Source organism: Pseudomonas capeferrum (assembly GCF_013523055.1).
GTDB classification, from domain to species: domain Bacteria; phylum Pseudomonadota; class Gammaproteobacteria; order Pseudomonadales; family Pseudomonadaceae; genus Aquipseudomonas; species Aquipseudomonas capeferrum_A.
This window is the reverse complement of the sequence record NZ_JAAMQM010000007.1, coordinates 112,967-170,405: the sequence shown is the minus strand read 5'-3', so window position 1 is coordinate 170,405 and position 57,439 is coordinate 112,967. Positions and strand designations below refer to the sequence as shown.

Here is a 57,439-nt window from a genome sequence, read left to right as displayed (position 1 = left end):
CACGCTGCAGGACGCCTTCGTGCACATTGTCGGCGGCGACGCCGAGAACGATGCGTTCAACCGCCTGGTGCTCACCGCCGGTCTGCCCTGGCGCGATGTCGCGTTGCTGCGCGCCTATGCCCGCTACCTCAAGCAGATCCGTCTGGGCTTCGACCTGGGTTATATCGCCAGCACCCTGAACAACCACACCGACATCGCCCGTGAGCTGACGCGGTTGTTCAAGACCCGCTTCTACCTGGCGCGCAAGCTGACGCGCGATGACCTCGAAGACAAGCAGCAGCGTCTTGAACAGGCCATCGTCACTGCCTTGGACGAGGTCCAGGTGCTCAACGAAGACCGCATCCTGCGGCGCTACCTGGACCTGATCAAGGCTACCCTGCGTACCAACTTCTACCAGACGGACGTCAACGGTCAGAGCAAGTCCTATTTCAGCTTCAAGTTCAATCCCAAGCTGATCCCCGAGCTGCCCAAGCCGGTACCGAAATTCGAAATCTTCGTCTACTCGCCGCGTGTCGAAGGCGTGCACCTGCGCTTCGGCAACGTGGCGCGTGGCGGCCTGCGCTGGTCGGACCGCGAGGAAGACTTCCGTACCGAGGTGCTCGGCCTGGTCAAGGCCCAGCAGGTCAAGAACTCGGTCATCGTCCCGGTCGGTGCCAAGGGCGGCTTCCTGCCTCGTCGCCTGCCGCTGGGCGGCAGCCGTGACGAGATCCAGGCCGAGGGTATCGCCTGCTACCGGATCTTCATTTCCGGCTTGCTGGACATTACCGACAACCTCAAGGAAGGCGGCGTGGTGCCGCCGACCAACGTGGTGCGCCACGATGACGACGACCCCTACCTGGTGGTGGCGGCGGACAAAGGCACCGCGACCTTCTCCGACATCGCCAACGGCATCGCGATCGACTATGGCTTCTGGCTGGGCGACGCCTTTGCCTCGGGTGGTTCGGCGGGCTACGACCACAAGAAGATGGGCATCACCGCCCGTGGTGCGTGGGTCGGCGTGCAGCGGCACTTCCGCGAGCATGGCATCAATGTCCAGGAAGACCCGATCACCGTGATCGGCATTGGCGACATGGCCGGCGATGTCTTCGGCAATGGCTTGCTGATGTCCGAGAAGCTGCAGTTGGTGGCGGCGTTCAACCACCTGCACATTTTCATCGACCCTGATCCGGACACGGCCAGCAGCTTCGCCGAGCGCAAGCGTCTGTTCGACCTGCCGCGCTCGGCCTGGACGGACTACGACAGCAGCCTGATCTCCGACGGTGGCGGGGTCTTCCCTCGTAGCGCCAAGAGCATCGCGATTTCGCCGCAGATGAAAGAACGCTTCGCCATCACGGCCGACCGCCTGACGCCGACCGAGTTGCTCAACGCACTGCTCAAGGCACCGGTCGACCTGCTGTGGAACGGCGGTATCGGCACCTACGTCAAGGCCAGCAGCGAGAGCCACGCCGATGTGGGCGACAAGGCCAACGACGCACTGCGGGTCAATGGCAACGAGCTGCGCTGCAAGGTAGTGGGCGAGGGTGGCAACCTCGGCATGACCCAATTGGGCCGTGTCGAGTTCGGCCTGCAGGGCGGCGCGACCAATACCGACTTCATCGATAACGCTGGCGGCGTGGACTGCTCCGACCACGAGGTCAACATCAAGATCCTGCTCAACGAAGCAGTGCACAATGGCGACATGACCGAGAAGCAGCGCAACCAGCTGCTGGGCAGCATGACCGACGAAGTCGCCACGCTGGTGCTTGGCAACAACTACAAGCAGACCCAGGCGCTGTCCTTGGCCGCGCGTCGTGCCCGTGAGCGGATTGCCGAGTACAAGCGCCTGATGGCGGATCTCGAAGGGCGGGGCAAGCTTGACCGTCCTATCGAATTTCTCCCGTCCGAAGAGCAGTTGGCCGAGCGTCTGACCGCCGGGCAGGGCCTGACTCGCGCCGAGCTGTCGGTGCTGATTTCCTACAGCAAGATCGACCTCAAGGAGCAACTGCTCAAGTCGCAGGTGCCGGATGACGATTACCTGACCCGCGACATGGAGACGGCCTTCCCGCCGTCCCTGGTCAGCAAGTTCGGCGAGGCCATGCGCCGCCATCGCCTCAAGCGCGAGATCGTCAGCACGCAGATCGCCAACGATCTGGTCAACAACATGGGCATTACCTTCGTCCAGCGGCTCAAGGAATCCACGGGCATGAGCCCGGCCAATGTCGCCGGCGCCTACGTGATCGTGCGCGATATCTTCCATCTGCCGCACTGGTTCCGCCAGATCGAAGCGCTGGACTATCAGGTCCCGGCCGAGATCCAGCTGACCTTGATGGACGAGCTCATGCGCCTGGGCCGCCGTGCTACCCGGTGGTTCCTGCGCAGCCGGCGCAACGAGCAGGATGCCGGACGCGATGTCGCCCATTTCGGACCGAAGATCGCTCAGTTGGGGCTCAAGCTCGACGAATTGCTGGAAGGGCCGACTCGCGAACGCTGGCAGGTGCGCTACCAGAGCTTCGTCGAGGCTGGCGTGCCTGAACTGCTGGCGCGGATGGTTGCCGGTACCACGCACCTGTACACCCTGTTGCCGATCATCGAAGCCTCGGACGTTACCGGCCAGGAGCCGGCGCAAGTGGCCAAGGCCTTCTTCGCGGTCGGCAGTGCCCTGGACCTGACCTGGTACTTGCAGGAGATCAGCAACCTGCCGGTGGAAAACAACTGGCAGGCCCTAGCCCGCGAGGCGTTCCGCGACGACATCGACCTGCAGCAGCGTGCGATCACCATCTCCGTGTTGCAGATGAACGATGCGCCCGCGGACATGGACGCACGCGTGACAGTGTGGCTGGAGCAGCATCGAGTCAGGGTCGAGCGCTGGCGCGCCATGCTCGAAGACCTGCGCAACGCCACGACTATCGATTACGCGATGTATGCCGTGGCCAACCGCGAACTGGTCGATCTGGCCATGAGCGGGCAGGGGGTCGTGGTGCCCGCCTGATAACCGGCGAGCTGCAAGTGGATCGCTTGTGGTCCGCTTGCGGCGTATGGCGTTGTTTGAAACCAGAAAGCCCCGGAAGGGGCTTTTTGGTTTTCAGTGTGGCGGTGATGCGCAGGGCTCAAGGTCGGGTGAGGGCTGCGAAGCGCTTGCCGGTAGTTTTATGGCGTTCTTGAGATCGAGCGCCGCGCGGGCGGCGCTTCGCGGGGTGCATGCCTTTGGATTTTAGCGTCCTTGAGATCGAGCGCCGCCCGCGCGGCGCTTCGCGGGGTGCATGCCTTTGGATTTTAGCGCCCTTGAGATCGAGCGCCGCCCGCGCGGCGCTTCGCGAGTAAACTCGCTCCCACATTTGTTGCACCGTGCCATGGCCTGATAGGTCGAGTTCTTAGCCTTGTGTGTACGACAAAGAGATCGAGGGGGTAGCAACAGCCTTTATGCAATCTTCAGCCAAGCCCCAAAGGCTGACAACGCCTCTCTCACAGGCCATGGCACGGTGCAACAAATGTGGGAGCGAGTTTACTCGCGAAGCGCCGCGCGGGCGGCGCTCGATCTCAAGGGCGCTAAAAAACCCAAAGACATGCACCCCGCGAAGCACCGCGCGGGCGGCGCTCGATCTTGAGAGCGCCAGAAAACTACTGGCAAGCGCTTTGGGCTATCACCCTCTCCCTGCGCTCCCTCACTTGAACCGCCGTTCGACCCCTTTCTCCACCAGGATCTTGGCCGAAATCTCTTCGACCGAGAAATGCGTGGAGTTGATGTTCGGAATGTTCTCCCGGCGGAACAGACTTTCCACCTCGCGAACCTCGAACTCGCACTGGGCGAAGCTCGAGTAGCGGCTGTTGGGCTTGCGCTCGTGACGGATAGCGGTCAGGCGATCAGGATCGATGGTCAGGCCGAACAGCTTGTGATGGTACTTCTTGAGCGCCACCGGCAACTGCAGATGCTCCATGTCGTCTTCGGTCAGCGGGTAATTGGCGGCGCGGATGCCGAACTGCATGGCCATGTACAAGCAGGTCGGGGTCTTGCCGCAGCGCGATACGCCCACCAGGATCAGATCGGCCTTGTCGTAGTAATGGGTGCGCGCGCCGTCATCGTTGTCGAGGGCGAAGTTGACCGCCTCGATGCGCTCCATGTAGTTGGAGTTGCCGCTGATCGAGTGCGACTTCCCGACCGAATAGGACGAATGAGCCGTCAGCTCCTGCTCCAGCGGCGACAGGAAGCTCGAGAAGATGTCGATCATGAAACCGTTGGAGGTCGCCAGCACTTCGCGGATGTCCTGGTTGACGATAGTGTCGAAGATGATCGGTCGTACACCATCGCGCTCGGCCGCCGCGTTGATTTGCTGGACCATGGTCCGGGCTTTGTCCAGCGTGTCGATATAAGGACGGGTAGCCTTGTTGAAGGGAATGCTTTCGAACTGTGCCAGCAGGCTTTGCCCCAGGGTCTCGGCCGTGATGCCCGTGCCGTCGGAGATGAAGAACGCGGATCGTTTCATTTGCACCCTGGGCCTTAAGCTGCTGAAAGTTTCTGGATATGATAGGTTCGGTTTGCCGAACACGGTTGTCCGGCATTCTCACTTATTTTCCAGGTCCAGGCCACACGCGTCCGGTCACCCCTGACGGGCCGACGGACGCCCTGAGCTTTTCCAACACAGTTAGTGGAGAGAACACCTTGGTAGAGTACGTAGTTTCCCTCGATAAGCTCGGCGTCCACGATGTGGAGTACGTCGGGGGCAAGAACGCATCCTTGGGCGAGATGATCAGCAATCTCGCCGGTGCCGGTGTTTCTGTACCCGGCGGCTTTGCGACTACGGCTCAGGCCTATCGCGATTTTCTCGATCAGAGTGGCCTGAACGAGCGCATCCATGCCGCGCTCGATGCGCTGGACGTCGACGACGTCATTGCCCTGGCCAAGACCGGCGCGCAGATCCGCCAGTGGGTCATGGACGCCGAGTTCCCGGCGCGTCTGGACGCGGAAATCCGTACCGCCTTCGCCGAAATGTCCAAGGGCAACGACAACATGGCGGTGGCCGTGCGCTCCTCGGCCACCGCCGAAGACCTGCCGGACGCCTCCTTCGCCGGCCAGCAGGAAACCTTCCTGAACATCCGTGGCGTCGACAACGTGATCCGCGCGGCCAAGGAAGTCTTCGCCTCGCTGTTCAACGACCGCGCCATCGCCTACCGCGTGCATCAGGGCTTCGACCACAAGCTGGTGGCCCTGTCGGCCGGCGTGCAGCGCATGGTCCGTTCGGAAACCGGTACCGCGGGCGTGATGTTCACCCTTGACACCGAGTCGGGCTTCCGCGACGTGGTGTTCATCACCGGTGCCTACGGCCTGGGCGAGACCGTGGTCCAGGGCGCGGTCAACCCCGACGAATTCTACGTGCACAAGCACACCCTGCAGGCCGGTCGCCCGGCGATCCTGCGCCGCAACCTGGGCAGCAAGGCGATCAAGATGATCTACGGCGACGAGGCCAAGGCTGGTCGCTCGGTCAAGACCGTCGAAGTCGACCGCGCCGAGCGTGCGCGTTTCTGCCTGAGCGACGCCGAGGTCAACGAGCTGGCCAAGCAGGCCATGATCATCGAGCAGCACTACCAGCGCCCAATGGACATCGAGTGGGCCAAGGACGGTGACGACGGCCAACTGTACATCGTCCAGGCGCGCCCGGAGACCGTGAAGAGCCGTGCCAGCGCCAACGTCATGGAGCGCTACCTGCTCAAGGAAAAGGGCACCGTCCTGGTCGAAGGCCGTGCCATCGGTCAGCGCATCGGTGCTGGCAAGGTCCGCGTGATCAACGACGTGTCCGAGATGGACAAGGTCAAGCCCGGCGACGTGCTGGTCTCCGACATGACCGACCCGGACTGGGAACCGGTCATGAAGCGCGCCAGCGCCATCGTCACCAACCGCGGCGGGCGTACCTGCCACGCGGCGATCATCGCCCGCGAGCTGGGCATCCCGGCCGTGGTCGGCTGCGGCAACGCCACCCAGGTGCTCAAGGATGGCCAGGGTGTCACCGTATCCTGCGCCGAAGGCGATACCGGGTTCATCTTCGAAGGCGAGCTGGGCTTCGATATTCGCCAGAACTCGGTCGACGCCATGCCCGACCTGCCGTTCAAGATCATGATGAACGTCGGCAACCCCGATCGCGCCTTCGATTTCGCTCAGCTGCCCAATGCCGGTGTCGGCCTGGCGCGCCTGGAGTTCATCATCAACCGCATGATCGGCGTGCACCCCAAGGCCCTGCTGAACTACGCAGGCCTGCCGTCGGAACTCAAGGAGAGCGTCGATAAGCGAATCGCCGGTTACGACGACCCGGTCGGCTTCTACGTCGAGAAGCTGGTCGAAGGTATCAGCACCCTGGCCGCCGCCTTCTACCCGAAAAAGGTCATCGTGCGCCTGTCGGACTTCAAGTCCAACGAGTATGCCAACCTGATCGGCGGCAAGCTGTACGAGCCGGAAGAAGAAAACCCAATGCTGGGCTTCCGTGGCGCGTCGCGCTACATCAGCGAGTCGTTCCGTGACTGCTTCGAGCTCGAGTGCCGCGCCTTGAAGCGCGTGCGCAACGAGATGGGCCTGACCAACGTCGAGATCATGGTGCCGTTCGTGCGCACCCTGGGCGAAGCCAGTCAGGTCGTCGACCTGCTCGCCGAGAACGGCCTGGCCCGCGGCGACAACGACCTGCGCGTGATCATGATGTGCGAGCTGCCGTCCAACGCCATCCTTGCCGAGGAGTTCCTCGAGTACTTCGACGGCTTCTCCATCGGCTCCAACGACCTGACCCAGCTGACCCTGGGCCTGGACCGCGACTCGGGCATCATCGCCCACCTGTTCGATGAGCGTAACCCGGCGGTGAAGAAGCTGCTGGCCAATGCCATCCAGGCGTGCAACAAGGCTGGCAAGTACATTGGCATCTGCGGCCAGGGCCCGTCGGATCATCCGGACCTGGCCAAGTGGTTGATGGAGCAGGGCATCGAAAGCGTGTCGTTGAACCCGGACTCGGTACTCGAGACCTGGTTCTTCCTGGCCGAGGGCCAGACCAGCGCCTGATGCAATGGATGCAGGGGGCGTGCCTGTCACACCCCTGCGGTTTTTCTCAGGGCGAGTTCCAGCGATGGTTCACGCCCTTTTTCGTGCAAGTCTCTTATGCAAAGCAGCAGTACCCTATTTCCCGTCGCGTTGCTCAGTGCCGAGCGTCGCGGCGATCTCAGCGAAGATGTCTATCGCATCAAGGCCGGCAACAGTCCTGATCCAAGCGTCGAACTGGCATTGACCCGTCTGGGCATCGTCCATCAGGGCAGTGTCCAGGGCGTGCCGGTCATCCTTGTGCACGGCAGTTTTTCCAATCGGCGCTTCTGGTACTCGCCCAAGGGCATTGGCCTGGGCGCCTACCTGGCGCGCGCGGGTTTCGATGTCTGGATTCCGGAGATGCGCGGCCATGGTTTGTCGCCCCGCAACCGCCATTGGCGCGACAACCAGGTAGCCGACTACGCGCGTTATGACGTGCCGCTGATCGCAGCGTTCGTCCAGGAAAAAACCGGACAGGCGCCGCACTGGCTTGGTCATTCGCTGGGCGGTACGACCTTGGCGGCGGCGTTGGGTGGGCACTACCTGGACCCTTCGCTGGTTGCCAGCGTGGCCCTGTTCGGAACCCAGGTCAGTCGCACCTACTGGCCGCTGAAGGTGCCGCCCGTGGCTTGGGGCGGGCGATTGCTGCTCAAGCGATTCGCTCACTTGTCCGGCACGCGTCTGAAGCGCGGTCCGGAAGATGAGCCGATCGGCCTGGCCTTGGAGAACCTGCGCTGGCACGGTCTGTTCGGGCGCTTCGGCGACCGCGATCGTGACTGGTGGGCCGGCTTGGCCGAGGTGGACGTGCCGCTGCTTGCCGTCGCCGGGGCAGGAGACTTCCAGGATCCGGTGTGGGCCTGCCGCAAGCTTTTCGAGCAATGGGGCGGGACGCGCAAGCAGTTCCTGCGTCTGGGGCGCGAGGAAGGGTTCGACCCATTCGGTCATGTCGACATGCTGGTCAGCAAGGCCGCGCAGCAACAGGTCTGGCCGCTGGTGGCCCGCTGGCTGGAGAACCCCTTGGAAGCTCTGCATCGATCGACGCAGATGATGGTTTCGCCAGCGTCCGGTTGACGCTAGGCTAGTCATCCTGCAAGACCCCTACATCCTTATCGATTGGAGTTCGCCATGCAGCACTACCTCACCCCCGACCTCTGCGATGCCTATCCGGACCTGGTCCAGGTACTGGAACCGATGTTCAGCAATTTCGGTGGTCGCGATTCCTTCGGAGGGCAGATCGTCACCATCAAGTGCTTCGAGGACAACTCGCTGGTCAAGGAACAGGCCGAGCAGGATGGCAAGGGCAAGGTCTTGGTCGTCGACGGTGGGGGCTCCTTGCGGCGCGCACTGCTGGGCGACATGATCGCCGAAAAGGCCGCACGCAACGGCTGGGAAGGCTTGGTGATCTACGGGTGCGTGCGCGATGTCGATGTACTGGCGCAGACCAGTCTCGGCGTGCAGGCCCTGGCCAGTCACCCGATGAAGACCGACAAGCGTGGCATCGGCGATCTGAACGTGGTCGTGACCTTCGCCGGCGTGACCTTCCGTCCGGGCGAGTATGTCTATGCCGACAACAACGGCGTCATCGTCTCGCCAAGCCCTTTGCAGATGCCGGAGTGACGCGCCACGAGCGCTGATGGAGCAGGAATGTTCGAGGAAGACAACGCGCAGTGGGGGCTCGTACACGCCTTGGTGCTCAATGGTAAAGGTGGTGCGCGTTCGATAGCCCGGACCGAACTGGACGACTTGCAGTTGCAGGCAGGGCAGAGCCTCTGGCTGCACTGGGATCGCAGTCATCCACAGACCCGCAGCTGGCTTTCCCGCGAAGGGGGGTTGAGCGAGTTCGCCCGTGACCTGCTGCTGGAAGAAAATACACGTCCGCGGCTGTTGCCGTTGAGCCAGGAGCAGATGCTGCTGTTTCTGCGCGGAGTGAACCTCAATCCTGGCGCCGAACCCGAGGATATGGTCTCGGTGCGCATCTTCGCCGAAGCCCGGCGTGTCATCTCGTTGCGCTTGCGGCCGCTGCGCGCCAGCGATGAAATCATCCAGCAGTTGGCCGAGGGGCGGGGGCCGAAGACTGCCTCCGAGCTACTTCTGGTCATGGGCGAGTTGCTGACCGAAAAGGTTCAGGCGCTGGTCAGCGACCTCTCCGAGATGGTTGATATCGAGGAGGAAAAGGTCGAGTCCGACGAACGGTATACGCCGGTGCATGGCACGCTTCAGCAGATTCGTCGCAGGGCTGCCGGGTTGCGCCGTTTCCTGGCCCCTCAGCGAGACATCTATGCCCAACTGTCGCGGCATAAGTGGAGTTGGTTCGCCGACAGCGACGGCGACTACTGGAACGAGCTGAACAATAGCCTGATCCGTTATCTGGAGGAGCTCGAGCTGACCCGCGAGCGTGCCGCCCTGGTGCTTGAAAGCGAGGATCGGCGCCGCAGCGAGCGGATGAATCGAACCATGTACCGCTTCGGTATCATCACCTGCATCTTCTTGCCCATGAGCTTCGTCACCGGCCTGCTTGGTATCAATGTCGGCGGCATACCCGGCTCCGACAGCCCTTATGGCTTTCTCTACGCCAGCCTGATCGTACTGGGTCTGGCGGTGGGGCAGTGGTGGCTGTTTCGACGTTTGCGCTGGGTATGAGAGGTCGATGAGCCTTCACCGCCGATGGTCGATGCAACCGGGAACATTCCGACCCTGGCCCCGTGTGACCCATTGGCCATCACACTCGTCTTTGACTGACATTGCGCGAGGTGCCCATGCACGATCCGTTTGAAGAATCCCTGCGCGACCTGCTCAAGGCGTCGCCGTCCGGCAATGACCGGGACGATGCCGCCTGCCTGGGCCGCGTTCTCAAAACCGCCAACCGCCAGGTCGGCGCGGGCGATCTGTTCACCTTGCTGGGCCGTTTCAGCCAGGCATTGATGATCGCCCTGAACAATGGCTCGGCGCATGTCGCGCCGGTGCGCCGCAAACCTGCCGCAGGCAAAGCTGATAAGGCCGATTGAATATGGAACTTGATCTCTGGACACAGAGCCTGGTCGCTGCCATGACCGCCCTATGGACCAAGGTGGCGAACTTCATCCCCAACCTGTTCGGCGCGCTGGTCGTGGTGCTGCTCGGTTTCGTGGTCGCCAAACTGCTGGACACGCTGCTGTCCAAGCTTCTGGCCAAGCTCGGCCTGGATCGCCTGATGGGCGGCACCGGGCTGACCAAGATGCTCGGGCGCGTCGGCATCCAGGTACCGATTTCGACGCTGATCGGCAAGATAGTCTACTGGTTCGTACTCCTCATCTTCCTGGTGTCCGCGGCCGAGTCGCTGGGCTTGGAACGGGTATCGGCGACCCTCGACATGCTCGCTCTCTACTTGCCGAAGGTGTTCGGTGGCGCATTGGTCCTGCTGGCAGGCGTGCTGCTGGCGCAACTGGCCAATGGTCTGGTCCGCGGCGCCGCCGAAGGCATCGGGCTGGAGTACGCTGCCGGGCTCGGGAGAATCGTGCAGGGCCTGGTGATCCTCATCAGCATTTCGGTGGCCATCAGCCAGCTCGAAGTCAAGACCGACCTGCTGAACCATGTCATCGTCATCGGATTGATTACCGTTGGTCTGGCCATTGCCTTGGCCATGGGCCTTGGCAGCCGTGAAATCGCTGGACAGATTCTCGCGGGGATCTATGTTCGCGAGCTCTATCAGGTTGGCCAGCAGGTGCGGATTGGAGAGGTCGAAGGGCAGATCGAAGAGATCGGCACGGTCAAGACCACTGTGCTGACCGATGAGGGCGACCTGGTGTCGATGTCGAATCGGATCCTACTCGAGCAGCGCGTGACCAGTCGCTGATTGCCCAAAAGCTGTTAATGTATGCCGCCGCAAAAATGGCCCTTGGGGGTCGAGCGGCGACATTGACCTGACTGTCGGCCAGATCCGTTTTGAATAAAGTTCAATCGCTGCCCATGCGCTACGACCCACGCGAGCTCACTGACGAGGAATTGGTGGCGCGTTCGCATGAGGAGCTGTTTCATGTGACCCGCGCCTATGAGGAGCTCATGCGGCGCTACCAGCGTACCCTGTTCAACGTCTGTGCACGTTATTTAGGGAACGACCGGGATGCTGATGATGTCTGTCAGGAAGTGATGTTGAAGGTGCTGTACGGTCTGAAGAACTTCGAGGGAAAATCCAAGTTCAAGACCTGGCTCTACAGCATCACTTACAACGAGTGCATTACCCAGTATCGCAAGGAGCGCCGCAAGCGGCGGCTAATGGACGCCCTGAGCTTGGATCCTGTTGAAGAGGCTTCCGAGGACAAGGCGCCCAAGGCCGAAGAAAAAGGCGGACTGGATAGATGGCTGGTGTACGTGAATCCGATCGATCGGGAAATTCTGGTGCTGCGCTTTGTCGCGGAACTGGAATTTCAAGAGATCGCGGATATCATGCACATGGGCCTGAGCGCGACGAAAATGCGTTACAAACGCGCGCTCGACAAGCTGCGCGAGAAATTTGCCGGGTTGGCTGAAACTTAGTGGCCCGCAAATACCTCTAACCAACCGGCGAGTTCTGTTAGACTTGCCGCCGAGTTGTCCCCCCGGATTTTGGTGGGACTGCTTAACTATCACCAGATGGGGATTTAACGGATGAAATTGAAAAACACCTTGGGCTTGGCCATTGGTTCGCTTGTTGCCGCCACCTCGATTGGCGCTCTGGCACAAGGTCAAGGCGCCGTCGAAACCGAAATCTTCTACAAGAAAGAATTCTTCGACAGCCAGCGCGACTTCAAGAACGACGGCAACCTCTTCGGTGGCTCGATCGGTTACTTCCTGACCGACGACGTCGAACTGCGTCTGGGCTATGACGAAGTACACAACGCGCGTGGCGACGACGGCAAGAATATCAAGGGCTCCAACACCGCTCTTGACGCCGTTTATCACTTCAACAACCCGTACGACGCTATCCGTCCGTACGTATCCGCCGGTTTCTCGCACCAGAGCCTGGGCCAGACTGGCCGTGGCGGTCGTGACCACTCCACCTTCGCCAACGTTGGCGCTGGCGCCAAGTGGTACATCACCGACATGTTCTACGCCCGTGCCGGCGTTGAAGCTCAGTACAACATCGACCAGGGTGACACCGAGTGGGCACCTAGCGTCGGTGTCGGCCTGAACTTCGGTGGTAGCCCGAAAACTTCCGAGCAGCCAGTTGCTCCGGCTCCAGTTGCCGACGTCTGCTCCGACAGCGACAACGATGGCGTCTGCGACAACGTCGACAAGTGCCCTGACACCCCAGCCAACGTTACCGTTGACGCTGACGGCTGCCCAGCTGTCGCCGAAGTCGTACGTGTAGAGCTGGACGTCAAGTTCGACTTCGACAAGTCGGTCGTGAAGCCAAACAGCTACGGCGACATCAAGAACCTGGCTGACTTCATGAAGCAGTACCCACAGACCACCACCACTGTTGAAGGTCACACTGACTCCGTCGGTCCTGACGCTTACAACCAGAAGCTGTCCGAGCGTCGCGCCAGCGCCGTCAAGCAGGTTCTGACCCAGCAGTACGGTGTCGAGTCCAACCGTGTTGATTCGGTTGGCTACGGTGAGACCCGTCCGGTTGCCGACAACGCCACCGAAGATGGTCGCGCTGTTAACCGTCGCGTAGAAGCACAGGTTGAAGCCCAGGCCAAGTAATTGGTTTGACGCCTCATGAAAAACCCGGCCTCGGCCGGGTTTTTCTTTGTCTGAAATTCATGATCCAAGCGTTGGATGACGGTCGTACATGCTAATGGCAGGCACCAGCGGCTGGCGCGGATCAGGCTATCGTTGGCCTTGGCATAAGGCGCCCATTTCGGTTTTCATCCTGCCAACATCCGTAATTCAAGCGATGCCGGCGTCGCCGCGCCTACCACGTCACCGATCACCAGAATTGCCGGACTGCGCAAACCGAAAGCTCTGGCGTCTTCCTCCATGCGTTGCAGTTGGCTGCGGCACTCACGTTGCTGCGGCAGCGATGCATTTTCGATCATTGCCACCGGTGTGCCGGATGGCATGCCCGCTTCGAGCAAGCCGCGGCGGATGGTATCCAGGCGCGCAACCCCCATGTACAGCACCAAGGTAGTACCACCCTCTACCAGACCACCCCAGTTCAGCTCGCTATCGTCTTGGGTATGGGCCGTCACGAGGGTGACGCCGCGGCTGATACCGCGCAGGGTCAAGGGGATACCGCATTGCGTGGCGCCGGCAAGCCCCGCCGTGATGCCGTTGACGATCTCGACTTCGACGCCTTGCTCCTGCAACCACAGTGCTTCTTCGCCGCCGCGACCGAAGATGCACGGATCGCCGCCCTTGAGCCTTGCCACGCAGCGACCTTGCCGGGCGTGACGCAGCATCAGGCGCTGGATGAAAGCCTGTGGGGTGGAACGGCAGCCACCGCGCTTGCCCACGGGAATGATACGAGCTTGCGGGCAGTGTTCCAGTATCGCTGGATTGACCAGGTCATCGATCAGTACCACCTGGGCCTCGCGCAAGGCTCGCAGCGCCTTGAGGGTAAGCAGTTCGGGATCTCCTGGGCCTGCGCCCACCAGCCAGACTTTCGCGTTCATGATATCTCCTCAGGCAAATCGCACCGGTCAGCCCTTGAACAGGACGAACAGCATTATCAGGTTGATCGATAGGGACAACAGCGCCAGCCCGCGCCACACTTTCAGCGGTTCGCGTTCCAGCAATGGGCGCGCGCGCCGCGCGGGTGCCTGGCAATCGCCCTGTTCCAGTAACAACAGCCATTGTTCGGCTGTCTCGAAACGCTGCTGCGGCTTCACGGCAACAGCCTGTTCCAGGTTGTGCTGCAGCCACTCCGGAAGGTCGGGACGATAGCGGCCTGCATTGACCGGGGCGCCGAAGCGTGGACGTTGGAAAGCTTCCACCTCGCCATAGGGGTAGTGACCGGTCAGCAGGTAGTACAAGGTAACGCCTACGGCATAGAGATCCTGACGCGGGTTCGGCGCGACTCCCTCGAAGCCCTCCGGCGCGATGAATGAGGGTGTGCCTGGCAGCTCGTGAGGACGGTCCTCGCAAAGGCCGGGGCAATACGCCAGGCCGAAATCGAGCAGCCGCAGTTGCCCGTCCTCGCCCAGGTGCAGGTTCTCCGGCTTGATATCGCGATGCACCAGGTTGCGCCGGTGCAGTATTCCCACTGCCTGCAAGAGCTGGCGCGCCAGTTCCTGCCACTGCTGCAAAGGCAGCGGGCCGCGGCTTGCGAACAACGCCGCCAGACTCTGGCCAGGGTACTCGCGCATCACGTAGTACAGGTGCTGACGTTGGGTGGCCGGATGTACCTCGGGGAAATGACGCCCCGCGACCCGGCGCAGGAACCACTCTTCCATGAGCAGTGCCTGAAGCGTGCCGGCTTCCTGCTCACGGGATCCCGGAAGGGTCTTCAGCAGCCAGGGTTGCTGCTGGCTGTCGCGGACCCGATAAAGCAGGGACTGGCGGCTTTGCGCAAGCAGCGAGTCGACCTGCCAGCCATCCAAGGCCTGACCGCCACGCAGGGCAGGGGGTAGCGGCCAGTGCTGCAGCCGTGCCAGGGTATCGCTAAGGTTGACCGGGCCAAGCTGATCGACCCGTACCAGCAAGGCGCTGGCGTTGTCCTGGCTCCCGCTGAAGTGTGCGCTGCTGACCAAGGTTTCGGCAGCGCCCTGCAGGTCGGTCTGTTCGCGCAGCACGGCCTGGATCTGCCTGTCGTTCAAACTTGCCCATACCCCGTCGCTGACAAGCAGGAAACAGTCACCAGTCTGCAGTTCGCCGTCGAGGTAGTCGACCAGCAGGTGTTCGTCCAACCCCAGTGCGCGCTTGAGCACATGCTGCATGTCAGGCTGGTCCCAGACGTGCTCCTGGCTCAGGCAGCGCAGCGTGCCGTTGCTCCAGCGATAGACCCGGCAATCGCCGACATGGGCCAGGGTGAAGCGACGTCCGCGCATCACCAGCGCGCTGAGCGTGGTCAGTAGCGGTTGACCGTTGCCTTGGGCGCGTAGCCAGCGATTCTGCGCCAGCAGCAGCCGATCCAGCGCTTGCGCGACGCTCCAGGTGCCTGGCGTCGCATAGTAGTCCAGGGCCAGGGCCTGCAGGCTGGCCCGTGCGGCCAGGCCACCGTCGGCGCATTGGCTGACGCCGTCGGCGATAGCGAACAGGTACCCCTTGCTGGCGGCCAGCTCCGGTGCCGGAGTGACCAGGCGCAGGGCATCCTGGTTTTCCGCGCGCGGTCCGGTGGCGCTGGCGTGGGCAACGCTCAGTTGCAGGCTCATGGGTGTGCCTCAGACCCGTGCCGCCGTGACCGCGGCCGAGCCCCACGTGGTGCGCCAGCGCTGCTTGACCCCATGCAGACCGAACCAGGCAAGCAATCCCAGGCTGGCGAACAGCCACAGGGCCAGTTGGTAATCACCGGTATGCTGCTTGATGGTGCCCAAGCCCGCCGCCAGCAGGAAACCACCGATACCGCCCGCCATGCCGATCAGTCCGGTCATGACCCCGATCTCCTGGCGGAAGCGTTGTGGCACCAGCTGAAACACCGCGCCGTTGCCAGCGCCGAGGCCGAGCATGGCACTGATGAACAAGGCCAGGGCAGCGGTAGCGCTTGGCAGGTTGAAGCCAACCGCCGCGACGCAGATGGCGGCCACGCTGTACATGGCCAACAAGGTGCGAATGCCGCCGAAGCGATCGGCCAAGGCACCGCCCAGCGGGCGCATGAGACTGCCGGCGAAGACACAGGCAGCCGTGTAGTAGCCCGCCGTGATCGGGCTGAGTCCGTACTGGTCATTGAAATAGCCAGGCAGGGCGCTGGCCAGGCCGATGAACCCACCGAAGGTCACGCTGTAGAAGAACATGAACCACCAGCTGTCACGATCACCAAGGGCCTTGAGGTAGTCCGCCATGGCCTTGGGCTTGGGACGTTCCGGCGCGTTGCGGGCGAGCAGGGCGAACAGGATCAGGGTCAGCACCAGTGGGATCACGGCAAATCCGAAGACGTTGTTCCAGCCGAAGCTCGCCGCCAGCAGCGGCGCCAGCAAGGCGGCGAACACCGTGCCCGAATTGCCGGCACCGGCGATACCCATGGCTTTGCCCTGATGTTGCGGCGGATACCACTGCGACGCCAAGGGCAGCGAGACGGCGAACGAGGCGCCGGCCACGCCCAGGAATACCCCGAGCAACAGCGCCTGTTCATAGCTGTGCACGCCCATGTGCCAGGCGCAGTACAAGGCAACGATCACGATCACCTGGCCGATGAGCCCTGCGGTCTTGGGCGACAAGCGGTCCACCAGCACGCCCATGACGAAGCGCAGCACGGCCCCGGCAAGAATAGGGGTGGCGACCATCAGGCCGCGCTGCTGCGTGGTCAATTGCAGGTCGGTGGCGATCTGCACTGCCAGGGGACCGAGCAGGTACCAGACCATGAAGCTCAAATCGAAATACAGGAACGCGGCGAACAGCGTGGGCACATGCCCGGATTTCCAGAAGCTCGTATTCATCGAAGGCCTCGCTCAGCGTGCAAGTCACGCCCTGTCTGCACAGGGCTGGAACGAAAAAGACGCCGCTACCCGTTCCACTGGATCTGGAAGGGTGAGCGACGTCTTTGTCGTGAGATCGGCAACCGCCGTTGGCTACCTGTGAGGAATGAATAGCAAGAGCCGGGCCAGATGTAAGTCAGCCAAGCAGCTCATGCATGGCGATGACTTGGTCGGCCACCTGGATGAGTTTCTGTTGCTTGCTCATGGCCTGTCGGCGCATCAGCGTGTAGGCCTGTTCTTCGTTGCAATCCTTCATCTTCATCAACAAGCCCTTGGCCTGTTCGATGCGCTTGCGCTCGGCCAATTGCAGGTCACGGGCCAGCAGTTGGGCCTTGAGCGCCTGATCGCTCTCGAAACGAGCCATGGCGACATCGAGGATCGGCTGCAGACGCGAAGCCTGGATCCCTTCGACGATATAGGCGCTGACACCGGACTGGATCGCTCGACGCATGACGTCCGGGTCGTGCTCGTCGGTGAACAGCACGATGGGGCGGGGCTGGTCGCGACTGACCATGATCACCTGTTCCATCACATCGCGTCCCGGTGACTCGGTATCGATCAGTACCACATCCGGACGCACCGTTTCGACGCAATCAGGCAGATCGATGGTCAGGCCCGCGGCTTCGATCACTTCGAAGCCTGCCTCGATCAGCGCGGCCTTGAGTCGGCCCATTTTCTTTTCTGTATCGTCTATCAACAGGATGCGCATGTTCATGCTCCCTCAAGCGCCAACGCGGGCGGTGGGGTAGTCGCCCAGAGCGTGCAGGCGGAAGCTGCGCGCATAACCGTGCGGATCGCTGCCATCCCAGCGGATGCCGTCGATGAGCAGGCTGCTGCGCATGGGCAACTGCGGGCAGGACAGGCCTAATGCACCTGCAGCCTCGCGGTACAGGGTCAGTTGCTGGACCTGGCGGGCAACCTCAAGGTAATCCGGATCATCGCGCAACAGGCCCCAGCGGCGGAACTGAGTCATGAACCACATGCCATCGGACAGGTAGGGCATGTTGGCACGCCCCTCGTCGAACATTCGCAGCGCATGCGGATCGTGCCAGCGATTGCCCAAGCCATCCTGGTAGTCGCCCAGCAGGCGCGGTTCGATGCTGCTTACGGGGGTATCGAGGTAGGCCGCGTCACTGAGCAGTTGAGCGGTGCTGCGTCGGTTCTCCTGGCTCTGCTCGATGAACCGGCTGGCGGCAAGAATGGCCATCACCAGCGCGCGTGCGCTGTTGGGGTACTGTTCGACGAACGCGCGTGCGCAGCCCAGTACCTTTTCCGGGTGATCCGGCCAGATCGATTGGCTGGTGGCCAGGGTAAACCCTTGGCCCTGGGCCACGGCGTCGGCCGACCACGGTTCGCCGACGCAGAAGCCGTCGATGCGGCCCGCCTGCAGGTGGGTGATCATCTGCGCGGGGGGCACTACCACGCTGTCGACATCGTGTAGTGGATGGATGCCCTGGCTGGCAAGCCAGTAATACAGCCACATGGCATGAGTGCCTGTGGGAAAGGTCTGAGCGAAGGTCAATCGTGCGCCATGCTGGTGCACCAGCCGCGACAGTGCTTCGGGACTGGTCACGCCTTTGTGCATCAGCGCGCTGGACAGGTTGATCGCCTGTGCATTCTGATTCAGGCCCATGAGCACGGCCATGGCACCAGGTGGAACACCACCGATGCCCAAATGCACGGCGTAGATCAGGCCGTAGAGACTGTGCGCGGCATCCAGCTCACCGCTGACCAGCTTGTCGCGTAGCCCTGCCCAGGAAGACTGGCGCTTGAGGTTGAGTGTGAGGCCATAAGGTTGAGCAAAGCCTTGGGTCGCGGCTACCACGATCGGCGCGCAGTCGGTCAGGGCCATGAAGCCGATGTTTAGGCTGGGTTTTTCCGGAGCGTCGCTGCCGTTGACCCAGGCCAGAGGCATTGCGGGAGATGTTGTATTCACGAGGTCCTCGCCTGTACTGATAGGCAGTGGCACTCGATGAAGCAACCCATATGCCAAGGCCCTGTCGTCCGGGCGACGCCCTGGCTATAATCGCTCCCTCACTCACGCCGAGTCTTGCCCGCCCATGTATAACCTGGCCCGCCAGCTGCTGTTCAAGCTTTCACCGGAAACCTCCCATGACCTGTCACTGGACCTTATCGGTGCCGGAGGCCGCTTAGGGCTCAATGGGCGGCTGTGCAAGCAGCCGGCGGCATTGCCGGTGACCGTCATGGGGTTGAGCTTCGCCAATCCGGTCGGCCTGGCAGCCGGCCTGGACAAGAACGGTTCCGCCATCGACGGGTTCGCCCAGCTGGGTTTCGGCTTCGTCGAGATCGGCACGGTGACCCCACGCCCGCAGCCAGGCAATCCGAAGCCGCGTCTGTTCCGTCTGCCGGAAGCCACTGCGATCATCAACCGCATGGGCTTCAACAACCTGGGCGTCGACCATCTGCTGAGCCGCGTGCGCGCGGCGCGGTACGACGGCGTCCTGGGGATCAACATTGGCAAGAACTTCGACACGCCGGTCGAGCGCGCGGTGGATGATTACCTGATCTGCCTCGAAAAGGTCTATGACCATGCCAGCTACGTTACCGTCAATGTCAGCTCGCCCAACACACCGGGCCTGCGGTCCTTGCAGTTCGGTGATTCGTTAAAGCAGTTGCTCGAAGCCCTTGGCGCGCGCCGTGAACAACTGGCCCTTCAATATGGCAAGCGGGTGCCGCTGGCGATCAAGATTGCCCCGGACATGTCCGACGAGGAAACCGCTCTGGTGGCCGCCGCACTGCTGGAAACAGGAATGGATGCAGTGATCGCGACCAATACGACCTTGAGCCGTGAAGGCGTCGAAGGGCTGCCTTGCGGTGGCGAAGCGGGTGGTCTGTCAGGCGCGCCGGTGCTTGCGAAGAGCACCCATACCGTGAAGATGCTGGCGCAGGCGTTGGGTGGCAAGTTGCCCATCATCGCCGCCGGGGGGATTACCGAGGGACGGCACGCGGCCGAGAAGATTGCTGCAGGCGCCAGTCTGGTACAGATCTACTCGGGCTTCATCTACAAGGGGCCGGCTCTTGTGCGTGAAGCGGTGGATGCCATCGCTGCCATGCCGCGTACCTGAATGACAGGGATAAAAAAGGGCCCCTGCAGGGGCCCTGGGCGTTAGCCCGCCGCCCGGATAGGGCGTGCATGGTGATCAGAATTCAATGTGAGCGAAACGTCATACCCTCTTTCAGCCAACGGCGTGATTTTCGTTGAGTCTATGGATGCCAGCGGTGCCGGTCATGCCGTCCCAGTTGTCACCGCGTCCTTCGCGCCACCCGTTAATCCAGGCCTGCCGTACCGACGGCAGGCTGAAGGGGCAAAGCTCGCGGGATTTGCCGGAAACCCCGTACTGATAGCCACGTGAATAGGCTCTTTCCAACGGATCACGCTTAAGTCTTCTCATAGGGTGTTGCCCTCACTTGTTGACTGTAATGTCCCGTCGGCCTCTCTGAGGCCGGGCAGAATCTTTCTGCCGGTTTGCGCTCGCTGCCGGCGTGGCGAGCAGAGATGTTGTCGCCGTTGCGGTGACAACCTGACTCCAGTTCTAACGAATGCGAGTCACAGTGTGAATGATCGATTTGTCATAAGGACGTAACCTTTCATAGGATGAAAGGATAAGTAAGTAAATGAGTCGCACCTAGATCACCGGGATTTACCACTGGGATCAGGGTTTTAGACGACGTTGAGGTCATCTGGCCGGTATCGGCACATTGAGCTCGGGTCTAGCAATCAATACGACGAAGGGTCTTAATAATGCCTTTTTCGTTGGAAATTTCCGTTCTACGCGATGATCAAAGCTGTTTGCCCATGGCAATGGCCGATCAATCGGGTGGCCCCGGTGGCCCTGTCTGACAAGGTCACTACCCGTGCGTCTGTTGGAAGGCGCGCGGTAAACAGCAGCAGGTCGATGCGTCGCCCTGCCATATCGCCTCTAGGCGCTGGATTTCTCATGTCGGATCAATACGAACTCTATCTCACCTGCCCCAAAGGCCTGGAAGGCCTGCTCGCCGATGAGGCGCGCGGCCTGGGCCTGGCCGAAGTGCGTGAGCACACTTCGGCCATTCGCGGCCTGGCCGACATGGAAACCGCCTACCGGCTGTGTCTGTGGTCGCGCCTGGCCAATCGTGTACTGCTGGTGCTCAAGCGCTTCAACATGAAGAACGCCGACGATCTGTACGATGGCGTCAATGATGTCGACTGGCAGGATCACCTTGCCGCCGATGGCAGCCTGGCCGTCGAGTTCAGTGGTCACGGTTCGGGTATCGACAACACGCACTTCGGCGCGTTGAAGGTCAAGGACGGCATCGTCGACAAGCTGCGCAATCGCGAAGGTCTGCGCCCGTCGGTGGACAAGCTCAACCCTGACCTGCGCGTGCATCTGCGTCTTGACCGTGGCGAGGCGATCCTCTCCCTTGACTTGTCCGGGCACAGCCTGCACCAGCGCGGTTATCGTCTTCAGCAGGGGGCCGCGCCACTCAAGGAAAACCTGGCGGCAGCCATCCTGATCCGTGCGGGCTGGCCGCGTATCGCCGCCGAGGGCGGGGCTCTGGCCGACCCTATGTGCGGTGTGGGTACCTTCCTGGTCGAGGCGGCAATGATCGCCGCCGACATGGCCCCCAACCTCAAGCGCGAGCGCTGGGGCTTCACTGCCTGGCAGGGTCACGTCCCGGCGCTGTGGCGCAAGGTTCACGATGAAGCTGTCGCCCGCGCGCAGGCAGGCTTGGCCAGGCCGCCCCTGTGGATCCGTGGTTACGAGGCCGACCCGCGCCTCATCCAGCCAGGTCGCAACAACGTCGAGCGCGCAGGCCTTGCCGATTGGGTGAAGATCTATCAGGGCGAGGTCGGCACGTTCGAGCCGCGTCCGGACCAGAACCAGAAAGGCCTGGTGATCTGCAACCCACCCTATGGCGAGCGTCTGGGCGATGAGGCCAGTCTGCTGTACCTCTACCAGAACCTGGGCGAGCGCCTGCGCCAGGCTTGCCTGAACTGGGAGGCTGCCGTGTTCACCGGAGCGCCGGAGCTGGGCAAGCGCATGGGTATCCGCAGCCACAAGCAATATGCCTTCTGGAACGGGGCCTTGCCATGCAAGTTGCTGTTGATCAAGGTGCAGCCCGACCAGTTCGTGACTGGCGAGCGCCGCCAACCCGACCGTGAGGACGTTGACTCCCCTCGTCCAGTCGCCGTGGCCAGCGAGCCGGCACGTCTGAGCGAAGGCGCGCAGATGTTCGCCAACCGCTTGCAGAAGAATCTCAAGCAACTGGGTAAATGGGCTCGCCGCGAGCAGGTCAGCTGCTACCGCCTCTATGATGCTGATATGCCCGAGTACGCCTTGGCGGTCGACCTCTATCAGGATTGGGTGCATGTGCAGGAGTACGCCGCGCCGCGCTCGATCGATCCGGAAAAGGCCCAGGGGCGCCTGCTCGACGCGCTCGCGGCGATCCCGCAGGTGCTGGGTGTCGATCAGGGGCACGTGGTCCTCAAGCGTCGTGAACGCCAGAGCGGCGTGCGTCAATACGAACGCCAGGCTACCCAGGGCCGCTTCCTGGAAGTCACCGAAGGCGGCGTGAAGCTGCTGGTCAACCTGACCGACTATCTCGATACCGGCCTGTTCCTCGACCATCGCCCGATGCGCCTGCGCATCCAGCGCGAGGCAGCTGGCAAGCGCTTCCTCAACCTGTTCTGCTATACCGGCACTGCCAGTGTGCATGCGGCCAAGGGCGGTGCCCGATCGACCACCAGTGTCGACCTGTCGAAAACCTACCTGGACTGGGCGCGCCGCAACCTCTCGCTCAACGGTTTCTCGGACAAGAACCGTCTGGAACAGGGCGATGTCATGGCCTGGCTGCAGGCTTGTAGCGAAAGCTATGACCTGATCTTCATCGACCCGCCGACCTTCTCGAACTCCAAGCGCATGGAAGGCGTGTTCGACATTCAGCGCGACCATGTGCAGTTGCTGGACCTGGCCATGGCTCGCCTGGCGCCTGGGGGCGTGCTGTATTTCTCCAACAACTTCCGCAAGTTCGAACTCGACGAGCACTTGAGCGAACGCTACGCGGTAGAGGAAATCAGCGCGCAGACCGTCGACCCGGACTTTGCGCGCAACACCAAGATCCATCGTGCCTGGCGCTTGCAGGTGCGTTGAGCCAAGAACGATCGGCGCTACCTGTTTCAGTAGCGCCTTGAGCGCGGAGGGCAGGTGACCGACTCACATGGGGAATTGCCCCGTGTGAGCGGTTGTCGACGCTTAGCGCACCGAAGCGGTAGAACTGTTGTCCAGCTTGGGCTGGCGGTACAGGTCCAGCAGGACCTGGTCGAGAATGGCGGACGCACCCCAAGGTTTCGGATCGTTGAGAATTGCCGCCACCGCCCAGGTCTTGCCGTTGCTGTCGCGGGTATAGCCCGCAATGGCGCGCACCGTATTGAGAGTGCCGGTCTTGATATGGCCTTCACCCGTCAGCGCGGTGCGCTTGAGCCGCTTGCGCATGGTGCCGTCCATGCCTACCAGTGGCATGGAGCTGATGAATTCGGCCGAATAAGGGCTCTGCCAGGCTGCTTGCAGCAGGGCGGCCATCTCGCGGGTGCTCACCCGCTCCGCGCGCGAAAGGCCAGAGCCGTTTTCCATGACCAGGTGCGGTGCGGTGATGCCCTTCCTGGCCAGCCACTGGCGCACCACGCGTTGGGCGGCGCGGGCGTCGTCGCCATCGGCGTCGGTGCGGAACTGCGCCCCGAGGCTGAGGAACAGTTGTTGGGCCATGGTGTTGTTGCTGTACTTGTTGATGTCACGGATGACTTCCACCAGGTCTGGCGAAAAGGCTCGCGCCAGCAGGCGGGCACTCTTGGGCACGTTCTCGATACGGTCACGTCCCTGGATGCTGCCGCCCAATTCGTTCCAGATCGCCCGTACCGCGCCCGCGGCGTAGGTCGAGTGATCCAGCAGCGACAGGTAGGTCTGCGAATTGCAGCCGTCGGCGAGCTGGCCGCTGACCACGACGCTGACGCCGTCCGGCTGGGCGACCGGGTTGTAGCGGACATCGCCCTTGCACTGCTTGCCGGCCACGGCCTTGACCTGGTTGTCGATGCGGATGCTGGCAATGGGCGGCTCGACCGAGACCGTGACCTTGCCGCCATCGTTGCGAGCCACGAAGCGCAGGGCCTTGAGATTGACCAGCAGAGAGTCGGGCTTGACCAAGAATGGCTTGTTGACATCGCCTCCGTCATCGTTGAATTGCGGCAGATTGGGCTGCACGAAGTGGCTGCGGTCCAATACCAAATCGCCGGTGATGGTGCGCACGCCATTGGCGCGCAAATCGCGCATCAGCAGCCAGAGCTTTTCCATGTTCAGCTTGGGGTCGCCGCCACCCTTGAGGTAGAGGTTGCCATTGAGCACGCCGTTGGTAAGGGCACCGTCGGTGAAAAATTCGGTCTTCCACTGGAAGGTCGGGCCCAGCAGTTCGAGCGCGGCATAGGTGGTGACAAGCTTCATGGTCGAGGCCGGATTGACCGAAATGTCGGCGTTGAACACCGTGGCGTTGCCTGGGCCATCGAGCGGCAGCATGACCAGCGACAGCGCCGAATCCTGCAGCTTGTTGGTCTTGAGGGCCTGTTGCACCTTGGGAGACAGAGTGGTGTTGACGGTTGCGGCCTGGCCGGGCAGTGCCAAAGGCAGGAGCAGGCCGGCAACAAGAAAGGGGCGGAACAATTTGATCATATGCGCTGAAACCCTGCGGCGAGGGGAGGAAACGGGGCTGTAAAGGATGAAGGCCCCCTGAAGAAATATAGTGCGCATTATGCCCCAAGCGTATCGCCCATGCGTCACGTTCGACGGAAAAGCGCGGTATTTGCCCTTCATGAACCGGCAATCGTCCAGGGAAACTGGTAAAGTGCCGCGCGTTACTACTTATGAGGATTGTTTCATGGCTACCAACCGTTCCCGCCGTCTGCGCAAGAAACTCTGCGTGGATGAATTCCAGGAACTGGGTTTCGAACTGAACCTGGATTTCAAGGAAGATCTTTCCGAGGAAGCCATCGACGCCTTCCTCGACGCTTTCCTGACCGAGGCCATGGACGCCAATGGCCTGGACTATGTTGGCGGTGATGACTTCGGTCTGGTCTGCCTGGCCGACCGCGGCTCGGTCAGCGAAGAACAGCGCGCGACCGTCGAAGCTTGGCTCAAGGGCCGTAGCGAACTGACCAAGGTCGAAGTCAGCCCGCTGCTGGATGCCTGGTACCCGGAAAAGCCGATCAATTCGGCTTCCTGATCAGGAGGGCGGCATGCCTGCGCGTGCCGCTCAACTTGCCTGCCGGTCATGCCTTGATCGACAGGCAAGCTCTCGTTGCAAAGCGTTTTCCACGCGGCGCATGTGTCGTGCCAGTTCCTGGCGCCGCAGTCTGAGCATCGCCGCAGGTAAAGTCGAAGCACCCCCCTCCAATGTTTCACATGCCCGAATCAACACCCTGGCCTCCAGCACCCGTGCCGCGCTGAGGATCTTGTGTGCCTGCTCGCCAAGACGGCTGGGCTCGGTGTCTGGGTCTATCGCCATCAATTGTTCCAGGTCGTGCCGCAGGCTGGTATGCAACGTTTCCAGAAGGCGCTTGCGGTCCTCGCGGCTGTCGCCGACGATTGCGGCCAGGCCTTTGAGGTCGAAGGGGGCGTGCAGTTGCGGTTTCAGCCGCTCCGGGCAGGGCAGGGCGGCCAACCGCCGCCCCAGGGTCTGCAGGTCGACGGGCTTGAGCAGGCAGTCGTCCATGCCGGCATCCCGGCAGCGCTGGCGGACCTCGGGCAGGGCATTGGCGGTATAGCCCAGCACGACACAGTGTGACAGCCCGCGCTGGCGCTCTTCCATCCGCACGCGCTCGGTCAGTTGATAGCCATCGAGCAAGGGCATGTTGCAATCGACTATCAAGACATCGAACGCGCCTTCACGCCATTTCTGCAGCCCTTCCTGACCGTCGCGAGCGCTGTCGTGCTCGACACCGAGGTAACCCAGTTGCTGGCCCATCAGCAGCAGGTTGGCTGGATGGTCATCGATCACCAGTACCCTGAGGCGGGAATCCGGATAGGGGATTCGCGGCGTTTCCGATAGGGAAGATGGCGGGGCGTCGACGATGTGCAGCGGCATCCGCAGGCTGACTCGCGTGCCGACGCCATGGAGGCTTTCGAGGGTCAGGACTCCTCCCATCATCTGACACAGAGCGCGGCTGATCACCAGGCCCAGGCCTGTGCCGGCCTGCGCCGCGGTGCTGGTGGGATCGGCCTGGACGAAGGGACTGAACAGGCGTTGCAGATCGCTTTGGCGAATACCGATGCCACTGTCGCGTACCTCCAGTACCAGGGTCGGACGCGCCGAGTCATCCAGGTCGCGCAGGTCCATATGGATGCCGACCTGGCCATGCTCGGTGAACTTGATGGCATTGCTGAGCAGATTGGACAGTACCTGCTTGAAACGCAGCGGATCGAGCAGGGCATGGCAATGCGCGGCAGGGCTGATGACGATCTCCAGGGCCAAGCTCTTCTGCCGCGCGAGTCCCTCGAAGACTCGACCCACTGACCGGACCAGATCGGCCAGGGCGATCGGTTCAGGGCACAAGGCGATGTGGCCGGATTCGATTCGGACAATATCGAGAATATCGCCGATCAGCCCTTGCAGGTCCTTGGCGGACTGATGGGCGACCTCGATGACGGAGCGGTCGATACGACCCTGCTCCGCATGTTTGAGCGACAGTTCGAGCATCCCGATCACGGCGTTCATGGGTGTGCGGATCTCGTGGCTGATAGTGGCGAGGAAGGTGCTCTTGGCGCGGTTGGCGTCATCGGCCTGTTGCTTGGCCAGGCGTAGGTCCTGGACCAGCTTGCGGCGTTCGCTGATATCGATCCAGCCACCGATGATGCCTTGCATTTCCCCGAGCGAGTTTCGATAAGGCAGGATCCAGTGATAGATGGTCAACTCGCGATCCTTCAGACGCAGGGGCCGATCGATGATCAGGGGAGTGCCTTGGGTCATGACCTTGAGGTAGTCGGCCTGGATCTGCCGGGTGTAGTCGCAGTCGCTGAGGGTACTGTCCTCAAGGCGCCTGCCGATGACTGCCTCGCTGGAAGCCTGGACAGCCTCCAGATAGGCGTCGTTGCAACTTTGCATGCAACCTTCCCGGTCGCGGACATACATCGGGTGCGGCGTGCCATTGAGCAGGGCACGCATGAATGCCAGTTGGTCGTTGAGCGCTCGCTCGGCCGCATGACGATGCTTGATCTGGCGGCGCAGCCTGGCATTCCAGCCCACGCACAACAGCAGCAGCAGGCCTGTGCCGATCACTACTTGCAGGATCAGGCGCTGATAGGTCTGCCAGTAGGCGTCATCGTGAGCGCTGTAGCCTCGCCAGCGGCTATTGATCACGCCCAGATCTTGCGGCGAGATGCTCAGCAAGGCCTTGTCTATGATCGACGCCAATGGTTCGGCTTGCCGCGCGCTGGCCAGGGAGAAGGCTGCCGGTTCGTCGCCTACCGTAGTGCGGATCGCCAGCCCGCCATGCGAAGCGATAGCGAAATTGGCGTCGATGAGGGTAGTGATGGTGGCATCGACCTGGCCGCTGGTCAGCAGCGCCATGGCATGGAAGGTACTTTCGGTTACCACCTGCTGGATCTGCGGGTGTTGCGTCGACAGCATCTGGCCCAGGATATTGTCGCGGGTCATGGCGACCCGGTGTCCACTCAGCTCCTCGAGACTTGTGGGCTGATCGGCGCCTGTGCGTGAGACCAGTACATAGGAGTTCTCCAGATAAGGACGGCTGATGCTGAGTTGCTCGGCATGCCGCTCGGTCGAGGCAATGGAGGCGATCAGGTCGGCCTTGTCGTTCCTGATTCGGTTGATCATTTCGTGCACGCCTCGGGCCCGCTGTACCTCGTAGCGCAAGCCGGTGCGCAGGCGGATCAGCTCCAGAAGGTCGGCGGCGATGCCACGGAAATTGCCGTCGTTATCGAAGAACGTCATGGGCGCAGCGGTTTCGTTGACCACTACGCGAAGGATGGGATGGTCGAGCAACCAGCGCTCCTCGCGGGGTGACAGTTGCAGCTTGCGGTCGGTCAGCAGCTTGTCGCTGCCTGCGCTCCAGCGTTTGAAAATGTCTTTGCGAGCGACACTGGACAGGCTGTCGAGCGTGGCATCGACCAGCTCCAGCAGCATTCGGTCTTCCTGGCGCGTGGCGAAGCTGAAGCCCACGCGCTCGTGCTTGCCGAAGTTGGCCATCTTGAGATTGGGCAGGTGACCTTGATTCATGTGGTAGTAGGTCGAGATGGTATCGCCGATGAACACGTCCGCTTGCTCGAACGCCACGGCATTGAGCGCGTTGGTATAGGACGGGAAGGTCAGTAGCGTGGCCTTTGGGTAGTTGGCCCGTACCTCCTCCGGCGGCAGATAATGATAGAGCGTGCTCAGGCGCATGCCCTCGAGCCCTTTGTCCAGAGAGCGGGTTTCATCTTCGCGAGTCACCAGCACCGGCTGGTCGATGGCATAGGGTCTCGACAGCGCGAGCCCGTCGATCGCGGCCTCGAAGCCGTTCGCACTGCCGAGCAGGTCGATCTCGCCACGCCGCAGTGCCGCGACCGCGGCCTGGCGTGTGGGAAACCGCAGGACCTTGACCGGCAGCCCCAGAGCCGCGCCGATCAGCCCGGCGTAGTCGGCGGTCAGGCCTTGGTAGTCGCGCCCGCCCGAAGTGATGTCGAATGGAGGATAGTCGGGCGCCGAGACGCCAAGCAGCAGCTGCTTGCGGTTATCGAGCCAGCGTTGTTGCGGTGCCGTCAACGACAGCCTGGCCTGCTCTGCGTCGGCGCGATTGAGCAGCGCAAAGTGCTCGACGTCACTGTCCGTGTGCTGGGCGTATGCGTTGACACCGATTAGCAGCAGCGTCAGGTACAGAATGATGTAATGAGACTTCAAGTGCCTTAAACCAGCTCGTTGCGTTTGGCCATGTCGATCAGTTCGACCAACGACCCTACACGTAACTTCTGCATCAGGCGTTTCTTGTAAGTGCTCACCGTCTTATTGCTGAGAAACATGCCCGTGGCGATTTCCTTGTTGCTGCGGCCTTGGGCAAAAAGTTGCAGCACCATTAGTTCGCGGTCATTGACCAGACGGAACAGCTCCTTGTCCTGGTTGGGGCCGTTTTCGGGGCTGTGGTTGATGGCCTGGCTGGGAAAGTAGTTGTATCCCGAAAGCACCGCCTTGATCGCGCTGAGCAGCTCGCTCAGATCCTCCTGCTTGCAGACATAGCCCGCGGCGCCCGAGTGCATGCAGCGGATGGCGAACAGGGCCGGCGCCTGCGCGGTAAGAACCAGGACCTTCATGGGCAGCGCCATGGCCTGGAAGCGCGAAAGCACTTCCAGGCCATCGAGCTTGGGAATGCTGATGTCGAGGATGACGAGATCGGGGCGGCACTCGCGGATCATTTGCATGGCGTCGACGCCGTTGTCCGTCTCCCCGATGATCGAGTAATTCTGGTTTTCCAGCAACATGCGGACGGCCAGTCGTATGACAGGATGGTCGTCGACGATAAATACAGAAGGCATATTCAACATTCCATGCAGGTGTCAGGGGCAGACGGCACCTTAGCTCAGTTGAAAGTCGCCGGACACGAAAGTCAGAGCGATAGCTGACATATAGGAAAACACCTACAGAAAAAAGTCCGCCATACCACAGATGCAACTGTCAGGCATATCTACTGACGAGATGTTGCGGGATTTTTTACATATGCCGAGGAGAATGTTTAATGCAGAAATGTATATGTAGGAAGTTTCTTTCAAATCTGTATGAGTTACGTGAAATCGCTGGGCATCGGGCCTGGGCGCACCGATAAGTGGACGGGGCCAAACGGCGCTCCGTCCACGACGAACGTCAACGAGGGTTCGAGCGCCCGGTCATTTCATGGGCCATCTCGCTTGCGTAGCTGTCGGTCATGCCCGCGATGAAATCGATCATGCGCAGGAAGGCGCTGTACAGCGAGCCGTTCGGATCGGGTGCGCTGTTCCCCAGCAGATCGAGGATGCGTCGGCTCTTGAACGATGGCACGCGTCCGCCATGCTGCTCCAGGGCGGCGCCACAGAAGGCGGTGAGCAGGATCTCCAGGGTGGTGTAGGCACCGATCTCATGCAACGTCTTGCGCTTGTCCTGGAAGATCTTGTTGCGCGCCATGTCCTTGGCCTGCAGCACGCAACGCTTGGCCGGACCGTGCATGTGCTCTACCAGGTCACCGCTCAGCTGCCCGGCCAGCAGCGCATCCTGTTGCTCGACGAATGCCTGCGCCGCGGCATTGGTCAGGTGTTCGATAGCCTTGCCGCGCAGGATGGCCAGCTTGCGCCGCCGCGAATCCTCGGCGCCCAGCTGACGGTAGGTCTCGGGCACGTCATCGCCGACCAGGTCGAGCAGCAGGTTTTCGACTTCGGCGTACTGCAGCAGATCCATCTCAAGCCCATCCTCCAGGTCGATCAAGCCATAGCAGATGTCGTCCGCCGCCTCCATCAGATAGACCAGCGGATGACGGGCCCAGCGTTGCTCTTCGAGCTGGGGCAGGCCGAGCTTGCGGGCAATCTGCTCGAGCAATGGCAGTTCGCTCTGGTAGCAGCCGAACTTGTGTTTCTTGTAACCGAGGGCGTCGGCATGGCGAGCGCTCCAGGGGTACTTGAGATAGGTGCCCAAAGTGGCATACGTCAATCGTGTACCACCATCGAACTGGTGGTATTCGAGTTGGGTCAGGACGCGAAACCCTTGGGCGTTGCCTTCGAAATTCAGGAAATCGGCACCTTCGTCTTCGCTCATGCCTTCCAGCCAGCCCCGTCCCGCGGCCTGCTGGAACCAGTAACGGATAGCATCCTCGCCGGAGTGACCGAACGGCGGGTTGCCGATGTCATGAGCCAGGCAGGCCGATTGCACGATCATGCCCAGGTCGCTGGGCTCGCACCAGCCGGGGAGGGCATCACGCAGCGTCTCGCCGACCCTCATGCCCAGGGAGCGGCCCACGCAACTGACTTCCAGCGAGTGGGTCAGGCGGGTGTGGATATGATCGTTGCTGGTGACCGGATGGACCTGGGTCTTGCGGCCCAGGCGGCGGAACGCGCCGGAGAAGATGATTCGGTCGTGGTCCTTGTGGAACGGGCTGCGTCCCAGCTCTTCGGGGCTGTACAGGGCCTTGCCCAAGCGTTCACGGGTAAGCAGGGTGTTCCAGTCCAAGGCGTGACTCCCGTCGGGTGGGTAGACCTCAAGCTTCCCGCGTCGTGCCTGTCTGCGCAAGCACGACGCGGTCTCGCTCAGTGCCGACGGTTGGCGAGGAACAGGCGCACCAAGGGCGCAACCGTCTTGCCCAGGCGCAGCATGGCGGGAAGATTGCCGCCCCGCACGCCCTTGCCGGTCAGGAAACCGAGGGCGACCACGGCGCCGATGCCCCACAGTGGAGCATGCTTGATGCCCATGCCGCCGTGCAGCGAGCTGCCCATGGTGCGCAGGCGCACGAGCGGCTCGAGCAGTTGCGCCGATTCCTGGCGCAGTTCCTGGCGGTGCATTTCCAGGCGCAGGCGCAGCAATGCCTTGCGCAGCTCGCGTGGGTTACGGGTATTGGGTAGCTCAGGCAGGCTCATGGCAACAGGCGCTCCCGGTCTTTGGCGAGTTCTTCGAGTGTGGAGCTGAACGGGGAGGATTCATCGAACACCGCTGCCTTCAGGCGCACACCGCAGAAAATGGTGGCAAGGCCGTAGAAGACACATAGGCCGATGATGCCCGCCAAGCGATAGCTATCCCATAGCAGCACCAGCAACAGCCCCGAAAGTGCGGTCAGCAGGAGCAGCGCGAAAACCAAAGCCATGCCGGCAAACAGCAACAGACGCAGTGTCCGTCCTTTCTGCTCCTGCAGTTCGATGCCGAACAGTTCGATATGGCCATGAAGCAGCCCGAGCATCGCCGCGCCGAGGCGCTTCCCAGCTCTGGCGCTCGTGCCGATGGCATCATTTTCCATGACCATTCCTCAACGGCGACCAGCCAGCAGGCCAACGACCAGGCCCACGCCTGCGGCGATACCGACAGCCTGCCATGGGTTCTCTCGTACATATTCCTCGGCGTTGCCCAGCGCTGCCTCACCGCGCACGCGCATCGTCTCCTGGGTCTGCTGCAGGGAGTCGCGAGCCCGCAACAGGCTCTCGTTGATCTGTCCGCGCAGTTCGTCCGCCTGATCGCCGGCCAGGTTGGCGGTGTCCGCCAGCAGTTTCTCGGTATCGCGCACCAGCGTCTGGAAGTCAGCCAGGAGGATTTCTTGAGCAGTCTTTGCCGATGTGTTGACCATGGGTCTCTCCCTGTAAGTAGATGTGGCTATTTCGAGTCGTGGAAGTCCTGGAAGGTTCAGTGCCCGGTGCTGGTACAGCCTTTGCTTTATCGCGGAGCGTATCCGTGGTGCGCCGCGCCGAATACGTGCAGCGTCCTTGCAGATACCGATAAACCTTAACCCATCCAGGTTCGATTCAAGATAAAACGCGCCCAGGCGTATGCTCGTGTTGCCAAAACAGGGCACGCCTAGAGCACCGAATCGGTGCGCGGCGCGCACATTTGAACCTTCCTGGTGCTTTCTCCGCAGGTCATTCTCTCCATGGAAAACGCGCACAGTGCGATGGACTCTCTTGTCCACGGCTCCAATACCTTGTTCATCCTTCTGGGCGCGATCCTGGTCCTGGCCATGCACGCGGGGTTCGCCTTCCTCGAAGTAGGCACCGTGCGACACAAGAACCAGGTCAACGCCCTGTCGAAGATCCTCAGCGACTTCGCCATCTCGGCGGTGGCGTACTTCTTCGTCGGCTACTGGGTCGCCTACGATGTCAGTTTCTTCGAGCCCGCCAGTACACTGGCGACGGACCATGGTTATGCACTGGTCAAATGTTTCTTCCTGCTGACGTTCGCCGCGGCGATCCCGGCGATCATCTCCGGCGGTATCGCGGAGCGGGCCCGGTTCGTGCCGCAGATGTGCGCCACGGCGTTGATCGTGGCATTCGTCTATCCGTTCTTCGAAGGGGTGGTGTGGAACGGCAAGTTCGGCATCCAGGACTGGTTGAGCAGGCACCTGGGCGCCGGCTTCCATGATTTCGCAGGATCCGTGGTGGTGCATGCCATGGGTGGATGGCTGGCGTTGGCAGCGGTACTGCTGCTGGGCGCACGGCGTGGTCGCTATCGCGAAGGGCGGCTGGTTGCATTCGCGCCGTCGAGCATCCCTTTCCTGGCGCTGGGCTCATGGATCCTCATCATCGGCTGGTTCGGCTTCAACGTGATGAGCGCCCAGACCCTGCAAGGCGTCAGTGGACTGGTGGCGATCAACTCTCTGATGGCCATGGTCGGCGGCACTCTGGCTGCCTTGCTGGCGGGACGCAACGATCCAGGTTTCCTGCACAATGGGCCGCTGGCCGGGTTGGTGGCCATCTGCGCGGGCTCCGATATCATGCACCCGGTGGGCGCATTGGTGACGGGTGTAATAGCAGGCGTTCTGTTCGTCTGGTGCTTCACCGCCGCGCAGAACCGCTGGAAGATCGACGATGTTCTTGGTGTATGGCCACTACACGGCGTCTGTGGTGTGTGGGGTGGCGTGGCCTGTGGGATCTTCGGACAGACCGCGTTGGGCGGGCTGGGCGGAGTGAGCCTGACCAGCCAGTTGCTCGGGAGCCTGATGGGCATCGTGGTGGCGCTGCTCGGTGGCTTTGCCGTGTATGGTGTGATCAAGCTGCTGCACGGTCTGCGTTTGAGTCAGGAAGAAGAGTTCCACGGCGCCGACCTGTCGATTCATCGGATTGGCGCTACCAGCCAGGACTGAGTTGGCCATCCGGGGGGAGGGTGAAAGATAACGCGACGCCGAACTGCTCCCACCGGCACGCGGCAAGTGCAGGCTGCCCGTACCCGGCCTAGAATAATCATTCCATCCCTCGTGAGACGGTAACCGTTCATGCTTCCCGAATGCCAATTGTTCGGCACCTTGGGGTGTCATCTCTGTGAAATGGCGGAGGCCGTCCTCATGCCCTTCGTCCAGCACGGCCTGTTGGTGGAACTGGTCGATATTGCCGAAGACGATGTCCTGTTCGAGCGCTATGGCCTGGTGATCCCAGTGTTGCGACGATGTGATACCGGCGCGGAAATGGATTGGCCTTTCGAGGCGGAGCAAGTGGTTGCCTTTCTGCAGTGAGCGAATCGGGCACTGCCTGCCAGGGCGAAGACTCCTCCTGGCATCGTATCGATTGGCAGGCTATTTGACGGATTACCCGGCTTACTCGTATGCTGTATGAATATACAGTTGTGGCGGTAGGAAGTGTGATGGTCAATGTCGAGCAGTTGAAGTACAGCGTCAATCGCATGTCCCCCGATCTGGTGAGTGAAGCCGTGCTCGATCTGCGTCTGGATGGGCTGGTCACCGAACGCAGGACGCCGTTCGGCAGGGTCCATTTCAACACGTGCTTCGCCGAGATCGAAGCGCTCTTCCAGCGGGCGGGCTACCATCGTCCCCTGGATGTGGTGGGCTACGAGGGTCTGCACTACGCTCTGTACGATCCCACTCGCTGGGAAGCGGTCCAGGTGCTGCGCTGGCTCAAGGAGTCCAGCGAGATGGCCGGCGAGACTGGCTGACGGTGTAGGCATGAAGGATAATGCCTGGCCCCGATACCTGAGTTCCGCCATGACCGCGCCTTTCGATCCGGCTCACCATCAAGCCAGTACCGTCTGCCTGCCTCCGGGCGACTGGTCGACCGTGCTCGACTGTCTATGCGACCATTTCAAGGCCATCGGCCGTGAGCAATGGCTCGACCGTTTTGCCCGTGGACGCGTACTCGATGCGGCGGGTAGCGCGATCGCGGCCGACCTGCCTTACCGCCGTGGCATGCGCCTGCATTACTTTCGCGAAGTGCCGAACGAGACGCCGATCCCGGTACATGAAACCATCCTGTACCAGGATGAACACCTGGTGGTCGCCGACAAGCCGCACTTCCTGCCTGTCACACCCACCGGTGAATATGTCGAGCAGACGTTGCTGCGCAGGCTGATCCGTCGTCTGGACAATCCTCATCTGGTGCCGTTGCACCGTATCGACCGGCACACGGCCGGGTTGGTGCTGTTTTCTGCCAATCCACAAAGCCGCACCGCCTACCAGCGGCTGTTTCCCGAACGACGGATCGACAAGCGCTATCAGGCCATCGCGCCGGCATTGCCCGGGCAGGCGTTTCCCCTGGTGCACCGTAGTCGACTCGCGCACGGCGAACCCTTCTTCCGGATGCAGGAGGTCCCAGGGCAGAGCAACAGCGAAACCCTGGCGCAAGTATTGGAGGTGAACGGGGAGCTGTGGCGCTACGGCCTTTCGCCAATCACAGGCAAGACCCACCAGCTTCGCGTCCACATGACCGCGCTGGGGGCCAGCATCTGCAACGATCCGTTCTACCCGACGCTGCGCAACGAGCCGGATGACTACAGTCGGCCGTTGAAGCTGTTGGCCAAGGGATTGCGCTTCGAGGATCCCTTGTCGGGACAGACACGCTGCTTCGAGAGCCGGCTGATATTGGACTGGTGACCAGACAAAGCAGTGCTTCTCGGGCTAATGCCATCAAGCAAGTCAAGGTATTCGATTCAAATGCCGGTGCTTGGCCTTCGGCTTCCGAATTCTTCAGTGATGCTGCGGGCCTATCGCGGGACAAGCCCGCTCGCCACCGGGCGCATGTCTTTACTACACCGCATACCGGTGGCGAGCGGGCTTGTCCCGCGATAGGCCCGCAGCATCACTGAAGATTGCAGAAGCCAAACGAGAACTCCAGCCGTCGAGATGTGATGACTTTTCCTTAACTGACCAGCATCGCGCCTCGTAGGCGCCGTCCGTTTTCAGCGGTTGAAGCGTTCCACCAGCGAGTATTGCCCAGTGGCCGTCCTGGTCAGCTCTTCGCTGAGCTGAGCCGAATGCTGAGCCTGCTCGGATGTCTGGTCGGCCAGCTCGGCGATGGTGCTGATGTTGCGGCTGATCTCGTCGGCGACAGCGGTCTGCTCCTCGGTAGCCGCGGCGATCTGCGTCGTCATGTCGGTGATATTGGCCACGGCTTCACTGATACCCATCAATGCCTGGTCGGCCTGCATGACCCGAGCGACACCTTCCTCGGCCTGGCGATGTCCGCTCTGCATGGTCAGCACGGCATTGCTGGCGGTCTGCTGCAGCTTGGCGATCAAGGCGTGAATCTGACCTGTCGATTCCGCGGTGCGTTGGGCCAGCTGACGGACCTCGTCGGCGACCACCGCGAAGCCGCGGCCCATCTCGCCCGCGCGGGCTGCTTCGATGGCAGCGTTGAGCGCCAGCAGGTTGGTCTGGTCGGCGATGCCCTTGATCACATCCACCACACCTCCGATCTCGTCGCTGTCCTTGGCCAGCTGGGTAACTGTGTGACCGGTCTCGCCGACTGCGCTGGACAGGCGCTCGATCGCTTCCCGTGTCTCACCGGCAATGGTCCGGCCCTGGCTGGTCAGGCGGTTGGCCTCCTGGGTCGCATCGGCGGTGCGTTGTACGTGGTTGGCGACTTCCTGAGTGGTAGCGGCCATCTGGTTGACGGCAGCGGCGACCTGTTCGGTTTCCACGCGTTGGCGCTCAAGGCCCGTGGAGCTGTTGTGGGCCAAGGTATCGGACTGGCGCGCCTGCTCGCTGAGGTGCTCGGCGCTGTCCTGCAAGCGGGTCAGGCAGGTCTTCATGCGCGCTTCCTGGCTGAGCATGGCCATTTCCAGGCGCGCCTGGACACCACGACTATTCGTGAACATCTGCGCGATCAGCGGATCGGAAGTGGTCTGTTCCGCCAGGCGCAGCAGGCGCTTGAGCCCGCGTTGCTGCCAGCCCAGTCCCAGCAGACCCAACGGCACCGACAAGGCGGCCGCCAGGGCGAAGCCCCAGGAGTGGCCGATCTGGCTGCCGATGAGGAAACCGACCTGACTGACCAGGATGAACGGCAGCCAGTCCTGCAGCACCGGCAGCCACTGGTCACGCCGCGGGACCGGCGGCTTGCCCTGGTTGATGCGTTGGTAGAGCGCTTCGGCACGTCCGATCTGCTCGGCGGTAGGCTTTACCCGTACCGATTCGAAGCCGACGACCTGATCCTTTTCGAAGATCGGCGTGACATAGGCATTGACCCAGTAATGATCACCCGACTTGCAACGGTTCTTGACGATGCCCATCCACGGTTGGCCCCGCTTGAGGGTCTGCCACATATGGGCGAACACCGCGGACGGCACGTCCGGATGGCGTACCAGGTTGTGCGCCGCGCCCACGAGTTCATCGCGGGTGAACCCGCTGATATCGACGAAGGCTTCGTTGCAGTAGGTGATCACACCCTTGGCATTGGTGGTGGAAATCAACCGCTGGTGGACAGGGAAAGTCCGTTCTCTCTGGGTAATCGGCTGGTTGTTACGCATCTGCTATTCAATCCGAAAGGCTTTGGTGGGCTATCGGCACGCTCCTCGGTTTATTGAGCGATTATTTGCTCGCGATGAACCGATGTAGCGGCGGCGAGGCACAGTCGCGCACCCATCCGCGTGTTTCAGCATGCATTCACGAGACGATGCGCGCGCGTCGCAAGAGCAGGCCGAGCCGCTCGAGCAACGCGTGGCCGACAGCTCAGGCGGCTATCATCTGGCGCAGCACATAATGCAGGATCCCGCCCGCCTTGAAGTATTCCACTTCATTGAGGGTATCGATTCGGCATAGCACCTCGATCCGTTCCTCTTGGCCATCCTCGCGCACGATGCGCAGAGGCAAGGTCATGCCTGGGCGCAAGTGCGCGTCGGTCAGCTCCAGCACATCGATACGCTCCTTGCCCGTGAGACCGAGGCGCCTGCGATCCTGCCCGGCCTGGAACTGCAACGGCAAAACGCCCATGCCGACCAGATTGGAGCGGTGGATGCGTTCGAAGCTTTCCGCCAGCACTGCCTTGACTCCAAGCAGGTTGGTGCCTTTGGCGGCCCAGTCACGGCTGGAACCGGTGCCGTATTCCTGTCCGGCGATCACCAGCAGCGGCGTTCCCTCGGCCTGGTAGCGCATGGCTGCATTGTAGATAGGCAGCTTCTCGCCGCTCGGTACGTGGATCGTATTGCCACCTTCCTCGCCGCCAAGCATTTCGTTGCGAATGCGGATGTTGGCGAAGGTCCCGCGCATCATCACTTCGTGGTTGCCGCGACGCGAACCGTAGGAGTTGAAGTCCCGCGGTTCGACGCCCTTTTCACGCAGGTAACGACCGGCGGGGCTGTCAGCCTTGATGTTGCCGGCGGGGGAGATATGGTCGGTGGTCACCGAGTCCCCCAGCAGGGCAAGGATCCGTGCTTCCTTGATATCGCCAATCGCTGGAGGCGGCCCGTCGATCCCGTCGAAAAAGGGCGGGTGCTGGATATAGGTGGAGTCGTCCTGCCACACATAAGTGGCCGCCTGGGGCACCTCGATCGCCTGCCACTGAGCGTCACCGGCGAAGACTTCGGCGTACTCCTTGTGGAACATGCCCGTCTCGACGTTGGCGACGGCCTCGGCGATCTCCTTCTGGCTAGGCCAGATATCGCGCAGGTAGACCGGGTTGCCTTCCTTGTCGGTGCCCAGTGGCTCGCGGGTCAGGTCGATGCGCACGGTGCCTGCCAAGGCGAAAGCGACGACCAGAGGCGGAGACGCCAGCCAGTTGGTCTTGACCAGCGGATGCACGCGTCCTTCGAAGTTGCGGTTGCCGGACAGCACCGAGGCGACCGTCAGGTCCGCGCCGTTGATGGCCTGCTCGATCGCCGCGTCGAGTGGCCCGGAGTTGCCGATGCAAGTGGTGCAGCCGTAGCCGACCAGGTCGAAGCCCAGTTGATCGAGGAAAGGCGTCAGGCCAGCAGCCTTGAAATAGTCGGTCACCACCTTGGAGCCAGGCGCCAGAGAGCTTTTTACCCAAGGCTTGCGTTTCAGGCCCTTCTCCACGGCTTTCTTCGCCACCAGGCCGGCCGCCATCATCACGCTGGGGTTGGAGGTATTGGTGCAAGAGGTGATGGCAGCGATGACCACGGCGCCATCGCGCAGGGTATGCCTGGTGCCCTGGTACTCATAGCTGGCCTCGCCAGCCATGTCGGCGTTGCCCACCGATACGCCACCGCCGCCTTCGCTTTCCAGTCTCCCCACTTCCTTGTTGAGCGGCTTGGGCTGCAAGCCCAGGAAGCCGTCGAACGCTTCGCCCACCAGAGGCAGGGCAACACGGTCCTGCGGCCGCTTGGGGCCCGCGAGGCTGGCTTCCACGCTGTCCATGTCCAGGGAGAGTGTATCGGTGAAGGTCGGCTCCTGGCCCGGCAGGCGCCACAGTCCCTGTTCCTTGCAATAGGTCTCGACCAGTTGCACGGTCTCGGTTGGGCGACCCGACAGGCGCAGGTAGTCGAGCGTCACTTCATCGACCGGGAAGAAGCCGCAGGTGGCGCCGTACTCAGGGGCCATGTTGGCGATGGTGGCACGGTCGGCCAGGGACAGTTCTGCCAGGCCGTCGCCATAGAACTCGACGAACTTCCCGACCACGCCCTTCTTGCGCAACATCTGGGTCACGGTCAGGACCAGGTCGGTGGCGGTGATGCCTTCGCGCAGCTTGCCGGTCAGCTTGAAACCGATGACTTCCGGGATCAGCATGGACACCGGTTGGCCCAGCATGGCGGCTTCCGCCTCGATACCACCGACGCCCCAGCCGAGCACGCCGAGGCCGTTGATCATGGTGGTGTGCGAATCGGTCCCGACCAGGGTGTCGGGGAACGCGTAGGTCCGACCATCCTCTTCGCGGGTCCAGACGGTGCGTCCCAGGTATTCCAGATTGACCTGGTGGCAGATGCCAGTCCCAGGCGGCACCACGCTGAAGTTGTCGAAGGCGCTCTGGCCCCAACGCAGGAAGGCATAGCGCTCGCCGTTGCGCTGCATCTCGATGTCGACGTTTTCGGCAAAGGCTTCTTTGGTCGCGTAGCGGTCGACCATCACCGAATGGTCGATCACCAGGTCTACCGGCGACAGCGGGTTGATCCGCTGGGGATCGCCGCCGGCCTTGGCCATGGCCGCGCGCATGGCCGCCAGGTCGACCACGGCGGGGACCCCGGTGAAGTCCTGCATCAGCACGCGAGCAGGGCGGTACTGGATCTCGCGGTCCGAGCGGCGCTCCTTGAGCCAGTCGACCAGGGCCTGCAGGTCCTCGCCGGTGACGGTCTTGCCGTCCTCCCAGCGCAGCAGGTTCTCCAGCAGGACCTTCAGGGACATGGGCAGGCGCCGGAGATCGCCAAGCTGGGTGGCCGCCTCGGTCAGGCTGAAATAGTGATAGGGACGGCCGGCTACCGTCAGCGTCTTGAGCGTGGTCAGGCTATCGAGCGAGGGCATTGCCAACTCCTGGTGTGCCGGTGCCCGGCCACTGCGAAGGGTTGCCGGTGTCACCGCCTCTGTGAGGGTCCGCACGGCACGGACCTTGGCTGAATGATCAGGCAGGTCCTGTTTGACCCCCTGACTCAATACTGGACCCCCCAGGCATGTCGCGGGTTCCGATCTTGCTTTATCATTCGCCGCCTCGCCGGCGCGCACCTTGCGCCGGATCAAGGCGAGCGCCTGTCGCGCCGCCGTCGTGGAGTGAAAGATGAATACCCTGTTCATGCATTGCCGGCCCGGTTTCGAGGGCGAGGTCTGCGCCGAGATCAGCGACCATGCCGCGCGCCTGGGCGTGGCCGGATACGCCAAGGGCAAGCCGCAGAGCGCCTGTGCCGAGTTCACCTGCATGGATGACCAAGGCAGCGAACGGCTGATCCGTGAACTGCGTTTCGACCAGCTGATCTTCCCGCGCCAATGGGCTCGGGGCGTCTACCTGGAATTGCCGGAAAGCGATCGCATCAGTGTGCTGCTCGAGCACCTGGCGACCTATCCGGTCTGTGGCAGCCTGTGGCTCGAGGTGCTCGACAGCAATGATGGCAAGGAGCTGTCGACCTTCTGTCGCAAATTCGAAGGGCCGCTGCGCAAGGCCCTGACCAACGCCGGGAGGCTGGTCGAAGACGCGACTCGACCGCGCCTGTTGCTGACCTTCATCAGTGGTCGGCGAGTGTTCGTCGGTCTGGCCGCCGCGGACAATTCCGCCCTGTGGCCCATGGGCATCCCGCGTCTGAAGTTTCCCCGCGAAGCGCCCAGCCGTTCCACCCTCAAGCTCGAGGAAGCCTGGCATCAGTTCATCCCCCGAGACCAATGGGACCAGCGGCTGGCCGATGACATGACCGGTGTCGACCTGGGCGCCTCGCCCGGTGGTTGGACCTATCAGTTGGTCAGGCGCGGCATGCTGGTGACCGCCATCGACAATGGACCCATGGCCGAGAGCCTGATGGACACCGGCCTGGTCCAGCACCTGATGGCCGACGGTTTCACCTGGCGACCGAAACAGACGGTGGATTGGATGGTCTGCGATATCGTCGAGAAACCCGCGCGCAATGCCGCGTTGCTGGAAACCTGGCTCGGCGAGGGGCTATGCCGCGAGGCGGTGGTCAACCTCAAGCTGCCGATGAAGCAGCGCTATGCCGAAGTGCGGCGTCTGCTCGAGCGTATCGAGGAAGGTTTCAAGGCACGCAAGGTAAAGGTGTCCATCGCCTGCAAGCAGCTGTATCACGACCGCGAGGAAGTGACCTGCCATCTGCGCCGCCTGGACCTCGCGCGCCGTTGAATACGGCGACACCAACGCGCGACAATGACGATTATTTGCGGAGTCTTCCATGACTGATTTCACCCCTGACGCCATTCTCGATGCCTCCGGCCTCAATTGCCCGGAGCCTGTGATGATGCTTCATCAACATGTCCGTGACCTGGCGGCGGGCGGTCTGCTCAAGGTGATCGCCACCGATCCCTCGACCCGTCGCGACATTCCCAAGTTCTGTGTCTTTCTTGGCCATGAGCTGGTGCAGCAGCAGGAACAGGCCGGCACCTATCTGTACTGGATCCGCAAGAAGCACGACTGAGCATCGCTGGAACACCCCGGCGGGAGGGCCTACACTGCGTTCCCCTGAAAGGAGAGCGCCATGCTGATTGTTGCCGACGAGAATATACCGCTGCTCGATGCCTTCTTTGCCGGTTTTGGCGAGATCCGTCGCTATCCGGGACGTTCCATCGACGCGGATTGCGTCAGGGATGCCGATGTCTTGCTGGTCCGCTCGGTGACGCGCGTCGACCGGCAACTGCTCGAGGGAAGCCGAGTACGCTTCGTCGGTACCTGCACCATTGGCACCGATCATCTGGACCTTGGCTACTTCGCCCAGGCCGGAATCCACTGGAGCAGCGCGCCGGGGTGCAACGCTCGCGGCGTCGTCGACTACGTGCTGGGTAGCCTCCTGACGTTGGCCGAGCTGGATGGTGTGGCGCTGCCGGAGCGGACCTACGGGGTGATCGGCGCAGGCCAGGTCGGCGGTCGCCTGGTGCGGGTGCTGCAGGGTCTCGGCTGGAAGGTGCTGGTCTGCGATCCGCAGCGCCAGGCCGAGGAGGGCGGCGACTTCGTCAGCCTGGAACAGGTGCTGGCGCAATGTGATGTGATCAGCCTGCATACCCCGTTGGAGCGTGACGGTGCCTATCCTACCTGGCACTTGCTGGGGCGGAGCGAACTGGCGCGGCTACGATCGGGGGCGTGGTTGATCAATGCCAGCCGTGGGCCGGTGGTCGACAACGCGGCGTTGCGTGAGGTACTGCTCGAGCGCGAGGATCTTCATGCGGTGCTGGATGTCTGGGAAGGCGAGCCGCAGGTGGATCTCGATCTGGCCGACCTGTGCACCCTGGCGACGCCGCATATCGCCGGTTACAGCCTCGATGGCCGCCAGCGCGGCACCGCGCAGATCTACCAGGCCCTGTGCCGTTGGCGCGGTGAGGCGGAACAGGTGCGCCTGGCCGACCTGCTGCCGCGCCAGCGTCTGGCGCAGATCGACCTGGACAGCGCCGCCGAGCCTGCCTGGGCGCTGGCGACACTGTGCCGGGCCGTGTACGACCCGCGCCGGGACGATGCCGATTTTCGCCGCAGCCTGAGCAACGATCCGGGTCAGCAGCGCGCCGCCTTCGACCTTCTGCGCAAGCACTATCCGGCCCGCCGTGAAATCGAAGGATTGACGGTGCGGCTACGCGGTGAGGCGCCGCAATTGGCGCAGGTGGTCAAGGCCGTGGGTGGCGTGCTGGTCTGAGCAGGCCAATCCTGTCCCTCGCTGGATCGCAGGCAACAAAAACCCGGCGCGAGCGCCGGGTCGAAAGGATTCTTGGTTCAGTCTTTGCGGGGCTCGCTACGGCTGCGTTCCAGACGTTCGCAAGCTTCTTGGATCATTTGCTCGGTAATCGGCACTTCCTGGCCCTGGGCATCGATGATCGAGCCGCAGACTTGCGAGTGCGCATGGTTCGTGGTGTGTTGTGTGTCGCTGCTATGCTGCAAGCTCATTCCTGTCTCCTCATCAGGTGGCCAACTTAAAGGTAGACTACTGCCGTGACTGGCCTGTGACAGTATTTGCCGGGGCCTCATGGCAGGCCTCAGTCCACCAGAAATCGCGATAAAGCTCCAGTGGCACTTTAGAATTAAAGGCTATAGGCCGCTATCCAGATCGCTGTTACCCCTTCACGGAGCCCATCGCGCGGCGGGGAGTTCCCCGGAAGCGGACGAGTGGTAGTCTTAAGTCTTTCTGTCGGTGCTTCCCAATGCCTGATCCTGTTTCGTCCCGTCAGCGCCGCGCCTTGCGGCTGGGTCTGCATTTCATACGGCCTTATCGTCGCCAGGTGGTGCTGGCCTTGCTGGCACTGGTGGTCACGGCCGCTATCACGCTGTCCATGGGACAGGGCATCCGGCTGCTGGTGGACCAGGGTTTCATGACCCGCTCGCCTCACTTGCTCAACCAGTCCATAGGGCTGTTCATGCTATTGGTCCTGGCGCTTGCGGTCGGGACGTTCAGCCGCTTCTATCTGGTTTCATGGATTGGCGAGCGCTGCGTCGCGGACATCCGTCGAGCGGTCTTCGAACACCTGATCGACCTGCATCCGGGGTTTTTCGAGGATAACCGCAGCTCCGAGATCCAATCGCGGCTGACCACCGACACCACGTTGCTGCAATCGGTGATCGGCTCGTCGCTGTCGCTGTTTCTGCGCAATGCGCTGATGGTGATCGGTGGGGTGGTGCTGTTGTTCATCACCAATCCCAAGCTCACCAGTATCGTGGTATTGGCCCTGCCGCTGGTGCTGGCGCCTATCCTGCTGTTCGGTCGACGGGTGCGCAGTCTGTCGCGACAGAGCCAGGATCGGATCGCCGATGTCGGCAGTTACGTCGCCGAGACCTTCGGGCAGATCAAGACCGTGCAGGCCTATAACCATCAGGAGCGCGACCGGACCCTGTTCGCCGAGACGGTCGAGGCGGCGTTCGATGTGGCGCGGCGACGGATCTTCCAGCGTGCCTGGTTGATTACCTTGGTGATCGTCCTGGTGCTCGGCGCGGTGGCGGTCATGCTCTGGGTCGGCGGCATGGACGTGATGGCCGGACGCATTTCCGGTGGCGAACTGGCGGCATTCGTCTTCTACAGCCTGATCGTCGGTAGCGCGTTCGGCACCCTTAGTGAAGTGATAGGCGAACTGCAGCGCGCCGCCGGTGCAGCCGAACGGATCGCCGAGCTGTTGGCGGCGCGCAGTGACATCCTGCCCCCGGACCAGGATGCAACCTCTACGATCATTCGCGCTCGGGGTCGGATCGAGCTGCAGGGGCTACGTTTCGCCTACCCCTCACGGCCCACCATCGCTGCCCTAGATAACCTGACCCTGACCGTCGAGCCGGGTCAGACGCTGGCGCTGGTAGGTCCTTCGGGTGCGGGGAAATCCACGCTGTTCGACTTGCTCCTGCGTTTCTATGACCCGCAGCAGGGGCGCATCCTGCTCGATGGACAAGCTGTCACCGGGCTCGAACCGACAGTGCTGCGCCGCCAGTTCGCGCTCGTGGCACAAAACCCTGCGCTGTTTCGCGACACGGTCGAGGCCAATATTCGCTACGGCCGGCCCGACGCGACCCAGGCACAGGTGGAAGCTGCCGCGCGCAGCGCCCATGCCGATACCTTCATCAAGGAATTGCCCCAGGGTTACCAGACGCTTCTGGGAGAAGGAGGCATCGGTCTTTCGGGTGGGCAGCGGCAACGCCTGGCCATTGCTCGAGCGCTGTTGGTAGATGCTCCCATCCTGCTGCTCGACGAAGCCACCAGCGCGCTCGATGCGCAAAGCGAGCACCTGATCCAGCAAGCCTTGCCCGGACTCATGGCCGGCCGTACGACCCTGGTCATCGCGCACCGACTGGCCACGGTGCAGCATGCCGATCGAATTGCCGTCATCGACCAGGGGCGGCTTGTGGCGGTCGGCACTCATCGAGAACTCCTGGAACGAAGCCCGCTCTACGCCCGTCTGGCGTCCTTGCAGTTCGCCTCGACCTGAACCCAGGGCGGTACGGGCACAGGTTGGCCTTGCCAGGCGGGGCTGCAAGGCAACTCCCGGTAGGCGCTGACTTGTAACATTTCTGTAGCAATTGCTTGAGAGTATCTGCCTTCGCCGTCATCGATCGATGACGGCCTCTGGCCTGAAATGGCCAGTAGCGAACGAGGACAGGGACGTCTTTGCCTGACCGGTGCCTGCAACGGCGCCGATCCTTCTTCCTTGTTCCGAGATCCGCAATGCTGCGTAAATCCCTCAGAGTGCAACTTCTTACCCTGCTTGGCGGCAGTCTGGCAGCGATGCTGCTGATCGCCCTGGTGTGCTTCCAGTTTCTTTCTTCCAGCGTGCAGGGGTATGCCCGGCTGGTGGAAGGTCCATTGCAGGCCTCGCAACTGATCGACGAAGCCAATCTGCAGTTCAAGATCCAGGTGCAGGAGTGGAAGAACGTGCTGTTGCGGGGCCGCGAGCCTGCCGAACGGGACAAGTACTGGTCGCAGTTCCAGGCACGGGAACGCCAGGTCCAGCACCTGCTTGGGGAGTTGATCGACAGCAGCGACGGCGATCTCAAGGCGCGACTGCAGCAACTCGGTGTCAGCCATCGACAGCTCGGTCAGGCCTACGAACGAGGTCGTCAGGCCTTCATCGCGGCGGGTGGCGATGCAATGGCTGGCGATCTGGCCGTCAAAGGGGTGGATCGCGCCGCGAGCGAGCAGATGAGTGACCTGGTCGAGCACTTGCGCGCTGATGCGCGGCAACAGGCGGCGGCCATCAATGAAGGGGCGCGGCGCACGGTTTGGCTAGGTCTGCTGGTGATGCTGGCGTCGGCATTGCTGGTCGGTCTGTTCAGCCTGTGGTTGGTCAACCGCAGCCTGATCGAGCCCATTCGCGAGCTGATCGATTACGTCGCTCAACTTAGCCGAGGGCGGTTCGAGGCGCGGGTGGTCAGTCGTCGCCAGGACGAATTGGGTCGGCTGGCACTGGCTGCCAACACCTTGCGCGATTTTCTTGCCGAAACCATCGGCCGCTTGCAGGGCAACGCCGTGGAACTGGAAACTGCCAGCGGCCAATTGCGTACCTTGGCTGGTGGCATGGCGCAAGGGACCCAGGACCAGTTCCAGCGCACCGATCAGGTGGCCACGGCCATGCACGAGATGTCCGCCACCGCGCAGGAAGTCGCTCGGCATGCCGCCGAAGCGGCGCGGGCAGCCGATGAGGCGGATCAGAGCGCCCAGTCGGGCGAGCAGGTGATGCAGGCGACCATCGACATCATCGGCGTGGTCAATCGCGAAATCGCCGGGACGGCCGCGGTGATTCGCCATCTGGAGAACGACAGCACACGTATCGGCAAGGTGCTCGAAGTGATCCGTGGCATCGCCGAGCAGACCAATCTGCTGGCCCTCAACGCGGCTATCGAAGCCGCACGGGCCGGCGAGGCGGGCCGTGGCTTCGCCGTGGTCGCGGACGAGGTGCGCAGCCTGGCCCAGCGGACAGCCGCATCGATCGCTGAAATCCATCAGATCATCGAAGCCGTGCAGTCCGGGGCGCTGGAGGCAGTCAAGGCCATCGAAAGTGGCCAGCAGCGTAGCGAGGAGGGCGCCGAACAGGTCCAGCAGGCCGGGCACATGCTGCAGCGCATCACGCTGTCGGTCGAAGCGATCCGTGACATGAATCGCCAGATCGCCACGGCGGCGGAAGAGCAGACCAGCGTGGCCGAGGACATTTCGCGCAACTTGATCGAGATCACCCGCATTGCCACGGCCAACCAGGAAGCCGTGCAACACACCGAACAGGCGGGCCACCGCCTGCATGGCCTGTCGGGGCAGCTAGCGGAAGTCACCTCGCGTTTGAAGGCCTGATCGCCTCGGGGAAATCCGCCACATTTCCTGCGATCTCTTTGTAGGATGTGGCGGATTGTCGCCATGAAAACCCGCCAATATGGGGTGCGACGACTCGTCCTAGCTATTGGGCGTTGGTCGATCCAAAGTTGGCATGCCTCGTGCTTAAAGGCGCCTGGGCCAAGACCCGTGGCAAGCATTCCCTGACTTATCGGAAAACACCAGCCGTCGGCCACTGATCGTCCCCGCAGGCAAGCGCTTGCAGGGGAGTTCGGCATTGAGCCGTGGCCGCGCGAGGCAGAACAACAATCCGGGCGTGCAGAGAGGGCAATGGTCCTTGCCAATTACTTAACTCAAATTGGATGTAGTTATGAAAAAGATCCTGCTGGCGCTCCTCTGCCTGAGCGTCATCGGTTGCTCCAAGCCGGGTAGCGCGGACAAGACCGTCGATGTGCTGCTGATCGGTGGCGGCATCATGAGCGCAAACCTGGGAACCTACCTGACCGAACTGGAGCCGAACTGGTCCATCGATGTCTACGAGCGCATGGATCAGGTCGCCGAAGAGAGCTCCAATGCCTGGAACAATGCCGGTACCGGCCACTCGGCTTTCTGCGAGCTGAACTACACCAGCGAAGGGGCCGATGGCACGATCAATATCAGCAAGGCCGTGGGCGTCAACGAGCAGTTCGAGATTTCCAAGCAGTTCTGGGCCTACCAGATCGAGCAGGGCGTGCTGAGCAACCCGAAATCCTTCATCAACAACGTTGCGCACATGAGCTTCGTCTGGGGTGACAAGAACGTCGCCTTCCTCAAGAAGCGTCATGAAGCCTTGCAGCACAGTTCGCTGTTCCGTGGCATGGAGTATTCCGAAGACCCTGCGCAGATCGGCAAGTGGGTACCGCTGGTGATGGAAAACCGCACCGGCGACCAGAAGATTGCCGCGACGCGCATGCCGATCGGTACCGACGTCAATTTCGGCGAGATCACGCGTCAGTTGTTCGCTTCGATGACCCGCAACCCGAACGTCAAGGTGCACTTGCGCCATGAAGTGCGCGACATCGTGCGCAACGATGACAACACCTGGAACGTGGTGGTGGCCGACCTGGCCAACGCTGGCAAGGAAACCAGCATCAATGCCAAGTTCGTGTTCATCGGCGCCGGTGGCGGCGCGCTGAAACTGCTGCAGAAATCCGGGATTTCGGAAGCCGATGGCTATGCAGGCTTCCCGGTCGGAGGCCAGTTCCTGATGACCGACAATCCGCAAGTCGTCGCTCGCCACCAGGCCAAGCTGTACGGCATGGCTTCGGTAGGCGCGCCACCGATGTCCGTTCCGCACCTGGACACTCGCATCATCGATGGCAAGCCGGTGTTGCTGTTTGGCCCTTTCGCGACCTTCTCCACCAAGTACCTGAAGAATGGTTCGCTGCTGGACATGTTCGCTTCGCTGACCACTCATAACGTGATGCCGATGGTCCATGCGGGTATCGATAACATCGACCTGAGCACCTACCTGATGGGTCAGTTGATGCTCAGCTTCGACGACCGCATGCATGCCCTGCGCGAGTACTTCCCGAACGCGAAGAACGAAGACTGGAAACTGCTGCAGGCGGGCCAGCGCGTCCAGATCATCAAGAAGGATCCGGAGCACGGCGGCATCCTGCAGTTCGGTACCGAAGTCGTCGCTTCCCAGGACGGCACCATCGCAGCCCTGCTGGGCGCGTCGCCAGGTGCATCGACCGCCGCGCCAATCATGCTGACCGTGCTGGAGAAGACCTTCAAGGACCGCATTCAGACGCCGGAGTGGCAGGCCAAGCTCAAGGAAATCGTGCCGACCTACGGTCAAAAGCTGAACAACGATCTTGAGCTGACTAACAAGACCCGTGAATGGAGCAGCTCGCGTCTGCAACTACTGTACGTGCCGGTGCTGCCGGAAAGCACTGCCGAGTCGGCGGCCGCGCTCTAAGCGATGCGGCGCAGGCGTCCCCGGTGGGGGCGCCTTGTTCCAGACAGCAAAAAGCCCGCGCTGAGCGGGCTTTTTGCTGCGAGCGATAATCTGGTCGGAGAGACAGGATTCGAACCTGCGGCCTTCTCGTCCCGAACGAGACGCGCTACCTGGCTGCGCTACACTCCGATAAGGAAAATCTTGCTCCGCTGCTTTTCATGCCTGCAAGCCCCGGATGGGACGCTGGATCACAACTCCTTGACGGTGCGGATCTGATCCTTGTTGACTCGCGAGCGCTTGCCATCGAGCTGTTCGAATTCGTAGAAGCCCGAGTCCTCATCGTAGGACGGGGTATCCACCGCCTGGATCTCGCGACCGTCGTTCAGGGTGATGACGGTGGGCGATGCACAGCCGGCGAGAGCGCCAATGCCCAAGGCGAGTACGAAGGCAGGAAGGGTCCGTGTGATCATCATGTTTCTCCAGTGTGAAGGTGTTGGATGACGTTATGACGCGGTACGTCAGTGCAAGTTCCTCGGGAAGTGAAGCACAGTGCCGGAATCTCGACGTTGATCCGGCGCAGCATCCAGAGGCTCGGCCGAGGGAGGAACGGGCTGTGATATAACAATGGCCATTTCTCTTTTCCTGTAATGCATTCAAGGGCCTTTCATGAAAGCCAAGGCAGATACACCTTTCATCGCGCTGAACATCGCCGTGCTGACGGTCAGCGATACGCGGACGTCAGAGACCGACACCTCGGGCCAGACCTTCGTCGATCGCCTCACCGAGGCAGGGCACAATCTGGCCGATCGCGTGCTGCTCAAGGACGATCTGTACAAGATTCGCGCCCAGGTAGCTACCTGGATCGCCGATGAACGAGTACAGGTCGTATTGATTACCGGAGGCACCGGCTTTACCGGTCGTGACAGCACTCCCGAGGCGGTGGCCTGCCTGCTCGACAAGCAGGTCGACGGCTTTGGCGAACTGTTCCGGCAGATCTCACTGGCCGACATCGGCACCTCCACCGTTCAGTCGCGTGCCCTGGCCGGGTTGGCCAACGGCACCCTGGTGTGCTGCCTGCCGGGGTCGACCAACGCGGTGCGCACGGGCTGGGACGGTATTCTCGCCGAACAGCTCGATGCCCGGCATCGCCCCTGCAACTTCGTGCCGCACCTCAAACAGGCCGCTCCTTGTGAAAGCCGTGGGTGAGGCAGGCGCGAACCGGCCATTGATGCCGGTCGAACAGGCTGTCGAGCGTTTGCTGGCATTGGCCGAAGCCTCGCCGATCAGGGAAACCGAACGTGTGCCTCTGGCCGACGCCGATGGCCGCGTGCTGGCCACCGGGCTGGTCGCCAGTCTTGACCTGCCGCCCTGGCCGAACAGTGCGATGGATGGCTATGCCTTGCGCGTGGCGGACTGGCAAGGCCAGCCGCTGTCGGTCAGCCAGCGCATCTTCGCCGGGCATGCGCCCACCCCTCTGGAGCCAGGCACCTGCGCGCGCATCTTCACCGGAGCGCCTTTGCCCGAGGGTGCCGATTGCGTCGAAATGCAGGAGAACACCGACGTCCTGGACGATGGCCGGGTGGTCTTTCGCGAGCCCTTGGCAGTCAATCGCAATGTCAGGCCGCAGGGTCAGGAAACCCGTGCCGGTGAGCTGGTGCTGGCCGCGGGCACGCGGTTGGGGCCGATAGAACTCGGTCTGGCCGCCACCCTTGGCGTTGCCGAGCTCGATGTCGTCAGACGCGTGCGCGTAGCTGTGTTGTCGACCGGCGACGAGCTGGTCGAGCCAGGCCAGCCGTTGGGGCCCGGGCAAATCTACAACAGCAACCGGCGCCTGCTGGCCAGTTGGCTACAGCGCCTGGGTTGCGAAGTACGGGACGTCGGCATCATCGTCGATGATCTGGACACGACCCGCGCTTGCCTGGCCGGACTGGGCGATGTCGATCTCATCCTGTCCACGGGCGGGGTGTCGGTGGGCGAGGCGGACTACCTGGGCATCGCGTTACGCGAGGCAGGCGAGCTGTCGTTGTGGAAGCTGGCGATCAAGCCAGGCAAGCCACTGACTTTCGGTCATTTCCGTGGTGTTCCGGTCATCGGCCTGCCGGGTAATCCGGCGTCCACCCTGGTCACGTTCGGCCTGCTGACCCGTCCCTATCTGTTGCGGCGTCAGGGCGTGGCGGAGGTTTCGCCGCTGCAGTTCAGCGTTCCGGCAGGCTTCGACTGGCCCAGGGCGGGTACCCGTCGCGAGTATCTGCGCGCACGTTTGGAAGAGGGGCAAGCGCATATCTACAAGAACCAGAGCTCGGGCGTCCTGCGTAGCGCCGCCTGGGCGGAGGGGCTGGTCGAGGTCCGCGAAGGCGCCACCCCGCAGCGGGGTGATAGCGTCGTGTTCATTCCGCTGAGCGAACTGCTTGGCTGACCGTCCGCGTCGCCTCGCTGACAGGAGCGGCGCGGTGTATCGAGACGGCATCTGTGATCTTTTCCATCCTCGCCAGGGTAGGCTTGCAGCATTTCGCCGCTCGCCGTGGTCGAGATTCGGGTGGTTCATTTTCGGAGTGGCATGATGCACGAGCGCAAGGCAATGCTGGTCCTGCACGGCAAGCAGGCCCTGAACGAAGAAGTGCGTAGCGCAGTGGGTGCAATGCGCGAGCGTGGATGGACTTTGGATGTACGTCTGACCTGGGAAGCCGGCGACGCCCAGCGCCTCGTGGCCGAAGCTCTGGCGGCGGGCTACAGCCATGTGGTGGCTGGAGGCGGGGACGGGACCCTGCGCGACGTGGCCGAGGCCATGGCGGGCGCAACTGCCAGCCTCGCCTTGCTGCCGCTGGGCACCGCCAATGACTTTGCCAAGGCCGCGGGTGTGCCCCTGGAGCCTGATGCCGCGCTGGCGCTGCTCGAGCACATGCCTCGGGCGGTCGATCTCGGCCAGGTGGGCGATCAGGTGTTCCTGAACATGGCAACTGGTGGATTCGGCAGTCAGGTGACCGCGAATACCTCGGAGGACCTGAAAAAAGTGCTGGGCGCCGCCGCGTACCTCATCACCGGGCTGACCCGCTTCAGCGAGCTCCAGGCCGCCTCGGTGGAGCTGCACGGGCCTGACTTCGACTGGCAGGGCAATATCCTTGCGCTGGGCATCGGCAACGGCCGGCAGGCGGGGGGCGGGCATGAGCTGTGCCCGGAGGCGGTCATCGATGACGGCTTGCTGGATATCAGCATCTTGCCGGCACCCCAGGAGGTGGTGGGGGCCTTGCGTGAGCTGATGTCCGGGGAAGGGCTCTACATTCGCAAGCGGCTGCCGTGGGTAGAGATCACCAGTTCCCAGGGCCTGGACATCAATCTCGACGGCGAACCGCTGAAAGGCCAGAGCTTGCGTTTCGAGGCCCGGCCTGCGGCACTGAAGCTGCACCTGCCGGCAGATTCACCCCTGCTCAGTCATCCAGGCTGATGATCTTTTCGCGCACGGCAAACAGGGCCAGGCCCGCCACATCGTGGATCTGCAAGCGTTTCATGATTTGCGAGCGGTGGGTTTCCACGGTCTTGATGCTCAAGCCCAGCCCATTGGCGATTTCACGGGTCGACTTGCCGCGCGCGATCAGCCGCAGGATCTCCAACTGGCGCACCGTCAGCTTGCTGCGCGCGGCGCTATCCTGCCTGCCAATGCGTATACCGAGCAGGGCCCTGTCTATGACGATATGGGCGATCGCCGGGCTGAGGTAGCGTTCACCGTTGCGCAGGGCTGCCAACGCCTGTCTCAGCTCGGTAGCGGTGGTGTCCTTGAGCAGGTAGCCGTGGGCACCGCTTTCCAGCGAGCGCATGATCAGGTCCGGGTCGTCGTGCATCGACAGAATCAATACTTTGCAGCAACAGCCATTGGCGCGCAGCTGAACCAGCGCATCGAGACCGCTCGTGCAGCCCAGCGAGACATTCAGTAGAACGATATCCGGCACCAGTTGTTCCACCAGGTTGACGAGCCGGTGGCTGTCCGGAGCTTCGCCCACGACCAGGTAATCTGGGATGTCGGCAACCAAGGCGCGAACTCCCGCGCGAATCAACAAGTGTTCGTCCACCAGAAGCAATCTACAAGTCATGATGACTAGGGTTCCTGGCGCCTTCGAGCAGGCAGGTATTCAATGCGAACAGACGGATGGCAGTTGGCATCTGCCTTGAATTGCATGCCCGAGCCGTGGAACGTAAGTGCCAGTGCGCGAAGACTACCGCTGCCAGGCCTTGGGACATATCGGACCCGGGAGGCGAGAGGCGGGTCGTGCCAAGAGGCGGGGAAGTCTTGAAACTTGAATGCATTGTGCAAGCCGGGCTGAACTTGAATATAGCGCATGCGATACGACCGCCATCAACCAATGGCTGCCTGTTTCACAAAGAGTGGAGGGTGCGCATCTTATCACTTCATGAAGATTTGGTCTCGCATGCGTGGACTGCCAACCTCGGGAGGCTTTGTAGAGCAGGACAGGGGAGGATGGCGGGGCAAGGATAGCGTAGTGCTACTAATTATTGTCCGGGACAATAACCTGAACAACTGCGCGGCAAACTTCAAGCGCTGGCCAAGGATAGCGGATTTCATTGAGCGGCGATAAAACGCGACTTTCCCGGCACTGGGAAAGTTTGTCGTGCCGCTTGGTGGAAGTGAACAGCCACACTACTTGGGTGGTGAGCTCAGGGCGAGAGGCGTGCCTGTGAGCGGGGCAGGTCGAGAGCGACGGCCAACTCGTCCAGCAGCATGTCCTGTTCATGGGTATCCAGATCTAGACAGCCCGTGCGCGGATCGACCAGCTCGAGCTGCCAGGCCAGAAGCGTCAGGCAGGCCTCGAGCAATGGCAAGGCACGGCCATGCAATCTAAGACGGTTGCAGGCAGTCCCGAGCAAACCTTGAAGACGGCTGGTGTAGCTGGCCACTTCCACCAGCCCGTGCGCGCGCGCGCGAAGGCCGAGGTTGTCGAGCGTTTCGACAAGGCATTGGCAGGCATCGGGATCATTCTCGATCAGCACCAAGTGCTGGACACATTCTTGGCAACGGCTCAGCAGGCCTTGTGTGTCGTTCAGGAACGCCTGGAGGACATTGCCTGGGAGAGTGGTACCCGGCATCAGGAAACTCCGACCAGAAAGAACAAGGATGTGGTGTGCCCCAATGAAACTGTCGCAAGCAAGGGCCCGACTCCGTCATGCGTTGAGAGGGCGCCACCTTAATGGCTAACGCTCATATCGAATATCAGGGTTTGCCTTATGACGGGTAAGGAAATCCCTGAGAGAAGCCTAATCGAACTTGGTGATCGTCCTGGGTAATATTAATGTGATATCAATTGTCTGCGGATTGACCTCGGGGGTCAAGCCGCGGTCGATGCGGTCGATATATCTGGCACGCACTTATTTCTGATTGAAGCCTGGGGGTTGTTCAATGGCTGGCATTCTCGACACGGTAGACCAACGAACGCAATTGGTGGGTGAAAACCGCCTCGAAATCCTCATGTTCCGCCTGGCGGGTCGCCAGCTGTTCGCGATCAACGTGTTCAAGGTGCAGGAAGTCCTGCAGTTGCCCAAGCTTACCTTGATCCCCCAGCGCCATTCGTTCGTCTGTGGAGTGGTCAACCTGCGTGGCCAGACCCTGCCGGTGATCGACCTGTCCCAGGCCATCGGGATGCGTCCACTGCAGCCGGGCCCCGACAGCACCATCATCGTGACCGAGTACAACCGCTCCGTTCAGGCATTTCTGGTCGGCGGCGTCGACCGCATCGTCAACATGAACTGGGAAGCCATTCTGCCGCCCCCGACCAGCGCCGGTCGCCAGCACTACCTGACAGCGATCACCAAGGTGGACGAGCAGTTGGTCGAGGTCATCGATGTGGAAAAAGTGCTGGCCGAGATCGTGCCCTACAACGCCAAGGTGTCCCGCGACAGGCTCGAAGGCCCCGTGATGGCGCGGGCCCGTGGCCGCGAGGTGCTGCTGGTCGACGATTCGACGGTCGCCCTCGCGCAATTGCGCGACACCCTTTCGCAGCTCGGCATGAAGCTGCACGTGGCCAGTGATGGGCTCAAGGCCTTGCGTCTGCTCAAGGGGTGGGCCGATGCCGGTGAGGATGTCTGCGAGAAGCTGCTGATGGTCTTCACCGATGCCGAGATGCCGGAGATGGACGGTTACAGGCTCACCACCGAGATCCGCAACGATCCGCGCTTGCGTGGGCTTTATGTCGTGCTGCATACCTCTCTGTCCGGCAGCTTCAACGAGTCGATGGTAAGAAAAGTCGGCTGCGACAACTTCCTTTCCAAGTTCCAGCCCGACAAGTTGGTCGAAGTGGTGCAGCAGCGCCTGATGCTGGACAAGACCCCCGGCTGAACCTGCGTCCGCCCTTGCGTCGGTATAAGCTTGTCGTCTTCGAACCGACGCAAGGCAGGCGCCTATGTTTCTCAGCGAGCTGTATCGTTACCCAGTCAAGTCGGCGCAGGCGCAGCGCCTGCAGCGATCACCCGTGGACCTGCTGGGATTGGAGGGCGACCGTCGCTGGATGCTGATCGAAGAGGGTAACGGTCGTTTTCTGACCCAGAGGGCCTGGCCGCAGCTGAGTCAGCTCACCGCCACCTGCGACGTCGATGGACGGTTGCGCTTGGAGGCGCCGGGACAGATGGCCCTGGACCTGGCTGTTCCCGATGGCGACCAAGCCTTGCGTGGGGTGATGGTGTGGCGCGATTCTCTGCGTGTGCCGGACGCGGGAGAGGCGGCTGCCGCCTGGTTGTCCCGATTCCTTGGCAAGCCGGTTCGGCTGGTGCATTGTCCCGAGCACCGTGCCCGCTACCTGCCTAGCGGCTATGGCGCAAACAGCGACCGAGCCGCCTTTGCGGACGGCTTTCCTCTCTTGCTGATCGGTCAGGCCTCTCTCGATGAGCTCAACCGCCGGATGGACCGGCCCATGGAGATGTTGCGGTTTCGTCCTAACCTGGTGGTCGTGGGCAGTGCCCCGTTCGCCGAGGATGGCTGGAAGCGGATCCGCATAGGCCCTCTGACGTTTCGCGTGCTCAAGCCCAGCGTGCGTTGCATCTTCACCACGCTGGATCCGCGAACCGGCCAGCGCAGTCCCGATCGCGAGCCCCTGACTACCCTCAAGACCTTCCGCGAGAAGGAGGGTGACGTGCTGTTTGGCCAGAACGTGGCCGTGGATGGCCGCGGCGTGCTCGAGGTGGGGATGGAGGTCGAGGTGCTCGAGTAGAAAGGCAGGCTGTGCGTCAAGCCCTTCGGTCACCTGGCAGTGCATGACCGTTGGGCTCGCCCGGTATCACATGTCGTCGAAGTAGCGTTCGTGCCAATCCACCAGCGGTTGTGGCGAATTGAGCTTCTGGCCGTAGATCACCGAGTAGGACAGCACGTTCTGCACATACTGGCGGGTCTCATCGAAAGGAATGGACTCGACCCAGACATCGAAACTCAGGTGCTTGGCTCCGCGAAGCCATTGCCGCACACGGCCCGGGCCGGCGTTGTACGCGGCCGAAGCCAGCACCCGGTTGCCGTTGAATTGACTGTGCACCTGGCTCAGGTAGGCCGCGCCGAGCTGGATGTTCTTGTCCGGGTTGAGGACCTGGGCTGGCGATGCCAGGGGGATGTTGAACTTGCGTGCGGTTTCCTTGGCCGTGGCCGGCATCAGCTGCATCAGGCCACTGGCGCCGACCGGGGAGCGGGCGTCGTCCATGAAGGCGCTTTCCTGGCGAGTGATGGCAAAGACCCAGCTCGAATGCAGGCCCCGTACCTTGGCTTCGCGCACCAGCGTGTCGCGGTGGGCCATCGGGAAGCGTACATCCAGATCGTCCCAGTACTTGGCCTGGCTGATGGTGCGAATGGCGGGGAAGTACCAGCGCATCTGGTAGCCAAGGCGCGCCTGGGCCACCATTTCGTCGCGACTGAAATGGCGGCTCACGTGGTACCACTCGCGCCGACCATCGACGATCTGGCCGCGGGCATGGAATTCCAGCGCCCGACGAATGCCCGGCGTGTCGCGGACCTTGTTGACCAGCTGCTGGCTCAGGACCAGTGGCTTGTTGTTCAGCTGATACGGGCTCTGTACGCGATCGGCGGCCAGGAAGCCGTAGAAATCACGCTCGCCCGCCACGCCCTGGTACAGCTTTGCGACTTGCGGATCATCAGGTCGCGCCAGTTCCAGGCTGCGCGCCTGCCAGTAACGCCAGCGACTGCTGTCGGCCAGTTCCCGAGGCAGGCGGCGGGTCAGATCGTATGCTTCCTGCCAGCGCCCGAGGCGCAGCAGCAGGCGCATCCGCCATTCGCTGACGGTGTCGTCACGCAGCTCAGGGTCGTAGCGAGTCATCAGGTCAAGGGCGCGGGGGTCGTAGCGGCGCGCCAGGGTCAGGCCGATCTCGCGAGCGATGGCGACTTTTTCGTCGAGAGAGAAATGCATGCGCCTGGCGTAGTCGTCCAGCAGTGCCATGGCTTGCTCGGGGTCCTGGCGCGCCAGGCGGCGCAAGCCGAGGCTGACCACGTCGGACATAGCCTCGGTGACCGGGGCGAAGCGCGAAGGCTGGTTGAGCAGCTCGGGCTTCTGCGCCACGTCGATCAGCAGGCGGCCTTCTGGCTCAAGCGTGGTCATTGACTTCACCAGGCTGTTCGCCAGCCCGTAGTTGCGCACC

48 protein-coding genes, 1 tRNA gene and 1 pseudogene (2 of these 50 cut by a window edge) are annotated in these 57,439 nt (G+C 62.2%); 28 read left to right on the top strand and 22 right to left on the bottom strand.

Features of this window, described 5'->3' with window-relative positions; genetic code table 11:
* Positions 1–2,968 carry the 3' portion of an NAD-glutamate dehydrogenase gene (locus G7009_RS10200; RefSeq protein WP_181129871.1) on the top strand. It extends 1,898 nt beyond the left edge of the window, so only the last 2,968 of its 4,866 coding nucleotides appear in the window; its start codon lies off the left edge, out of view; it ends in the stop codon at positions 2,966–2,968.
* 673 nt (positions 2,969–3,641) lie between these two features.
* Here G7009_RS10200 and ppsR read toward each other — a convergent pair.
* Positions 3,642–4,460 (bottom strand): posphoenolpyruvate synthetase regulatory kinase/phosphorylase PpsR, encoded by an 819-nt coding sequence (gene ppsR, locus G7009_RS10195; protein ID WP_181129870.1) that lies wholly within the window; start codon positions 4,458–4,460, stop codon positions 3,642–3,644.
* Between the two features lie 176 nt (positions 4,461–4,636).
* On the opposite strand from ppsR, the gene ppsA reads away from it, so the two are divergent.
* From ppsA to G7009_RS10155, 8 genes are all read left to right on the top strand, one after another.
* The gene (ppsA, locus tag G7009_RS10190; protein WP_181129869.1) at positions 4,637–7,012 is read left to right on the top strand and encodes a phosphoenolpyruvate synthase; all 2,376 of its coding nucleotides are present in this window, start codon (positions 4,637–4,639) and stop codon (positions 7,010–7,012) included.
* Positions 7,013–7,108: 96 nt separating this feature from the next.
* Positions 7,109–8,101 carry an alpha/beta fold hydrolase gene (locus tag G7009_RS10185; protein ID WP_181129868.1) on the top strand — a complete coding sequence of 331 codons (993 nt, stop codon included), beginning with the start codon at positions 7,109–7,111 and terminating at the stop codon, positions 8,099–8,101.
* 54 nt (positions 8,102–8,155) lie between these two features.
* Positions 8,156–8,647, top strand: a complete 492-nt coding sequence (gene rraA, locus G7009_RS10180; protein ID WP_181129867.1) for a ribonuclease E activity regulator RraA — start codon at positions 8,156–8,158, stop codon at positions 8,645–8,647.
* Between the two features lie 27 nt (positions 8,648–8,674).
* Positions 8,675–9,670 (top strand): zinc transporter ZntB, encoded by a 996-nt coding sequence (locus G7009_RS10175; protein WP_181129866.1) that lies wholly within the window; start codon positions 8,675–8,677, stop codon positions 9,668–9,670.
* 116 nt (positions 9,671–9,786) lie between these two features.
* Complete coding sequence (locus tag G7009_RS10170; RefSeq protein ID WP_181129865.1) at positions 9,787–10,035, top strand: CrfX protein; 249 nt, start codon at positions 9,787–9,789, stop codon at positions 10,033–10,035.
* 2 nt (positions 10,036–10,037) lie between these two features.
* Entirely contained in the window at positions 10,038–10,862 is an 825-nt protein-coding gene (locus G7009_RS10165; RefSeq protein WP_181129864.1) for a mechanosensitive ion channel family protein, read from the top strand.
* An 89-nt stretch (positions 10,863–10,951) separates the two neighbouring features.
* The gene (sigX, locus tag G7009_RS10160; RefSeq protein WP_181129863.1) at positions 10,952–11,542 is read left to right on the top strand and encodes an RNA polymerase sigma factor SigX; all 591 of its coding nucleotides are present in this window, start codon (positions 10,952–10,954) and stop codon (positions 11,540–11,542) included.
* Positions 11,543–11,653: 111 nt separating this feature from the next.
* Positions 11,654–12,694, top strand: a complete 1,041-nt coding sequence (locus G7009_RS10155) for an OmpA family protein (RefSeq protein WP_181129862.1) — start codon at positions 11,654–11,656, stop codon at positions 12,692–12,694.
* Positions 12,695–12,858: 164 nt separating this feature from the next.
* On the opposite strand, the gene cobA is transcribed toward G7009_RS10155, so the two are convergent.
* The 5 genes from cobA to G7009_RS10130 form a co-directional block, all read right to left on the bottom strand.
* On the bottom strand, positions 12,859–13,605 hold the full coding sequence (cobA, locus tag G7009_RS10150) for a uroporphyrinogen-III C-methyltransferase (RefSeq protein ID WP_181129861.1): 747 nt from the start codon (positions 13,603–13,605) through the stop codon (positions 12,859–12,861).
* A gap of 27 nt (positions 13,606–13,632) precedes the next feature.
* The gene (locus tag G7009_RS10145; RefSeq protein WP_181129860.1) at positions 13,633–15,303 is read right to left on the bottom strand and encodes a bifunctional protein-serine/threonine kinase/phosphatase; all 1,671 of its coding nucleotides are present in this window, start codon (positions 15,301–15,303) and stop codon (positions 13,633–13,635) included.
* 9 nt (positions 15,304–15,312) lie between these two features.
* Positions 15,313–16,524 carry a nitrate/nitrite transporter gene (locus tag G7009_RS10140; protein ID WP_181129859.1) on the bottom strand — a complete coding sequence of 404 codons (1,212 nt, stop codon included), beginning with the start codon at positions 16,522–16,524 and terminating at the stop codon, positions 15,313–15,315.
* Between the two features lie 175 nt (positions 16,525–16,699).
* Positions 16,700–17,272: an ANTAR domain-containing response regulator gene (locus G7009_RS10135; RefSeq protein ID WP_181129858.1), complete on the bottom strand. Its 573-nt coding sequence runs from the start codon at positions 17,270–17,272 to the stop codon at positions 16,700–16,702.
* Positions 17,273–17,284: 12 nt separating this feature from the next.
* Positions 17,285–18,499 (bottom strand): CmpA/NrtA family ABC transporter substrate-binding protein, encoded by a 1,215-nt coding sequence (locus G7009_RS10130; RefSeq protein WP_181129857.1) that lies wholly within the window; start codon positions 18,497–18,499, stop codon positions 17,285–17,287.
* Positions 18,500–18,623: 124 nt separating this feature from the next.
* Here G7009_RS10130 and G7009_RS10125 point away from each other — a divergent pair, with 124 nt between their 5' ends.
* Positions 18,624–19,649: a quinone-dependent dihydroorotate dehydrogenase gene (locus G7009_RS10125; RefSeq protein ID WP_181129856.1), complete on the top strand. Its 1,026-nt coding sequence runs from the start codon at positions 18,624–18,626 to the stop codon at positions 19,647–19,649.
* A gap of 111 nt (positions 19,650–19,760) precedes the next feature.
* Here G7009_RS10125 and rmf read toward each other — a convergent pair whose 3' ends face one another.
* Positions 19,761–19,976 carry a ribosome modulation factor gene (gene rmf, locus G7009_RS10120; protein ID WP_181129855.1) on the bottom strand — a complete coding sequence of 72 codons (216 nt, stop codon included), beginning with the start codon at positions 19,974–19,976 and terminating at the stop codon, positions 19,761–19,763.
* Between the two features lie 546 nt (positions 19,977–20,522).
* On the opposite strand from rmf, the gene rlmKL reads away from it, so the two are divergent.
* On the top strand, positions 20,523–22,715 hold the full coding sequence (gene rlmKL, locus G7009_RS10115; protein ID WP_181129854.1) for a bifunctional 23S rRNA (guanine(2069)-N(7))-methyltransferase RlmK/23S rRNA (guanine(2445)-N(2))-methyltransferase RlmL: 2,193 nt from the start codon (positions 20,523–20,525) through the stop codon (positions 22,713–22,715).
* Positions 22,716–22,817: 102 nt separating this feature from the next.
* On the opposite strand, the gene dacB is transcribed toward rlmKL, so the two are convergent.
* On the bottom strand, positions 22,818–24,281 hold the full coding sequence (dacB, locus tag G7009_RS10110; protein WP_181129853.1) for a D-alanyl-D-alanine carboxypeptidase/D-alanyl-D-alanine endopeptidase: 1,464 nt from the start codon (positions 24,279–24,281) through the stop codon (positions 22,818–22,820).
* 205 nt (positions 24,282–24,486) lie between these two features.
* Between dacB and G7009_RS10105 the strand changes: the two genes are divergently transcribed.
* Positions 24,487–24,831 (top strand): YggL family protein, encoded by a 345-nt coding sequence (locus G7009_RS10105; protein WP_181129852.1) that lies wholly within the window; start codon positions 24,487–24,489, stop codon positions 24,829–24,831.
* A 30-nt stretch (positions 24,832–24,861) separates the two neighbouring features.
* On the opposite strand, the gene G7009_RS10100 is transcribed toward G7009_RS10105, so the two are convergent.
* The 6 genes from G7009_RS10100 to G7009_RS10075 form a co-directional block, all read right to left on the bottom strand.
* Positions 24,862–28,503, bottom strand: coding sequence for a transporter substrate-binding domain-containing protein (locus G7009_RS10100; RefSeq protein ID WP_375139545.1), 3,642 nt, complete (start codon positions 28,501–28,503; stop codon positions 24,862–24,864).
* 5 nt (positions 28,504–28,508) lie between these two features.
* On the bottom strand, positions 28,509–29,132 hold the full coding sequence (locus G7009_RS10095) for a response regulator transcription factor (protein WP_181129851.1): 624 nt from the start codon (positions 29,130–29,132) through the stop codon (positions 28,509–28,511).
* 325 nt (positions 29,133–29,457) lie between these two features.
* Positions 29,458–30,789: a deoxyguanosinetriphosphate triphosphohydrolase gene (locus G7009_RS10090; RefSeq protein WP_181129850.1), complete on the bottom strand. Its 1,332-nt coding sequence runs from the start codon at positions 30,787–30,789 to the stop codon at positions 29,458–29,460.
* A 77-nt stretch (positions 30,790–30,866) separates the two neighbouring features.
* A complete protein-coding gene (locus tag G7009_RS10085) occupies positions 30,867–31,193 on the bottom strand; it encodes a hypothetical protein (RefSeq protein ID WP_181129849.1) in 327 nt (108 codons plus the stop codon).
* Positions 31,190–31,567 (bottom strand): phage holin family protein, encoded by a 378-nt coding sequence (locus G7009_RS10080; RefSeq protein WP_181129848.1) that lies wholly within the window; start codon positions 31,565–31,567, stop codon positions 31,190–31,192. Before G7009_RS10080 ends, G7009_RS10085 begins: the two co-directional genes overlap by 4 nt.
* A 9-nt stretch (positions 31,568–31,576) precedes the next feature.
* Entirely contained in the window at positions 31,577–31,891 is a 315-nt protein-coding gene (locus G7009_RS10075; protein ID WP_181129847.1) for a DUF883 family protein, read from the bottom strand.
* A gap of 300 nt (positions 31,892–32,191) precedes the next feature.
* On the opposite strand from G7009_RS10075, the gene G7009_RS10070 reads away from it, so the two are divergent.
* The 4 genes from G7009_RS10070 (at position 32,192) to G7009_RS10055 (ending at position 35,137) form a co-directional block, all read left to right on the top strand.
* Positions 32,192–33,400, top strand: coding sequence for an ammonium transporter (locus G7009_RS10070; RefSeq protein WP_181129846.1), 1,209 nt, complete (start codon positions 32,192–32,194; stop codon positions 33,398–33,400).
* Positions 33,401–33,529: 129 nt separating this feature from the next.
* Positions 33,530–33,766, top strand: a complete 237-nt coding sequence (locus G7009_RS10065; RefSeq protein WP_181129845.1) for a glutaredoxin family protein — start codon at positions 33,530–33,532, stop codon at positions 33,764–33,766.
* A 128-nt stretch (positions 33,767–33,894) separates the two neighbouring features.
* The gene (locus G7009_RS10060) at positions 33,895–34,203 is read left to right on the top strand and encodes a transcriptional regulator (RefSeq protein WP_181129844.1); all 309 of its coding nucleotides are present in this window, start codon (positions 33,895–33,897) and stop codon (positions 34,201–34,203) included.
* Between the two features lie 49 nt (positions 34,204–34,252).
* Positions 34,253–35,137 (top strand): pseudouridine synthase, encoded by an 885-nt coding sequence (locus G7009_RS10055; protein ID WP_181129941.1) that lies wholly within the window; start codon positions 34,253–34,255, stop codon positions 35,135–35,137.
* Between the two features lie 305 nt (positions 35,138–35,442).
* Here G7009_RS10055 and G7009_RS10050 read toward each other — a convergent pair whose 3' ends face one another.
* A complete protein-coding gene (locus G7009_RS10050) occupies positions 35,443–37,008 on the bottom strand; it encodes a methyl-accepting chemotaxis protein (RefSeq protein WP_181129843.1) in 1,566 nt (521 codons plus the stop codon).
* A gap of 202 nt (positions 37,009–37,210) precedes the next feature.
* Entirely contained in the window at positions 37,211–39,952 is a 2,742-nt protein-coding gene (gene acnA, locus G7009_RS10045; protein ID WP_181129842.1) for an aconitate hydratase AcnA, read from the bottom strand.
* Between the two features lie 250 nt (positions 39,953–40,202).
* Between acnA and rlmM the strand changes: the two genes are divergently transcribed.
* The 3 genes from rlmM to pdxB are packed head-to-tail and all read left to right on the top strand — an operon-like array spanning position 40,203 to position 42,762.
* Positions 40,203–41,267 carry a 23S rRNA (cytidine(2498)-2'-O)-methyltransferase RlmM gene (rlmM, locus tag G7009_RS10040; RefSeq protein WP_181129841.1) on the top strand — a complete coding sequence of 355 codons (1,065 nt, stop codon included), beginning with the start codon at positions 40,203–40,205 and terminating at the stop codon, positions 41,265–41,267.
* Between the two features lie 49 nt (positions 41,268–41,316).
* Positions 41,317–41,559: a sulfurtransferase TusA gene (gene tusA, locus G7009_RS10035; protein ID WP_181129840.1), complete on the top strand. Its 243-nt coding sequence runs from the start codon at positions 41,317–41,319 to the stop codon at positions 41,557–41,559.
* A gap of 60 nt (positions 41,560–41,619) precedes the next feature.
* A complete protein-coding gene (gene pdxB, locus G7009_RS10030) occupies positions 41,620–42,762 on the top strand; it encodes a 4-phosphoerythronate dehydrogenase PdxB (RefSeq protein WP_181129839.1) in 1,143 nt (380 codons plus the stop codon).
* A gap of 77 nt (positions 42,763–42,839) precedes the next feature.
* Here pdxB and G7009_RS10025 read toward each other — a convergent pair whose 3' ends face one another.
* Positions 42,840–43,010: a PA1571 family protein gene (locus tag G7009_RS10025; protein WP_181129838.1), complete on the bottom strand. Its 171-nt coding sequence runs from the start codon at positions 43,008–43,010 to the stop codon at positions 42,840–42,842.
* Between the two features lie 254 nt (positions 43,011–43,264).
* On the opposite strand from G7009_RS10025, the gene G7009_RS10020 reads away from it, so the two are divergent.
* The 4 genes and pseudogenes from G7009_RS10020 to mqo all read left to right on the top strand — a co-directional run bounded on the left by G7009_RS10020 (position 43,265) and on the right by mqo (position 48,823).
* Positions 43,265–45,028 (top strand): ABC transporter transmembrane domain-containing protein, encoded by a 1,764-nt coding sequence (locus tag G7009_RS10020; protein WP_181129837.1) that lies wholly within the window; start codon positions 43,265–43,267, stop codon positions 45,026–45,028.
* Positions 45,029–45,264: 236 nt separating this feature from the next.
* A pseudogene (locus tag G7009_RS28195) lies at positions 45,265–45,948 on the top strand (methyl-accepting chemotaxis protein); the annotation flags it as partial.
* A gap of 165 nt (positions 45,949–46,113) precedes the next feature.
* The gene (locus G7009_RS28190; RefSeq protein ID WP_375139548.1) at positions 46,114–46,881 is read left to right on the top strand and encodes a methyl-accepting chemotaxis protein; all 768 of its coding nucleotides are present in this window, start codon (positions 46,114–46,116) and stop codon (positions 46,879–46,881) included.
* 349 nt (positions 46,882–47,230) lie between these two features.
* Positions 47,231–48,823 carry a malate dehydrogenase (quinone) gene (mqo, locus tag G7009_RS10010; protein ID WP_181129835.1) on the top strand — a complete coding sequence of 531 codons (1,593 nt, stop codon included), beginning with the start codon at positions 47,231–47,233 and terminating at the stop codon, positions 48,821–48,823.
* A gap of 91 nt (positions 48,824–48,914) precedes the next feature.
* Here mqo and G7009_RS10005 read toward each other — a convergent pair.
* Positions 48,915–48,991: transfer RNA gene (locus tag G7009_RS10005), tRNA-Pro, on the bottom strand.
* Between the two features lie 59 nt (positions 48,992–49,050).
* The gene (locus tag G7009_RS10000; RefSeq protein ID WP_181129834.1) at positions 49,051–49,272 is read right to left on the bottom strand and encodes a YgdI/YgdR family lipoprotein; all 222 of its coding nucleotides are present in this window, start codon (positions 49,270–49,272) and stop codon (positions 49,051–49,053) included.
* Positions 49,273–49,468: 196 nt separating this feature from the next.
* Between G7009_RS10000 and moaB the strand changes: the two genes are divergently transcribed.
* The 3 genes from moaB (at position 49,469) to yegS (ending at position 52,244) form a co-directional block, all read left to right on the top strand.
* Complete coding sequence (gene moaB / locus G7009_RS09995) at positions 49,469–50,008, top strand: molybdenum cofactor biosynthesis protein B (RefSeq protein ID WP_181129833.1); 540 nt, start codon at positions 49,469–49,471, stop codon at positions 50,006–50,008.
* 22 nt (positions 50,009–50,030) lie between these two features.
* A complete protein-coding gene (locus G7009_RS09990) occupies positions 50,031–51,218 on the top strand; it encodes a molybdopterin molybdotransferase MoeA (RefSeq protein ID WP_258197906.1) in 1,188 nt (395 codons plus the stop codon).
* Between the two features lie 144 nt (positions 51,219–51,362).
* Positions 51,363–52,244, top strand: coding sequence for a lipid kinase YegS (yegS, locus tag G7009_RS09985; protein WP_181129831.1), 882 nt, complete (start codon positions 51,363–51,365; stop codon positions 52,242–52,244).
* Here the strand turns inward: yegS and G7009_RS09980 are convergent.
* Both G7009_RS09980 and G7009_RS09975 read right to left on the bottom strand, forming a co-directional pair.
* The gene (locus G7009_RS09980) at positions 52,228–52,887 is read right to left on the bottom strand and encodes a response regulator (RefSeq protein WP_181129830.1); all 660 of its coding nucleotides are present in this window, start codon (positions 52,885–52,887) and stop codon (positions 52,228–52,230) included. The two genes, yegS and G7009_RS09980, sit on opposite strands and share 17 nt — an antisense overlap.
* A 583-nt stretch (positions 52,888–53,470) precedes the next feature.
* Positions 53,471–53,899 carry a histidine kinase gene (locus G7009_RS09975; RefSeq protein WP_181129829.1) on the bottom strand — a complete coding sequence of 143 codons (429 nt, stop codon included), beginning with the start codon at positions 53,897–53,899 and terminating at the stop codon, positions 53,471–53,473.
* 310 nt (positions 53,900–54,209) lie between these two features.
* Between G7009_RS09975 and G7009_RS09970 the strand changes: the two genes are divergently transcribed.
* Positions 54,210–55,145 (top strand): chemotaxis protein CheV, encoded by a 936-nt coding sequence (locus tag G7009_RS09970; protein ID WP_181129828.1) that lies wholly within the window; start codon positions 54,210–54,212, stop codon positions 55,143–55,145.
* A gap of 64 nt (positions 55,146–55,209) precedes the next feature.
* A complete protein-coding gene (locus G7009_RS09965) occupies positions 55,210–56,013 on the top strand; it encodes an MOSC domain-containing protein (protein ID WP_181129827.1) in 804 nt (267 codons plus the stop codon).
* Between the two features lie 66 nt (positions 56,014–56,079).
* Here G7009_RS09965 and G7009_RS09960 read toward each other — a convergent pair whose 3' ends face one another.
* Positions 56,080–57,439 carry the 3' portion of a transglycosylase SLT domain-containing protein gene (locus G7009_RS09960; protein WP_181129826.1) on the bottom strand. It continues 569 nt past the right edge of the window, so 1,360 of the gene's 1,929 nt are visible here — the last part of the coding sequence; the start codon falls outside the window, past its right edge; the stop codon is at positions 56,080–56,082.

Bases quoted from the DNA above. Each gene is read 5' to 3' on its own strand.
- ppsR (WP_181129870.1), bottom strand. From the start codon at position 4,460: ATGAAACGATCCGCGTTCTTCATCTCCGACGGCACGGGCATCACGGCC.
- G7009_RS10185 (WP_181129868.1), top strand. From the start codon at position 7,109: ATGCAAAGCAGCAGTACCCTATTTCCCGTCGCGTTGCTCAGTGCCGAG.
- rraA (WP_181129867.1), top strand. From the start codon at position 8,156: ATGCAGCACTACCTCACCCCCGACCTCTGCGATGCCTATCCGGACCTG.
- G7009_RS10175 (WP_181129866.1), top strand. From the start codon at position 8,675: ATGTTCGAGGAAGACAACGCGCAGTGGGGGCTCGTACACGCCTTGGTG.
- G7009_RS10170 (WP_181129865.1), top strand. From the start codon at position 9,787: ATGCACGATCCGTTTGAAGAATCCCTGCGCGACCTGCTCAAGGCGTCG.
- G7009_RS10165 (WP_181129864.1), top strand. From the start codon at position 10,038: ATGGAACTTGATCTCTGGACACAGAGCCTGGTCGCTGCCATGACCGCC.
- G7009_RS10155 (WP_181129862.1), top strand. From the start codon at position 11,654: ATGAAATTGAAAAACACCTTGGGCTTGGCCATTGGTTCGCTTGTTGCC.
- cobA (WP_181129861.1), bottom strand. From the start codon at position 13,605: ATGAACGCGAAAGTCTGGCTGGTGGGCGCAGGCCCAGGAGATCCCGAA.
- G7009_RS10145 (WP_181129860.1), bottom strand. From the start codon at position 15,303: ATGAGCCTGCAACTGAGCGTTGCCCACGCCAGCGCCACCGGACCGCGC.
- G7009_RS10140 (WP_181129859.1), bottom strand. From the start codon at position 16,524: ATGAATACGAGCTTCTGGAAATCCGGGCATGTGCCCACGCTGTTCGCC.
- G7009_RS10135 (WP_181129858.1), bottom strand. From the start codon at position 17,272: ATGCGCATCCTGTTGATAGACGATACAGAAAAGAAAATGGGCCGACTC.
- G7009_RS10125 (WP_181129856.1), top strand. From the start codon at position 18,624: ATGTATAACCTGGCCCGCCAGCTGCTGTTCAAGCTTTCACCGGAAACC.
- rmf (WP_181129855.1), bottom strand. From the start codon at position 19,976: ATGAGAAGACTTAAGCGTGATCCGTTGGAAAGAGCCTATTCACGTGGC.
- rlmKL (WP_181129854.1), top strand. From the start codon at position 20,523: ATGTCGGATCAATACGAACTCTATCTCACCTGCCCCAAAGGCCTGGAA.
- dacB (WP_181129853.1), bottom strand. From the start codon at position 24,281: ATGATCAAATTGTTCCGCCCCTTTCTTGTTGCCGGCCTGCTCCTGCCT.
- G7009_RS10105 (WP_181129852.1), top strand. From the start codon at position 24,487: ATGGCTACCAACCGTTCCCGCCGTCTGCGCAAGAAACTCTGCGTGGAT.
- G7009_RS10095 (WP_181129851.1), bottom strand. From the start codon at position 29,132: ATGCCTTCTGTATTTATCGTCGACGACCATCCTGTCATACGACTGGCC.
- G7009_RS10085 (WP_181129849.1), bottom strand. From the start codon at position 31,193: ATGAGCCTGCCTGAGCTACCCAATACCCGTAACCCACGCGAGCTGCGC.
- G7009_RS10080 (WP_181129848.1), bottom strand. From the start codon at position 31,567: ATGGAAAATGATGCCATCGGCACGAGCGCCAGAGCTGGGAAGCGCCTC.
- G7009_RS10075 (WP_181129847.1), bottom strand. From the start codon at position 31,891: ATGGTCAACACATCGGCAAAGACTGCTCAAGAAATCCTCCTGGCTGAC.
- G7009_RS10070 (WP_181129846.1), top strand. From the start codon at position 32,192: ATGGAAAACGCGCACAGTGCGATGGACTCTCTTGTCCACGGCTCCAAT.
- G7009_RS10065 (WP_181129845.1), top strand. From the start codon at position 33,530: ATGCTTCCCGAATGCCAATTGTTCGGCACCTTGGGGTGTCATCTCTGT.
- G7009_RS10060 (WP_181129844.1), top strand. From the start codon at position 33,895: ATGGTCAATGTCGAGCAGTTGAAGTACAGCGTCAATCGCATGTCCCCC.
- G7009_RS10055 (WP_181129941.1), top strand. From the start codon at position 34,253: ATGACCGCGCCTTTCGATCCGGCTCACCATCAAGCCAGTACCGTCTGC.
- G7009_RS10050 (WP_181129843.1), bottom strand. From the start codon at position 37,008: ATGCGTAACAACCAGCCGATTACCCAGAGAGAACGGACTTTCCCTGTC.
- acnA (WP_181129842.1), bottom strand. From the start codon at position 39,952: ATGCCCTCGCTCGATAGCCTGACCACGCTCAAGACGCTGACGGTAGCC.
- rlmM (WP_181129841.1), top strand. From the start codon at position 40,203: ATGAATACCCTGTTCATGCATTGCCGGCCCGGTTTCGAGGGCGAGGTC.
- tusA (WP_181129840.1), top strand. From the start codon at position 41,317: ATGACTGATTTCACCCCTGACGCCATTCTCGATGCCTCCGGCCTCAAT.
- pdxB (WP_181129839.1), top strand. From the start codon at position 41,620: ATGCTGATTGTTGCCGACGAGAATATACCGCTGCTCGATGCCTTCTTT.
- G7009_RS10025 (WP_181129838.1), bottom strand. From the start codon at position 43,010: ATGAGCTTGCAGCATAGCAGCGACACACAACACACCACGAACCATGCG.
- G7009_RS10020 (WP_181129837.1), top strand. From the start codon at position 43,265: ATGCCTGATCCTGTTTCGTCCCGTCAGCGCCGCGCCTTGCGGCTGGGT.
- G7009_RS28190 (WP_375139548.1), top strand. From the start codon at position 46,114: ATGGCGCAAGGGACCCAGGACCAGTTCCAGCGCACCGATCAGGTGGCC.
- mqo (WP_181129835.1), top strand. From the start codon at position 47,231: ATGAAAAAGATCCTGCTGGCGCTCCTCTGCCTGAGCGTCATCGGTTGC.
- G7009_RS10000 (WP_181129834.1), bottom strand. From the start codon at position 49,272: ATGATCACACGGACCCTTCCTGCCTTCGTACTCGCCTTGGGCATTGGC.
- moaB (WP_181129833.1), top strand. From the start codon at position 49,469: ATGAAAGCCAAGGCAGATACACCTTTCATCGCGCTGAACATCGCCGTG.
- G7009_RS09990 (WP_258197906.1), top strand. From the start codon at position 50,031: ATGCCGGTCGAACAGGCTGTCGAGCGTTTGCTGGCATTGGCCGAAGCC.
- yegS (WP_181129831.1), top strand. From the start codon at position 51,363: ATGCACGAGCGCAAGGCAATGCTGGTCCTGCACGGCAAGCAGGCCCTG.
- G7009_RS09980 (WP_181129830.1), bottom strand. From the start codon at position 52,887: ATGACTTGTAGATTGCTTCTGGTGGACGAACACTTGTTGATTCGCGCG.
- G7009_RS09975 (WP_181129829.1), bottom strand. From the start codon at position 53,899: ATGCCGGGTACCACTCTCCCAGGCAATGTCCTCCAGGCGTTCCTGAAC.
- G7009_RS09970 (WP_181129828.1), top strand. From the start codon at position 54,210: ATGGCTGGCATTCTCGACACGGTAGACCAACGAACGCAATTGGTGGGT.
- G7009_RS09965 (WP_181129827.1), top strand. From the start codon at position 55,210: ATGTTTCTCAGCGAGCTGTATCGTTACCCAGTCAAGTCGGCGCAGGCG.